This window comes from Specibacter sp. NPDC057265, assembly GCF_042668835.1.
Taxonomy (GTDB): domain Bacteria; phylum Actinomycetota; class Actinomycetes; order Actinomycetales; family Micrococcaceae; genus Specibacter.
Map to the genome: position 1 here is coordinate 1 of NZ_JBHUYE010000001.1, position 56,015 is coordinate 56,015.

General features: G+C 65.4%; 51 protein-coding genes (1 of these 51 running past the window's edge). 13 read left to right on the plus strand and 38 right to left on the minus strand.

Annotation, left to right across the window (positions count from 1 at the left end; translation table 11 throughout):
* Window positions 1-461: 461 nt before the first annotated feature.
* The 4 genes from tyrS to ACFUCV_RS00020 all read right to left on the minus strand — a co-directional run bounded on the left by tyrS (window position 462) and on the right by ACFUCV_RS00020 (window position 5,448).
* The gene (gene tyrS, locus ACFUCV_RS00005; protein WP_380810654.1) at window positions 462-1,769 is read right to left on the minus strand and encodes a tyrosine--tRNA ligase; all 1,308 of its coding nucleotides are present in this window, start codon (window positions 1,767-1,769) and stop codon (window positions 462-464) included.
* 105 nt (window positions 1,770-1,874) lie between these two features.
* The gene (locus ACFUCV_RS00010; RefSeq protein WP_380810656.1) at window positions 1,875-4,115 is read right to left on the minus strand and encodes a HelD family protein; all 2,241 of its coding nucleotides are present in this window, start codon (window positions 4,113-4,115) and stop codon (window positions 1,875-1,877) included.
* An 84-nt stretch (window positions 4,116-4,199) separates the two neighbouring features.
* A complete protein-coding gene (locus ACFUCV_RS00015) occupies window positions 4,200-4,724 on the minus strand; it encodes an adenine phosphoribosyltransferase (RefSeq protein WP_380811426.1) in 525 nt (174 codons plus the stop codon).
* 88 nt (window positions 4,725-4,812) lie between these two features.
* On the minus strand, window positions 4,813-5,448 hold the full coding sequence (locus ACFUCV_RS00020) for a DNA-3-methyladenine glycosylase (protein ID WP_380810658.1): 636 nt from the start codon (window positions 5,446-5,448) through the stop codon (window positions 4,813-4,815).
* Between the two features lie 65 nt (window positions 5,449-5,513).
* Between ACFUCV_RS00020 and ACFUCV_RS00025 the strand changes: the two genes are divergently transcribed.
* A complete protein-coding gene (locus ACFUCV_RS00025; RefSeq protein WP_380810660.1) occupies window positions 5,514-6,398 on the plus strand; it encodes a DNA-3-methyladenine glycosylase family protein in 885 nt (294 codons plus the stop codon).
* Window positions 6,399-6,442: 44 nt separating this feature from the next.
* On the opposite strand, the gene ACFUCV_RS00030 is transcribed toward ACFUCV_RS00025, so the two are convergent.
* From ACFUCV_RS00030 to argC, 9 genes are all read right to left on the minus strand, one after another.
* Complete coding sequence (locus ACFUCV_RS00030) at window positions 6,443-7,177, minus strand: maleylpyruvate isomerase family mycothiol-dependent enzyme (protein ID WP_380810662.1); 735 nt, start codon at window positions 7,175-7,177, stop codon at window positions 6,443-6,445.
* 145 nt (window positions 7,178-7,322) lie between these two features.
* Window positions 7,323-8,738, minus strand: coding sequence for an argininosuccinate lyase (gene argH / locus ACFUCV_RS00035; RefSeq protein WP_380810664.1), 1,416 nt, complete (start codon window positions 8,736-8,738; stop codon window positions 7,323-7,325).
* Window positions 8,739-8,740: 2 nt separating this feature from the next.
* Window positions 8,741-9,946, minus strand: coding sequence for an argininosuccinate synthase (locus ACFUCV_RS00040; protein WP_380810666.1), 1,206 nt, complete (start codon window positions 9,944-9,946; stop codon window positions 8,741-8,743).
* Between the two features lie 205 nt (window positions 9,947-10,151).
* On the minus strand, window positions 10,152-10,688 hold the full coding sequence (locus tag ACFUCV_RS00045) for an arginine repressor (protein WP_380810668.1): 537 nt from the start codon (window positions 10,686-10,688) through the stop codon (window positions 10,152-10,154).
* Window positions 10,689-10,690: 2 nt separating this feature from the next.
* A complete protein-coding gene (gene argF / locus ACFUCV_RS00050) occupies window positions 10,691-11,668 on the minus strand; it encodes an ornithine carbamoyltransferase (protein ID WP_380810670.1) in 978 nt (325 codons plus the stop codon).
* The gene (locus tag ACFUCV_RS00055) at window positions 11,665-12,933 is read right to left on the minus strand and encodes an acetylornithine transaminase (protein ID WP_380810672.1); all 1,269 of its coding nucleotides are present in this window, start codon (window positions 12,931-12,933) and stop codon (window positions 11,665-11,667) included. Before ACFUCV_RS00055 ends, argF begins: the two co-directional genes overlap by 4 nt.
* Window positions 12,933-13,829, minus strand: coding sequence for an acetylglutamate kinase (gene argB, locus ACFUCV_RS00060; RefSeq protein ID WP_380810674.1), 897 nt, complete (start codon window positions 13,827-13,829; stop codon window positions 12,933-12,935). Before argB ends, ACFUCV_RS00055 begins: the two co-directional genes overlap by 1 nt.
* 73 nt (window positions 13,830-13,902) lie before the next feature.
* Window positions 13,903-15,072 carry a bifunctional glutamate N-acetyltransferase/amino-acid acetyltransferase ArgJ gene (gene argJ / locus ACFUCV_RS00065; RefSeq protein ID WP_380810678.1) on the minus strand — a complete coding sequence of 390 codons (1,170 nt, stop codon included), beginning with the start codon at window positions 15,070-15,072 and terminating at the stop codon, window positions 13,903-13,905.
* Window positions 15,069-16,115: an N-acetyl-gamma-glutamyl-phosphate reductase gene (gene argC, locus ACFUCV_RS00070; protein ID WP_380810680.1), complete on the minus strand. Its 1,047-nt coding sequence runs from the start codon at window positions 16,113-16,115 to the stop codon at window positions 15,069-15,071. Before argC ends, argJ begins: the two co-directional genes overlap by 4 nt.
* 126 nt (window positions 16,116-16,241) lie before the next feature.
* On the opposite strand from argC, the gene ACFUCV_RS00075 reads away from it, so the two are divergent.
* From ACFUCV_RS00075 to ACFUCV_RS00085, 3 genes are all read left to right on the plus strand, one after another.
* The gene (locus tag ACFUCV_RS00075) at window positions 16,242-17,216 is read left to right on the plus strand and encodes a quinone oxidoreductase family protein (RefSeq protein WP_380810682.1); all 975 of its coding nucleotides are present in this window, start codon (window positions 16,242-16,244) and stop codon (window positions 17,214-17,216) included.
* A gap of 206 nt (window positions 17,217-17,422) precedes the next feature.
* Window positions 17,423-21,322 carry a Pls/PosA family non-ribosomal peptide synthetase gene (locus ACFUCV_RS00080; RefSeq protein ID WP_380811428.1) on the plus strand — a complete coding sequence of 1,300 codons (3,900 nt, stop codon included), beginning with the start codon at window positions 17,423-17,425 and terminating at the stop codon, window positions 21,320-21,322.
* Between the two features lie 31 nt (window positions 21,323-21,353).
* Window positions 21,354-22,736, plus strand: a complete 1,383-nt coding sequence (locus ACFUCV_RS00085) for a M1 family metallopeptidase (RefSeq protein ID WP_380810684.1) — start codon at window positions 21,354-21,356, stop codon at window positions 22,734-22,736.
* Between the two features lie 886 nt (window positions 22,737-23,622).
* On the opposite strand, the gene ACFUCV_RS00090 is transcribed toward ACFUCV_RS00085, so the two are convergent.
* The gene (locus tag ACFUCV_RS00090; protein ID WP_380810686.1) at window positions 23,623-24,387 is read right to left on the minus strand and encodes a 4'-phosphopantetheinyl transferase family protein; all 765 of its coding nucleotides are present in this window, start codon (window positions 24,385-24,387) and stop codon (window positions 23,623-23,625) included.
* A gap of 52 nt (window positions 24,388-24,439) precedes the next feature.
* Here ACFUCV_RS00090 and ppk2 point away from each other — a divergent pair, with 52 nt between their 5' ends.
* Window positions 24,440-25,324, plus strand: coding sequence for a polyphosphate kinase 2 (ppk2, locus tag ACFUCV_RS00095; protein WP_380810688.1), 885 nt, complete (start codon window positions 24,440-24,442; stop codon window positions 25,322-25,324).
* 113 nt (window positions 25,325-25,437) lie between these two features.
* On the opposite strand, the gene ACFUCV_RS00100 is transcribed toward ppk2, so the two are convergent.
* Window positions 25,438-25,995 carry a CGNR zinc finger domain-containing protein gene (locus ACFUCV_RS00100; protein ID WP_380810690.1) on the minus strand — a complete coding sequence of 186 codons (558 nt, stop codon included), beginning with the start codon at window positions 25,993-25,995 and terminating at the stop codon, window positions 25,438-25,440.
* Window positions 25,996-26,021: 26 nt separating this feature from the next.
* On the opposite strand from ACFUCV_RS00100, the gene ACFUCV_RS00105 reads away from it, so the two are divergent.
* Window positions 26,022-26,231 carry a hypothetical protein gene (locus ACFUCV_RS00105; RefSeq protein ID WP_380810692.1) on the plus strand — a complete coding sequence of 70 codons (210 nt, stop codon included), beginning with the start codon at window positions 26,022-26,024 and terminating at the stop codon, window positions 26,229-26,231.
* 132 nt (window positions 26,232-26,363) lie between these two features.
* On the opposite strand, the gene pheT is transcribed toward ACFUCV_RS00105, so the two are convergent.
* Together pheT and pheS are read right to left on the minus strand one after the other, a co-directional pair.
* Window positions 26,364-28,907, minus strand: a complete 2,544-nt coding sequence (pheT, locus tag ACFUCV_RS00110; RefSeq protein WP_380810694.1) for a phenylalanine--tRNA ligase subunit beta — start codon at window positions 28,905-28,907, stop codon at window positions 26,364-26,366.
* Between the two features lie 5 nt (window positions 28,908-28,912).
* Entirely contained in the window at window positions 28,913-29,977 is a 1,065-nt protein-coding gene (gene pheS / locus ACFUCV_RS00115; RefSeq protein WP_380811430.1) for a phenylalanine--tRNA ligase subunit alpha, read from the minus strand.
* 500 nt (window positions 29,978-30,477) lie between these two features.
* Here pheS and ACFUCV_RS00120 point away from each other — a divergent pair, with 500 nt between their 5' ends.
* The 3 genes from ACFUCV_RS00120 (at window position 30,478) to ACFUCV_RS00130 (ending at window position 32,840) form a co-directional block, all read left to right on the plus strand.
* Window positions 30,478-30,990: a hypothetical protein gene (locus ACFUCV_RS00120; protein WP_380810697.1), complete on the plus strand. Its 513-nt coding sequence runs from the start codon at window positions 30,478-30,480 to the stop codon at window positions 30,988-30,990.
* A complete protein-coding gene (locus tag ACFUCV_RS00125; RefSeq protein WP_380810699.1) occupies window positions 30,987-31,643 on the plus strand; it encodes an SIMPL domain-containing protein in 657 nt (218 codons plus the stop codon). Before ACFUCV_RS00120 ends, ACFUCV_RS00125 begins: the two co-directional genes overlap by 4 nt.
* A gap of 81 nt (window positions 31,644-31,724) precedes the next feature.
* Window positions 31,725-32,840 carry an Rv2578c family radical SAM protein gene (locus ACFUCV_RS00130; protein ID WP_380810701.1) on the plus strand — a complete coding sequence of 372 codons (1,116 nt, stop codon included), beginning with the start codon at window positions 31,725-31,727 and terminating at the stop codon, window positions 32,838-32,840.
* Between the two features lie 38 nt (window positions 32,841-32,878).
* On the opposite strand, the gene ACFUCV_RS00135 is transcribed toward ACFUCV_RS00130, so the two are convergent.
* The 3 genes from ACFUCV_RS00135 to ACFUCV_RS00145 all read right to left on the minus strand — a co-directional run bounded on the left by ACFUCV_RS00135 (window position 32,879) and on the right by ACFUCV_RS00145 (window position 34,219).
* Window positions 32,879-33,340: a DUF4870 domain-containing protein gene (locus tag ACFUCV_RS00135; protein WP_380810703.1), complete on the minus strand. Its 462-nt coding sequence runs from the start codon at window positions 33,338-33,340 to the stop codon at window positions 32,879-32,881.
* A 157-nt stretch (window positions 33,341-33,497) separates the two neighbouring features.
* Window positions 33,498-33,689, minus strand: coding sequence for a DUF5302 domain-containing protein (locus tag ACFUCV_RS00140; protein WP_380810705.1), 192 nt, complete (start codon window positions 33,687-33,689; stop codon window positions 33,498-33,500).
* Window positions 33,690-33,742: 53 nt separating this feature from the next.
* Complete coding sequence (locus tag ACFUCV_RS00145) at window positions 33,743-34,219, minus strand: (deoxy)nucleoside triphosphate pyrophosphohydrolase (protein ID WP_380810707.1); 477 nt, start codon at window positions 34,217-34,219, stop codon at window positions 33,743-33,745.
* 132 nt (window positions 34,220-34,351) lie between these two features.
* On the opposite strand from ACFUCV_RS00145, the gene ACFUCV_RS00150 reads away from it, so the two are divergent.
* Window positions 34,352-35,572, plus strand: coding sequence for an MFS transporter (locus ACFUCV_RS00150; RefSeq protein WP_380811432.1), 1,221 nt, complete (start codon window positions 34,352-34,354; stop codon window positions 35,570-35,572).
* A 36-nt stretch (window positions 35,573-35,608) separates the two neighbouring features.
* Here the strand turns inward: ACFUCV_RS00150 and ACFUCV_RS00155 are convergent, their stop codons facing one another.
* The 4 genes from ACFUCV_RS00155 to infC all read right to left on the minus strand — a co-directional run bounded on the left by ACFUCV_RS00155 (window position 35,609) and on the right by infC (window position 38,417).
* Entirely contained in the window at window positions 35,609-36,520 is a 912-nt protein-coding gene (locus tag ACFUCV_RS00155; protein ID WP_380810710.1) for a TrmH family RNA methyltransferase, read from the minus strand.
* A 69-nt stretch (window positions 36,521-36,589) separates the two neighbouring features.
* Window positions 36,590-36,973 carry a 50S ribosomal protein L20 gene (rplT, locus tag ACFUCV_RS00160; protein WP_380810712.1) on the minus strand — a complete coding sequence of 128 codons (384 nt, stop codon included), beginning with the start codon at window positions 36,971-36,973 and terminating at the stop codon, window positions 36,590-36,592.
* 108 nt (window positions 36,974-37,081) lie between these two features.
* Window positions 37,082-37,276 carry a 50S ribosomal protein L35 gene (rpmI, locus tag ACFUCV_RS00165; RefSeq protein ID WP_103466427.1) on the minus strand — a complete coding sequence of 65 codons (195 nt, stop codon included), beginning with the start codon at window positions 37,274-37,276 and terminating at the stop codon, window positions 37,082-37,084.
* 103 nt (window positions 37,277-37,379) lie between these two features.
* Window positions 37,380-38,417 carry a translation initiation factor IF-3 gene (gene infC / locus ACFUCV_RS00170; RefSeq protein WP_380810715.1) on the minus strand — a complete coding sequence of 346 codons (1,038 nt, stop codon included), beginning with the start codon at window positions 38,415-38,417 and terminating at the stop codon, window positions 37,380-37,382.
* Window positions 38,418-38,753: 336 nt separating this feature from the next.
* Here infC and ACFUCV_RS00175 point away from each other — a divergent pair, with 336 nt between their 5' ends.
* Window positions 38,754-39,155 (plus strand): DUF1844 domain-containing protein, encoded by a 402-nt coding sequence (locus ACFUCV_RS00175; RefSeq protein WP_380810717.1) that lies wholly within the window; start codon window positions 38,754-38,756, stop codon window positions 39,153-39,155.
* A 114-nt stretch (window positions 39,156-39,269) separates the two neighbouring features.
* Here ACFUCV_RS00175 and ACFUCV_RS00180 read toward each other — a convergent pair whose 3' ends face one another.
* From ACFUCV_RS00180 to ACFUCV_RS00215, 8 genes are all read right to left on the minus strand, one after another.
* Window positions 39,270-40,574: an MFS transporter gene (locus ACFUCV_RS00180; protein WP_380810720.1), complete on the minus strand. Its 1,305-nt coding sequence runs from the start codon at window positions 40,572-40,574 to the stop codon at window positions 39,270-39,272.
* A 54-nt stretch (window positions 40,575-40,628) separates the two neighbouring features.
* The gene (locus ACFUCV_RS00185; RefSeq protein ID WP_380810724.1) at window positions 40,629-41,540 is read right to left on the minus strand and encodes an SseB family protein; all 912 of its coding nucleotides are present in this window, start codon (window positions 41,538-41,540) and stop codon (window positions 40,629-40,631) included.
* A gap of 2 nt (window positions 41,541-41,542) precedes the next feature.
* Complete coding sequence (gene priA / locus ACFUCV_RS00190; RefSeq protein WP_380810727.1) at window positions 41,543-42,277, minus strand: bifunctional 1-(5-phosphoribosyl)-5-((5-phosphoribosylamino)methylideneamino)imidazole-4-carboxamide isomerase/phosphoribosylanthranilate isomerase PriA; 735 nt, start codon at window positions 42,275-42,277, stop codon at window positions 41,543-41,545.
* Window positions 42,278-42,399: 122 nt separating this feature from the next.
* Window positions 42,400-42,549, minus strand: a complete 150-nt coding sequence (locus ACFUCV_RS00195; protein WP_380810730.1) for a hypothetical protein — start codon at window positions 42,547-42,549, stop codon at window positions 42,400-42,402.
* Complete coding sequence (gene hisH, locus ACFUCV_RS00200) at window positions 42,550-43,239, minus strand: imidazole glycerol phosphate synthase subunit HisH (protein ID WP_380810733.1); 690 nt, start codon at window positions 43,237-43,239, stop codon at window positions 42,550-42,552.
* A complete protein-coding gene (hisB, locus tag ACFUCV_RS00205; RefSeq protein ID WP_380810736.1) occupies window positions 43,236-43,856 on the minus strand; it encodes an imidazoleglycerol-phosphate dehydratase HisB in 621 nt (206 codons plus the stop codon). Before hisB ends, hisH begins: the two co-directional genes overlap by 4 nt.
* 89 nt (window positions 43,857-43,945) lie before the next feature.
* Window positions 43,946-45,082, minus strand: coding sequence for a histidinol-phosphate transaminase (locus ACFUCV_RS00210; RefSeq protein ID WP_380810739.1), 1,137 nt, complete (start codon window positions 45,080-45,082; stop codon window positions 43,946-43,948).
* Window positions 45,083-45,185: 103 nt separating this feature from the next.
* Window positions 45,186-45,647: a LysM peptidoglycan-binding domain-containing protein gene (locus ACFUCV_RS00215; RefSeq protein ID WP_380810743.1), complete on the minus strand. Its 462-nt coding sequence runs from the start codon at window positions 45,645-45,647 to the stop codon at window positions 45,186-45,188.
* Window positions 45,648-45,918: 271 nt separating this feature from the next.
* Between ACFUCV_RS00215 and lexA the strand changes: the two genes are divergently transcribed.
* Window positions 45,919-46,662 carry a transcriptional repressor LexA gene (lexA, locus tag ACFUCV_RS00220; protein ID WP_380810746.1) on the plus strand — a complete coding sequence of 248 codons (744 nt, stop codon included), beginning with the start codon at window positions 45,919-45,921 and terminating at the stop codon, window positions 46,660-46,662.
* Window positions 46,663-46,717: 55 nt separating this feature from the next.
* On the opposite strand, the gene ACFUCV_RS00225 is transcribed toward lexA, so the two are convergent.
* On the minus strand, window positions 46,718-48,745 hold the full coding sequence (locus ACFUCV_RS00225) for an ATP-dependent DNA helicase (RefSeq protein WP_380810749.1): 2,028 nt from the start codon (window positions 48,743-48,745) through the stop codon (window positions 46,718-46,720).
* Window positions 48,738-50,396: a GTPase HflX gene (gene hflX, locus ACFUCV_RS00230; protein ID WP_380810753.1), complete on the minus strand. Its 1,659-nt coding sequence runs from the start codon at window positions 50,394-50,396 to the stop codon at window positions 48,738-48,740. The genes ACFUCV_RS00225 and hflX overlap by 8 nt, the downstream gene beginning before the upstream one ends.
* Before the next feature lie 232 nt (window positions 50,397-50,628).
* On the opposite strand from hflX, the gene ACFUCV_RS00235 reads away from it, so the two are divergent.
* Complete coding sequence (locus tag ACFUCV_RS00235) at window positions 50,629-51,192, plus strand: class I SAM-dependent methyltransferase (RefSeq protein WP_380810755.1); 564 nt, start codon at window positions 50,629-50,631, stop codon at window positions 51,190-51,192.
* Here the strand turns inward: ACFUCV_RS00235 and dapF are convergent.
* The 4 genes from dapF to ACFUCV_RS00255 all read right to left on the minus strand — a co-directional run.
* On the minus strand, window positions 51,189-52,124 hold the full coding sequence (dapF, locus tag ACFUCV_RS00240) for a diaminopimelate epimerase (protein ID WP_380810757.1): 936 nt from the start codon (window positions 52,122-52,124) through the stop codon (window positions 51,189-51,191). The two genes, ACFUCV_RS00235 and dapF, sit on opposite strands and share 4 nt — an antisense overlap.
* A gap of 56 nt (window positions 52,125-52,180) precedes the next feature.
* Window positions 52,181-53,134, minus strand: a complete 954-nt coding sequence (gene miaA, locus ACFUCV_RS00245; RefSeq protein ID WP_380810759.1) for a tRNA (adenosine(37)-N6)-dimethylallyltransferase MiaA — start codon at window positions 53,132-53,134, stop codon at window positions 52,181-52,183.
* Window positions 53,131-54,735: a tRNA (N6-isopentenyl adenosine(37)-C2)-methylthiotransferase MiaB gene (miaB, locus tag ACFUCV_RS00250; RefSeq protein WP_380811434.1), complete on the minus strand. Its 1,605-nt coding sequence runs from the start codon at window positions 54,733-54,735 to the stop codon at window positions 53,131-53,133. The genes miaA and miaB overlap by 4 nt, the downstream gene beginning before the upstream one ends.
* A 101-nt stretch (window positions 54,736-54,836) precedes the next feature.
* Window positions 54,837-56,015 carry the 3' portion of a lytic transglycosylase domain-containing protein gene (locus ACFUCV_RS00255; protein WP_380810761.1) on the minus strand. Its footprint extends 129 nt past the window's final position, so 1,179 of the gene's 1,308 nt are visible here — the last part of the coding sequence; its start codon lies beyond the right edge, outside the window — the gene reads right to left on this strand; the stop codon is at window positions 54,837-54,839.

A 56,015-nucleotide genomic window follows, 5' to 3' on the forward strand; every position in this document is an offset into this window, starting at 1 on the left:
ACAGGGGCGGCAACAACCAACCAAATAACCAATCCATACAAATAAATTGGTATCAATAAAACTTGGCACACTATTGAGTTCTCAAACAACAACTGCAACCGAGTAATCACCAACCATCAACAAACAATTGGTTTTCGTCGCCGCGATATAAATACTTTATTTCATCGGAAACCATTTTGTCCAATCCACACACTGTGCGGCTCATCACTCCATGAATTCCATAAACAACCACCAAGAACAAATGATTTATAAAACAAAAAACAATATAAACCATCAACAACATTCAAAGGATTGGGCGCCAACCCGCAAAGTGGTGATCACTTCCCCTCAACGGAGTGGACCAGCGTCGCGCAGGCAACAGAGAAAACACTACACAACCAACCACCCACAACGCAAATCAACCACCACCACCGGAAAAAGCCCGGGTCCAAAGACAGCCGGGCTCCTACCGTGGCCAGGCACTATCCGTCCAGCACAACCATGGCCAGCGTGCGCTTGCCCCGACGAAGAAGCAGGTACTTCCCATGCAGGGCCTGGGCGTCGCCCAGCTTTGCCTCGGGATCGGTGGCCTTGCTGTTGTTCACGTAGGCGCCGCCCTCGGCAATGGTCCTGCGGGCATCGGAGTTGCTCTTGGAAAGCTTGGTGGCCACCAGCAGTTCCACCATGGTTGCCCCGGAGGACGCCCCCGTTCGCGGCAGCTCCCGGGTGGCCGATTCCAGCGTGGCCAGATCCAGGGCGTCCAGTTCACCCTGGCCAAACAGGGCAGCCGATGCCGCAATGGCCTTGGTGGTGGCTTCGACGCCATGGACCAGGGAGGTGACCTGGAAAGCAAGGGTGCGCTGCCCTTCCCGCGCCTGCGGCTTGTCAGCCACGGAGGCTGCAACGGCCGCAATTTCCTCCTGGGTCAGGAAGGTGAAGACCTTCAAGCGGTCCACCACATCGGCGTCGGCGGTGTTCAGCCAGAACTGGTACATGTCAAAGGGGCTGCACATGGCGGGATCGAGCCAAATGGCGTTGCCTTCGCTCTTGCCGAACTTGGTGCCGTCGGAGTTCGTGATCAACGGCGTGCCCAGTGCATGCACGGAGGCGCCCTCCACCTTGCGGATCAAATCGGCCCCGCTGGTCAGATTGCCCCACTGGTCCGATCCGCCCTGCTGCAGCACACAGCCGTACTGGCGGAACAGTTCCAGGTAGTCCATGCCCTGCAGAATCTGGTAGCTGAATTCGGCGTAGCTGATGCCCTCATCAGAGTTCAACCGCGAGGCCACAATGTCTTTTTTAATCATGGTGCCCACACGGAAGTATTTGCCCACGTCGCGCAAAAAGTCCAGCACCGACATGGGTGCTGTCCAGTCCAGGTTGTTGACCATGCGGGCGGCATTCTCCCCTTCAAAGGACAGGAAACGCTGAACCTGGCCCTGCAGGTAACCCACCCATTCCGACACCGTCTCCTTGGAGTTCATGGTGCGCTCGGCCGTGGGGCGCGGATCCCCCACCAGGCCGGTGGAGCCGCCCACCAGACCCAGCGGCTTGTGGCCGGCGAGCTGCATCCGCCGCATGGTCAGCAGCTGGACCAGGTTTCCCAAGTGCAGGCTCGGTGCGGTGGGGTCAAAACCGCAGTAATAAGTGATGGGCTCCCCCGCCAGCAACTCTTCAAGGGCGGCCTCATCCGTGGAGACTTGGACCAGCCCCCGCCACTTGAGCTCCTGCCACACATTGGCAAAGCTGGGATCGTTTTGGGGGGCGCGGAGTTCTGTTTGCAAAGACACCCCCCAAAATTACCAGCACGACGGCGTTTGTCTCGACTTCCGTCCGCCGCCGGCGCCGTGCCGTCCCGCGAACCGGCAGGACGGCACGGCCCCGCCCCGGCCTTTTCAGCGCTCGATGCCTTCGGGCAGGGGCGCGGAGGTGATCAGGCGCAGACGGCGGGTGGGCCGGGTCATGGCCACATACAAATCCCCCACCCGGCCGTTGGCGCCGGCCAGCAGGGCTGCCGGCTCCACAATGACCACCGCGTCAAATTCCAGGCCCTTGGCAGCACGGGCATCGATCACCACAATGTCCTGATCCACCGATCCCGCACCGTGGCCAATGCGGGCCCCGTAGACGGTCTGCAATGCCGCGGTGATGTCCTGCACCAATGGCGCCGGGGCAATGACTGCCACCAAACCTCCGTCGACGGCGGCAATTTCGCCGGGCATGACGTCCACCACCTGCTGGACCACCGCCGATGCGGCCACCTTGTCCACCAGGGGTTCCCAGTCGCCGTCGCGCACGGCCTTGGGGGCTGAGACAATTTGTCCGGCGGCATTGGCCATGCGCACGGCGGCCTCGGCAATCTGCGCGGGCGTGCGGTAGTTCACCGTCAGTTCCTCCAGCGTCCAGCGCTCCCCCAGCACGGGGGTGAGCCCCTGCTGCCAGGAGGTGGCCCCGGCCGATGAGCTGGTCTGGGCAATGTCGCCCACAATGGTGAAGGACTTCACGGGGCAGCGCCGCACCAGCAGACGCCACTGCATGGGCGAAAGTTCCTGCGCCTCGTCCACCACTACATGGCCATAGGCCCAGGTCCTGTCGGTGAGTGCCCGCTCGGCACTGCTCTGGGATTGTTCCTGGACCAGGTTGAAGTCCGCCAGCTGTTCGGCGCTGAGGATCCCATCCACGCCCGAATCCTCCAGCTGCTGGTTCATGTTGGAGATGGCCTTTTCGGCATTGGCCAGGTCGCGCTTGCGCTGCAGGTCCGCGGTGGCCTGCGCGCGGCCGCCGCTGGCGTCCATTTCACCCAGCAGTTCGGCAGCCTCGTCCAGAAGCGGAACATCGGATTCCGTCCAGGGCGCCTGCGGGGCGCGCAGCAGCAGTTCGCGCTGTTCGGCACTGAAGCCCGGGGTGACGGCGGCCAGGATTTCAGGCTTGCTGAGCATGTCGTCAATGAGTTTTTGGGCCGTCATGGGCATCCAGCACAGGTTCAACAGCACGCGCACATCCCGGGCCGAACGCACATCCTCGGCCAGGTAGGAGCGGTCGGCATTATTGCCGGCGCCGGCGCTTTCAATGTGTTCGCGCAACTGTTCCGTCAACTCGCGCAGCAGGGTCTTGACGAAGGTGAGCCGGGCCTCGTTGTGCGGCAGGCCGGTGGCCCGCGCCTTGTCCCGGGCCCGCCGCACCGCCTTGACGGTGAGCAGCAGGCGGGTGCCCTCCACCTCAAGCACCACATCCTCCCGTGGCAGCCGCTGCCGGTTGGCCACGGCATTGGCCACCACCTGGGCCATGGCGGTGCTGCCCTTCAACTCCGCCGTCTGGGCAACTTCACTGCCGGTGGCGCGGATGCCCGGGAACAGGTTGCCCACGCTGGCCATGACCACCCCGGTCTCCCCCAGGGACGGCAGCACGCGCTCAATGTACTTCATGAAGGCGTTGGAGGGTCCCACCAGCAGGACGCCGGCGGACTGCAGGCGTTCGCGGTGGGTGTAGAGCAGGTAGGCCGCGCGGTGCAGCGCAACGGCGGTCTTGCCGGTGCCGGGGCCGCCCTGGACCACCAGAGCCCCGCTCAGGGGGAAGCGGATGATCCGGTCCTGTTCGGACTGGATGGTGCCCACAATGTCGTTCATCCGCCCGGTGCGCTTGGAGTTCAGCGCCGCCAGCAACGCCCCCTCGCCCTGCAGCTGCTCCCCCTCCACCAGCATGGTGTGGTCCAGCACGTCATCCTCGATGGCCTTCACGGAGCGGCCCTGCAGCAGCAGGTGCCGACGGCGGCGCACCCCCATGCGCTCAAAGGCCGTGGCCTGGTAGAAGGTGCCGGCCTCGGGGGCCCGCCAATCCACCATCATTTGACGCAGGTCCTCGGCCAGCAGGCCAATGCGGCCAATGTAGCGCCTTTGTCCGTCGTCCAGATCGAGGCGGCCAAAAACCAGCCTGTCGTCCACCGCGTTGAGCTGGGCCAGACGGTTTTCGTACAGCGTGGCGAAGGCGTCACGTTCGGACCGGTTTTGGTGCGTCCCCATGGATTTGCTGCGGCGCACCTCGCCCAGCTGCGCCACCTTTTCGGCGCGCAACTCATCCAGACGGGCATAGAGTCCGTCCACATAACTGCGTTCCGCGGCCAACTCGTCGTCATACATGCAAGGCTCCTGAATGAAGATGGCATTCCGCCAAAAGGCGGACCGTCCATTCTATACCCGCCGGCGCGCCGGTGTGGTGGTGCGTTACACGTGCAGCAGCGAGTGGATTTCACGTCCGGAGAGGTTGGCCCGTCCCGGCAGGGCATCAATTTCCAGCACCACGCCAATGCCCGCCACCACCGCACCGGCGCGCTCAAGCAGGCCCGCGGCAGCGCCCAGCGTCCCGCCGGTGGCCAGGACGTCGTCGAGGATCAGCACGCGTGTGCCCGTAAGGACGTCGTGCTGATGCAGTTCCAAGGTGGCCTCGCCGTACTCCAGGGCGTAGCTCTGGGCAAAGACCTCGCGGGGCAGCTTCCCGGCCTTGCGGATGGTGATCACGCCGGTGCCGGAGGCGTAGGCCACGGCGGCGGCCAGCAGGAAACCACGCGCCTCAACGCCGGCGACGGCGTCGAAGCTGCCGGCAAAGGCGGTAATGATGGCGTCCACCACCTGCTTCAGGGCCTCGCCGTCGGCAAACACGGGCGTGAGGTCCTTAAAGACGACGCCGGGGACCGGGTAGTCGGCGACGGTGGCGCACAACCGCTCCACGGTGGCCGCGGCGTCGGCCACGGGGTGTGCAGTGGCGGGAGTTGTTTCCGGGGTCAAAGGTCTCTGATTCACCCCTCAACGTTACAGCGTCCCCGGACCGTCCGGTGGGTCAACGAGGCGCACGGATCACTGCCGGCCGAAATTTTGACACGGTTTTGTCCCCGTCAATCCAGAACCGCCAGGGGTATTGCGCGGTGCCGCCCGGGCCGCTGACGCCCACCCGGGGGCCTGTTTGCACCTGTGCCACGGGGCTTTCGGGCAGGGTCACCGTCACGGTGCCGCCCAGGGCGGAGATCCCGTTGTGGCGCAGATCAAGCCCGAGCGCCTTGGTCAGCCGCGCCGGACCCTGTGCCAGTTCGTGGTCGTGCCGGGCAGTGGGGCGGCGCGAGCGCGCCAGTTCCAGCCCCTCCACAATTTCGCCGGCACGCATCAGGCATCCGGAGGAAATCCCCTCGGGCCGGCAGACCAGGTTGGCGCAAAAGTGCATCCCGTAGGTGAAGTACACGTAAAGGTGCGCCGGCGGGCCGAACATGACGGCGTTGCGGTTGGTCTTGCCGCGGAAGCTGTGGGCGCCGGGGTCCGGATCCGGGGAATCCGCCGGGCCCAAATAGGCCTCCACCTCCGTCAACCGCACCGCGACGGCACCGGCGGGGCTTTCATGTCTGAGCACTGCACCGAGCAACGCCGGCCCCACCTCGGTGGCGGGTTTTTGCACCAGTTCCCACAATTCGCCGTTTTGACTCATCCATCCACGCTAACAGAGCTCCCTGCCGGCGCCGGCCAAGCACGGGCCGTGGCAGAATGCATCCCATGCCAAGGCCCCTGCAGCTTCGTTTCACTCCGCCCTACGAGCTGGGCATTTTTGACTTTCTGAGTGCCCGGGCGGTGGACGGCGTCGAGGCGGCAACGGCGCACAGCTATGCTCGGACCGTGGCGCTGCCCGGTGGCCACGGCTGGTTCAAGGTGTGGTGGCAGGACAACGCCCTGTGGCTGGAACACCAACTGGCGGACAGCGCTGACGCACCGGTGCTTTTCGAGCGGGTCAGGCACCTGTTCAATCTGGACCATGAGCCACAGGCGGCCGACGCTGTTTTGGCCCGCCATCCGCTGTTGGCGCCGTCGGTGGCCGCCATCCCCGGCATCAGGGTCCCCGGCTGCGTCGATGCCGGTGAAATCCTCATCCGTGCCATGGTGGGCCAACAAATCACCGTCGCCGCGGCCCGGACCATGTTGAACCGGCTGGCGGTGCTGGGCGCCCCCTGCTACGGGGCGCAGGGCGGCATGCAGCGGCTGTTTCCCGACGCGGCAGGCATCGCGGCGCACGGCAGGGACATTTTGCGCGGCCCCCGGCGGCGCATTGACGCCATCCTTGGCGTCGCCGGCCTGCTGGCCGATGGTTCCCTGGCCCTGGGCCCCGGCGACACGCTGGAAAGCCTGGGCCGCAAGCTCCTTCCGCTGCCCGGGATCGGGCCCTGGACAGTTGGCTATGTGGCCATGCGCGTGCTCGGAACCCCCGACATTTTCCTGCCCGGTGACGCCGCCGTCCGCAATGGTTACGCCAGGCTGCGCGGCATCCCCCCGGCCCAGGCACGCACCCTGGGCGCCGCCGGCCTGACGCAGCTGGCCGATGCCGCGAGGCCGTGGCGCTCCCAGGCCACCATGCATTTATGGCGGGCAGCTGCCCAGCTGCCCTGAAGGCCGCTGCCGCGCACCCGGCTGGCCGGATGCGCGGCTGGAGGCTATTTTGCCGCCAGGGCCGAGGGCCAGGGCAGCAGGGTGGGCAGCGCCACGGAATCCGCAGCGGCCTCCGCGCGCAGGCTGCCCAAGGTGGGTGTGCGGCCGGCCAGCCAGGCCGCAATGTCTGTGAGCATGCCGGAAATGGAGACGGTCCGGGTGCCGGTGCCAACTGACAGGGGCGGCAGCCCCAGCGGCAGCAGTTTCAGGCGCAGCCCTTCCGGCACCCGCGCGGAAAGAAACTCAACCAAATACAGGCAAAACTCCTTTGACCAGCTTTCCGGGCCCCGGCCCAGCTGCAGATCGGCCAGGTGGATGACCAGTTCGCGCCAGTAGGCCAGGGCCACCCCGCGCACATCCCCGTCGCGGTAGCTCACCGGCAGGGTCCATTGGGATTCATCAAGCTCATCCAGAACCAGAAACGCCCGGGTCATGGCGGTGGAAATGTACTCCCGGTGCTCGGCGGCCGTGTGTCCGGCATTCATTTCAATGGCCTGCACGCGCCCGCCCTGGCCGCCGTCGTAGAATTCAATCTTTTCCCCGCGCAGCGCATACTCAATTTGCCTGGCCACAGCGGTGGATACATGGGCAATATGCGCCAGCACGTGTCCGCGCGTCCAGCCGGGCAGTTCCGTGGGGACCACCACCTCGGCGTCGGCAAGTCCGTTCAACTTGGCGCCCACATTGTCCGCAGCGGCCTTGAGCCGTTCCAGCAGCTGGTCGTTTGAAATTTCAGTCATGCCCCCAGCCTAAACGCCAAACACCCGCATCCACCAAGGATGCGGGTGTTTGGCCTGCGCTTTCGTCCCGCGGCGCTCCGGATGCGGCGCTCCGGATGCAAGACGCCGGATGAAAGACGCCGGGACGCCAGGAGCACCGGCCTCCCTAGTGGATGAAGCCGCGGACCTCGTTCAGCTGTCCTTCCAGGGCCGCCAGTTGGGCCAGCACCGCCACCGGGGCGGTGCCGCCCTGCGCGCTGCGGCTGTTGAGCGATCCGGCCGTGCTCAGCACGGTGCGCACTTCCGGTGTGAGGTGGCCTGAGATGCCGGCGTAGTCCCCGTCGCTGAGGTCCCAGAGCTCCACGCCGCGGCTTTCGGCCAGCTTCACGGCCGCGCCGGAAAGCTCGTGGGCGTCGCGGAACGGCACGCCCTGGCGGACCAGCCATTCGGCAATGTCGGTTGCCAGGGCAAAGCCCTGCGGCGCCAGCTCCTCCATGCGTTTGCTGTTGAAAACCAGTGTGGCAATCATCCCCGACACGGCCGGGAGCAGCAGCTCAAGGGTGTCCGCGGCGTCAAAGACCGGCTCCTTGTCCTCCTGCAGATCCCGGTTGTAGGCCAGCGGCAGGCCCTTCAAGGTCGCCAGCAAACCTGTCAGGTCGCCAATGAGACGCCCGGCTTTGCCGCGGGCCAGTTCCGCCACGTCGGGGTTCTTTTTCTGCGGCATGATGGAGGAGCCTGTGGAGTAGGAGTCGTGCAGGGTGACAAAGGAGAATTCCTTGGTGGCCCACAGGATGACCTCCTCCGAAATGCGGGACAGATCCACCCCAATCATGGCGCAGACCCAGGAGAACTCGGCAAACACGTCGCGGGCGGCCGTGCCGTCAATGGAATTCCACGCGGCTGAGTCAAAACCCAGTTCCGCCGCCACGGCATTGGGGTCAAGGCCCAGGGAGGAACCGGCCAGCGCGCCCGAGCCGTAGGGTGACACCGCCGCACGCCTGTCCCAGTCGACCAGGCGCTGCACATCGCGCAGCAGCGCCCAGGCGTGCGCCAGCAGGTGGTGGGCCAGCAGCACCGGCTGCGCATGCTGCAGGTGGGTGCGCCCGGGCATGGCCACGCCGTGGTGGGCCTTGGCCTGGTCCACCAGGGCATCCACCACGGCCAGCACGCCGGCGGCAATGATGCGGGCATGGTCACGCAGGTACATCCGGCCCAGTGTCGCGATCTGGTCATTGCGCGAACGGCCGGCACGGAGCTTGCCGCCGAGTTCGGTGCCGGCACGTTCAATCAGTCCGCGCTCCAGGGAGCCATGGACGTCCTCGTCGGAGTCGGCCGGGCCGTAGGCGCCGGAGCTTACATCCGCCTCCAGCTCATCCAGCGCCCGCAGCATGCCGTCAAGCTCGGTGGCATTGAGCAGCCCGGCGGTGGCCAGGACCCGGGCGTGGGCCTTGGACCCGGCAATGTCATACAGTGCCAGGCGCCAGTCAAAGTGGGTGGACTTGCTCAGCGCTGCCAGGGCGTCGGCCGGGCCGCCGGTAAAACGGCCACCCCACAGTGCACCCTCATTGGTCCCGTGCGCCATGGCTACTGCCCCAGCACGCGCTGATCGCGGGTGGAGGCAACCTTGGAGGACATGCCCCAAAGTTCAATGAAGCCCTTGGCCTGCGACTGGTCAAAGGTGTCGCCGGTGTCGTAGGTGGCCAGGTCAAAGTCGTACAGGGAGGTGTCCGAACGGCGGCCATTGACGATTGCCTGCCCGCCGTGCAGGGTCATGCGGATGTCACCGTTGACGTGCTGCTGGGTGTCGTCAATGAAGGCCTCCAGGGAGCGCTTGAGCGGGGAGAACCACTGTCCGTCGTAGACCAGCTCGGCCCAGCGCTGGCCGACGGTGGCCTTGAAACGGGCCTGCTCGCGCTCAATGGTGATGTCTTCAAGGTGCTTGTGCGCGGTGATCAATGCCATGGCGCCGGGGGCCTCATAGATTTCCCGGCTCTTAATGCCCACCAGGCGGTCCTCCACCACATCAATGCGGCCCACGCCCTGGGCGCCTGCACGGCGGTTCAGTTCCTGAATGGCCTGCAGGGGTGAAACCTGCACGCCGTCAAGGGCCACGGGGATGCCCTGGCGGAAGGAAATGACCACCTCATCGGGAGCCGGCGGGAATTCCGGGGTGGCCGTGTAGTCGTAGATGTCCTTGGTGGGTGCGTTCCAAATGTCCTCCAGGTACCCCGTCTCCACGGCGCGCCCCCAGACGTTTTGATCAATGGAGTACGGGTTCTTCTTGGTGGTCTCAATGGGCAGATTGTGCTGCTCGGCGTAGACAATGGCCTTGTCGCGGGTCAGCGCCAAATCGCGCACGGGCGCAATGCACTTCAGGTCCGGGCCGAGGGTCTGGATGCCGACTTCAAAGCGGACCTGGTCGTTGCCCTTGCCGGTGCATCCGTGGGCCACGGTGGTGGCGCCGAATTCGCGGGCGGCCTTCACCAGGTGCTTGACAATGACGGGGCGGGAAATGGCTGAGACCAGCGGGTAGTGGCCCTGGTACAGCGCATTGGCCTTCAGCGTGGGCATGGCGTATTCGTTGGCAAACTCGTCGCGGGCATCGGCAACATAGGCCTCCACGGCGCCGCAGCCCAGGGCACGCTGACGGATGTCCTCCAGGGATTCCCCGCCCTGGCCAACATCCACGGCCACGGCAATCACCTCGGCGCCGGTGGCTTCACCAATCCAGCCAATGGCCACCGAGGTGTCCAGTCCGCCGGAGTAGGCCAATACAATCCGCTCAGTCACTTTATTCTCCTTGTAGTCAACGCCGGACCTCACCCGCAGCGGGTAAGGTAACTTTTGTTCCAGCATAATGCATGATTATGCAATCTTGCTAAAAACTATTCACCACACCTGCAAGGTGGCGGTTTGCCCCGGGCGCAGCTTCCCGGCGGCATGCGCTGCACCCATCCGAAGCTGCCGCCGCACCGTCCACACCGACCGCCCGGGCTCAGGCGCCGGCGCTGGACTCCGCGGCAAACTGCAGAAACCGCTCGGCAATGGCCGCCCCTCCCAGTGGATCGCGGCTGATCACCATGACGGTGTCGTCACCGGCCAGGGTGCCCAGGATCGAGGGCAGCACCGAGTGGTCAATGGCCAGCGCCAAAAAGTTTGCCGCCCCCGGCGGCGTGCGCAGCACGGCAATGTTCGCCGAGCCCTCGGCCGTCACCAGCAGTTCGCCGCACAGACGCACCAAGCGGGTGTCCAAAAGTTCCTGGGACGAGGCTGCATGCACGCTGCGCTCACCGCCCTCCGGCGGCAGGGCATAGACCAGTGTTCCCTCCTGGCCCCGGACCCGCACGGCGCGCAGCTCCACCAGGTCGCGTGAGAGCGTCGCCTGCCCCACCACCAGCCCCTGATCGGCCAGCAGGGACGCCAACTCGGCCTGGGAGCGGACCGCGCGGCTGCTCAGCAGGGAGGCCACCCGCGCCTGCCGGGCGGTTTTTGTCGCAGGCATGACCACTGGATTTGCCGGCACCTTCCCCATGGCTAGGCGCTGGCCGCGGCAACGCGGGGGTGCCCGGCGCCGGCGGCGGACTTTTCCATGAGCCACACCATGAGCGCCTTTTGGGCGTGGAGCCGGTTTTCCGCCTCATCCCAGACCACGGACTGCGGGCCGTCAATGACGGATGCGGAAATCTCGTAGCCGCGGTAGGCCGGCAGGCAGTGCAGCACAATGGCGTCCGGGGCGGCCTGGGCCAGGGCGGCGTCGTCGAGCGCATAGCCGGTGAACAATTCCATGCGCGCCGCCTTCTCCTGCTCCTGGCCCATGGACACCCAGGTGTCGGTGACCAGCACGTCGGCCCCGGACACCGCCTCGGCGACGTCGGTGGTGATGAGCACGGAGCCGCCGGTTTCCGCCGCGCGTTCCTGCGCCGCTGAAACGACGTTCGCGGCCGGCAGATGCCCCGCCGGCCCCGCGATGCGCACGTGCATCCCGGCCGTGGCCCCGGCCAGCAGATAGGAGTTGGCCATGTTGTTCGCCGAATCGCCCAGGTAGCTCATGGTGAGCCCGGCCAGCTTTCCCTTGTGCTCCTTGATGGTGAGCAGGTCCGCCAGCAGCTGGCAGGGGTGGTAGTCATCGGAGAGGGCGTTGATGACGGGCACCTTGGAGTGGGCGGCCATTTCCTCCAGACCGGCCTGGCTGTAGGTGCGCCACACAATGGTGGAGACCATGCGCTCCAGCACCCGCGCGGTGTCGGCAATGGTCTCCTTGTGGCCCACCTGGGCCTCCCCCGGGTTGATGATCAGCGGATTGCCGCCCAGGGCGGCGATGCCGGCGGCAAAGGAGACGCGGGTGCGGGTGGAGGTCTTGTCAAAAATGACAGCCACCGTTTGGGACCCCTGGCCGTTGCCGGCATAAGTGTTTTTGGAGTACGGGGCCGCTTTGAGTTCGGCGGCCAGCTCCAGCACCTCGGCCTGTTCGGACGGGCTGAGGTCGGTGTCGAGAAGAAAATGACGGGTCATGAGGAAGCCTTTTCTTTAAAGGGTGTGGCGGCTGCGGCAATCAACGCCGGCAGGGCCGCAAGGAAGGACCGCCCCTGCGCCGCACTCAGGTTCAGGGGCGGGGCCAGGCGCACCGTGTTGGCCTTGGGTGCATTGATGATGAATCCAGCGCCCAAGGCCGCCGCCACCACTTCCGCGGCCACCGGCACGGCCAGGTCAAAGCCGATCAGCAGGCCGTGCGCACGGACGTCAGTGACGCCACCGGTCCCGGCCAGGCCTTCCGCCAGGATCTGGCTGAGCTTGCGGACATTGTCCAGCACGCCCTGGCTCTCCAGGACGTGGAGGGTGGCCAGGGCCGCGGCCGCGGCCACCGGGTTGCCGCCAAAGGTGGTGCCGTGCTGGCCGGCGCTGAGCAGCGTTGACGCCGCCTGCCCAAAGGTCACCATGGCACCAATGGGGAATCCGCCGCCCAGGCCCTTGGCCAGGGTCATGGCATCGGGCACCACACCGGCGGCCAGCCCGGCAAACCACTCCCCCGTGCGGCCCACGCCCGTTTGCACCTCGTCAAAGACCAGCAGGGCGCCGTGTTCGCGTGTCAGCTCCCGGGCCGCCTGCAGGTACGCCGCACTGAGCGGGCGCACCCCGGCCTCGCCCTGGATGGGTTCCAACACCAGGGCCGCCACGGTGCCGTCCATGGCCGCACGCAGGGCGTCGACGTCATTGAAGGCCACGTGCCGCACGCCGGCGGGCATCGGTTCAAAGGGCTCCCGGTAGGCGGCCTTGTGCGTCATGGCCAACGCGCCCATGGTCCTGCCATGGAAGCCGCCCTCAAGGGCCAAAATGGTGGGGCGGGCGGTTCCGCCGTGGGCGCGGGCAAGCTTGAACGCCGCCTCGTTGGCTTCCGTGCCGGAGTTGGCGAAAAACACCTTCGAGCCTTCGGGGGCGTGGGCGAGGGCCAACAATTTTTCCGCCAGGGCAATCTGCGTCGGGGTGGTGAAGAAGTTCGAGACGTGCCCCAGCGTGGCCAGCTGGCCGGCGATGACGGAGTTGACGAAGGGGTGGGCATGGCCGAGCGCATTGACGGCAATGCCGCCGAGCAGATCCAGGTATTCGCGGCCGTCGGCGTCCCACACCACTGCCCCGGCCCCGCGGACCAGGACGCGCTGCGGAGTGCCAAAAACACCCATCAGGGAGTGGTTGTACCGCTCCAGCCACTGGGCGCCGGTGCCGGTGCCGGTGAAGGCGGCCACGTCCTTCTTGGGTTCCTGCCTGGAAAGTTCAGCCATCACTTGCCACCGTCTTCCGGGAAGATTTGAGTGCCGATGCCGGCAAAGGTCATTAATTCCAACAGCACCGAGTGGGCGGTGCGTCCGTCCACGACGGCGGCGCGTGGCACCCCGCCGTCGACGGCCGCCAGGCAGGCGTGCATTTTGGGGATCATGCCCGCCTCCAGTTGCGGCAGCATTCCCCGCAGGGCTTCGGCACTGATCTCGCTCAGCAGCGAGGACCGGTCCGGCCAGTTTGCGTACAGGCCGGCAACATCGGTCAGCACCACCAGGCGGGAGGCGTCCAGGGCCACGGCCAGCGCGGCCGCTGCGGTGTCGGCGTTGACGTTGAGCACCGTGGCGGCATCCCCCACCTCCGGGGCCACGGTGGAGATCACCGGGATCCGCCCGGCGTCCAGCAAATCCAAAATGGCACCGGGATTCACCCCCACCACTTCACCCACCAGGCCCAGGTCCACCTGCTCCCCGTCAACCACCGTGCCCCGGCGTTCGGCCTGCAGCAGCGCCCCGTCCTCCCCGGAGAGCCCCACGGCGTAGGCGCCGTGGGCGTTGATCAACCCCACCAGCTCCCGGCCCACCTGCCCGGTCAAAACCATGCGCACCACGTCCATGGCCTCGGGCGTGGTGACGCGCAGCCCGCCCTTGAACTCGCTGGTGATGTCCAGACGCGCCAGCATGGCGTTGATCTGCGGACCGCCCCCATGGACCACCACGGGCTTGATCCCCACATGGTGCATGAACACAATGTCCTCGGCAAAGGCCCGGCGCAGCTCCTCATTGACCATGGCGTTTCCGCCATACTTGACCACCACCACGGTGCCGGCGAACTGCTGAATCCACGGCAGGGCCTCAATCAGGGTCGCGGCCTTGTCCTGGGCGGTTTCCACCAAAGTCATCCTGGGCATTCCTTCAATCTTGTTGTGTGCTGCACCGGCCCGCGCAGCCGTCTGCGGCGCAGCAGGCCATTTTCTAAGAGGAGTACGCGCTGTTTTCCTCAACATAGGCGTGGGTGAGGTCATTGCTGAGGATCGTGGCTTGCGCGCTGCCGGCGTTGAGGTCGATTTCCACCAACACCTCCCGCGGCGCCAGGTCCACCAGATCGCGGGAGTCGCCAATGCTGCCATTGCGGCAGACCATGACGCCATTGATGCTGACATTGATGTGATCGGGATCAAAGGCCGCGTCGGTGGTGCCCACGGCCGAGAGCACCCGGCCCCAATTGGGATCCTTGCCGAAGATGGCTGTCTTGAACAAATTTGAACGTGCCACGGCGCGGGAGACCGTTTCGGCGTCGTGCTCGCTGGCTGCACCGACGGTGGTGATGGCAATGTCATGGCTGGCACCCTCGGCATCGGATATCAAGGCCAGCGCCAGTTCGGAACAGACCTTGGTCAGGCCGGCAGTGAACTGATCCATGGCCGGGAACGCCGTGGACACCGCCGAGGCCATCAGCAGCACGGTGTCGTTGGTGGACATGCAGCCGTCCGAATCGGTGCGGTTGAAGGTGACGCGCACCGCATCCCGCAGGGCCGCGTCAAGGGCCTCAGCTTCCACCCCGGCGTCGGTGGTGATGACCACGAGCATGGTGGCAAGTCCGGGGGCCAGCATGCCGGCACCCTTGGCCATGCCGCCAATGGAGTAGCTGATGCCGTCGCTGTTCGGCGGGGAGGTCCAGAGCGCCTGTTTCGACACCGTGTCGGTGGTCATGATCGCGCCCGCCGCGGCAGCCCCGCCGTCGTGCGTCAAGGCCGCCGCAGCCTGCGCAACACCGGGCAGGATCTTCGCCATGGGCAGCTGCTCGCCGATCAGGCCGGTGGAGCAGACGGCCACATCAGTGGCCGAGACCCCCAGGACGGCAGCAACTTTTTCAGCTGTGGCATGGGTGTTTTGAAAGCCTTCGGGGCCGGTGCAGGCATTGGCGCCGCCGGAATTCAAGACCACGGCGTCGACCCGGCCGTCGCTGAGCACCTGACGGGACCAGTGGACGGGGGCGGCGGCCACGCGGTTGCTGGTGAAAACGGCCGCCGCGGCATGCGAGGGGCCATCGTTGACGACCAGGGCAAGGTCCGGCCTGCCGGAGGCCTTCAGGCCTGCGGTGATGCCGGAAGCGCGGAAGCCCCGTGGTGTGGTGACGCTCATGGTGCTACTCCTTGGAAGGACAGGCCTGTCGTTTCTGGCAGGCCAAGGGCAATGTTCATTGACTGTACCGCGCCGCCGGCGGTGCCCTTGGTGAGATTGTCGATCACGGCGCAGACAATGACCCGGTTCACATGCCCGTCATAGGCAATTTGCACGGCTGCATGGTTTGAACCCAGCACCGACTTGGTGGTGGGCCATTGGCCTTCGGGCAGCACATGCACAAACGGCTCCTCGGCATAGGCGTTCTCCCACAGCTCGCGCAGGGCACCGGCGGGATCGGCCAGGGCCGCGAATTCAGGGGAAACCTTGGCCGTTGCCGTGGCCAGGATGCCCCGGCTCATGGGTGCCAGGGTGGGTGTGAAGGAGACCCTGACATCGAGTCCGGAGGCATTGGAGAGGCCCTGTTCAATTTCCGGGGTGTGGCGGTGTGCGCCCCCCACGCCATAGGGGCTCATGGAGCCCATGACCTCGGAGCCAATCAGGTTCACCTTGGCGGCCTTGCCCGCCCCCGAGGTTCCGGAGGCGGCAACAATGACCACGTCGTCCGGTTCCAGGGCGCCTGCGGCGAAGCCGGGCATCAGGGCCAGCAGCGAACTGGTGGGATAGCAGCCCGGGACGGCAATGCGCTTGGCGCCTTTGAGGCGCTCGCGGTGCCCGGGCAGTTCCGGCAGGCCATAGGGCCAGGTGCCTGCGTGCGTGGAGCCGTAAAACTTTTCCCAGGCCCCGGCATCCTGCAGCCGGTGGTCGGCTCCGGCGTCAATGACCAGGGTGCTGGCCGGCAGCTGCGCGGCAATCGCGGCGGAGGCCCCGTGCGGCAGGGCCAGGAAGACGACGTCGTGCCCGGAGAGGTTTTCCACCGTGGTGTCGACAAGGATGCGGTCGGCGAGGGAATGGAGGTTGGGCGCCACCGTGCCCAGACGTGCACCGGCGTTGCTGTGGGCCGTGATGGCACCAATGGTCACCTGCGGGTGGCCGGCCAGCAGGCGCAGCACCTCCCCGCCGGCATATCCGCTCGCACCGGAAACAGCTGCTGAAATTGTCATGGGGCAACTCTACAGCAAATATATTCAGTCATGCCGATAATTATCCAGATAATGGCGGGCGGGGCGGCTCTATGATGAGGACAGCTACGTTTTCCCCTTGCCACCACTACTGAATTGGATTCAATTGTGACTGAGTATTGCAATGCCATTGTTGCCCAGGCCCCGGGCGGACCCGAGGTTCTGACGCTGGCCCAGGTGCCCGTGCCCAGCCCGGGCCCGGGCGAACTGCTGGTGAAAATCGCAGCGGTGGGCGTGAATTTCATTGACACCTATCAGCGTGACGGCACCTATTCCGTTCCCTTTCCACTCACGCCCGGTTCCGAAGCCGCCGGCACGGTGGTGGGCTTGGGCGAGGGGGTGAAGACAGCTGCCCTGGGGGACCGCGTGGCCACCGCCGAGGGCCGTGCCTGCTACGCGGAGTACGCCCTTGTCCCCGCCGACGCGGCGCTGCCGGTGCCTGCCAGCGTCCCCCTGGATGTGGCGGCCGCCCTGCCCCTGCAGGGCATGACGGCCCACTACCTGATGAACTCCAGCTACCGGGTGGCACCCGGGCAGACGGTGCTGGTCCATGCCGGCGCCGGCGGGGTGGGGCTGCTGCTGACGCAGCTGCTCAAGGAACGCAAGGCACGGGTCATCACCACCGTCTCCAGCGACGAAAAGGAGGAGTTGTCCCGGGTGGCCGGGGCCGATGAAGTGCTGCGCTACCAGGACTTTTCCGCCGCCGTGCGGGAGTACACCGACGGCGCCGGCGTGGACGTGGTGTTCGACGGCGTGGGCAGGGACACCTTCGACGGCTCTTTGGCGTCCTTGCGCACCCGCGGGACCCTGGTGCTCTTTGGCGGAGCGTCCGGGCAGGTTCCACCCTTTGAGCTGCAGCGCCTCAACGCCGGGGGCTCCCTGACGGTGATCCGACCCAAGCTGGGCGACTACCTGCTCAACGCCCAGGAACGGCTGTGGCGTTCAAGCGAAATTTTTGCTTCCGTGGCCGCCGGAACCCTCACCGCCCGCATTGGCGCCAGGTTCCCCCTCGCCGAGGCCGGCCCCGCGCACGCGGCACTGCAGGGAAGGGGCACCACGGGCAAGGTCATCCTGCTGCCGTAGCCCCTGGCCGTGCCAGGCCATTGGACCTGGTGTCCGGGACGGACTCAGCACCCCCGTGCGCAACACGGCGCAACTTGTTGGCTGCCATTCAACTTCCGTTCATGTTGCTGGCGCATGGTGGGCCGGTGAACCCTGCCCACCTGAAGGTCCCCCGCAATCGAACCGCACCGTCCGCCGCACCATTGGCGGCGGAATTTGAAGCACAAATGCCTGGAAGTGGGCTGGCGCCCCGGCCGCGCACACTGTGGGAGGTGCTGCTGGAAACCGCCGCGCTCCACCCGAACGCCACAGCCCTGGACGACGGCGTCGCAGCCCTGAGCTATGCAGAGCTGCTCAAGGCGGTGCGCGGCAAGGCCGCGGAGCTGACCCAGGCGGGATTGGGCGCCGGGGACCGGATTGGCGTGCGGATACCCTCGGGCACCTCCGCGCTGTACCTGGCCATTTTGGCGGTTTTGTCCATTGGTGCCGCCTATGTGCCCGTCGACGCCGACGACCCGGAGGAACGGGCGGCACTGGTCTTTGGCGAGGCCGCGGTGGCGGCAGTGCTCGGGGACCCGTCCACCGGCCAGGCACTGACCTGCCGAGCGCTGGCGGGCACGGCCGGGGAACGGCTGCCCCCCTTCCCCGCACCACGGGAACCGCTTCCCTCGGACGACGCCTGGATCATCTTCACGTCCGGGTCAACCGGCACCCCAAAGGGCGTCGCTGTCAGCAACCGTTCAGCGGCCGCCTTTGTTGATGCCGAGGCCCGCATTTTCCTGCAGTCCGAACCCATGGGGCCCGAGGACCGGGTGTTGGCGGGATTGTCCGTGGCCTTCGATGCATCCTGCGAAGAAATGTGGCTGGCCTGGCGCCACGGGGCCGCCCTGGTTCCCGCGCCGCGTTCTTTGGTCCGTTCCGGCATGGATCTGGGCCCCTGGTTGATCTCCCACGGCATCACGGTTGTCTCCACCGTGCCAACCCTGGCGGCACTGTGGCCCGCGGAGGCCCTGGAGTCCGTGCGTCTGCTCATTTTTGGTGGAGAGGCCTGCCCGCCGGAGCTGGCGGCCCGGCTGGCGGTGCGCGGCAGGGAAGTCTGGAACACTTACGGACCCACCGAGGCAACCGTCGTCGCCTGTGCGGCGCCGCTGGGCGGGCCGGGACCGGTGCGCATCGGGCTGCCCCTGGACGGCTGGGACCTGGCCGTGGTGGATTCCGCCGGAGTTCCCGTGGCCGAGGGTGAAGTGGGCGAACTGATCATTGCCGGGGTGGGCCTTGCCCGTTACCTTGACCCGGCCAAGGATGCTGAAAAATATGCCCCCTTGCCGGCCTTCGGATGGGACCGGGCCTACCGCTCCGGCGATCTGGTGCGCCTGGAGCGCGCGGGGCTGGTGTTCATTGGGCGTGCCGACGACCAGGTGAAGTTGGGCGGGCGCCGCATTGAGCTCGGTGAAATTGATGCGGCGCTGCAGGGGCTGCCGGACATTGCCGGCGCCGCCGCCGCCGTGCAGGAGACGGCCGGCGGCAGCCAACTTCTGGTGGGATATCTTGTCCCGGCCCCCGGCACCGCCCCGGATGCGGCGGCGCTGCGCACCGTGCTGGCCGGATCGCTGCCGGCCGCCCTGGTTCCCCTGCTGACCTTTACCGATTCACTGCCCACCAAAATCAGCGGAAAAGTGGACCGCAAGGCCCTGCCCTGGCCCTTGGAGCAGGCAACGGACGACGCCGGATCCCTGGCCGGAACGCTGGGCCCGGACGCTGAATGGGTGTTGGAGCAGTGGCAGGCCGTGCTGGGCGGAGCCCCGTCCTCACTGGATTCGGATTTTTTCGCCAGTGGCGGCGGCAGCCTGGCCGCCGCCCAACTGGTCTCGGCGCTGCGCCGGCGGTACCCGCGCATCACGGTTGCCGACGTTTATTCGCGTCCGCGGATCGGCGCCCTGCTGGAACTGGCCTTGGGTTCGGTGCCGGCCGGCGGCGGCGCCGAAGCGGTCAACCGCACGGTGGGCCGGACCCGGCGCAGCTCCCAGGTGTTCCAAACACTCATGGGCGTGCCACTGCACATTCTTGTGGGCATGCGCTGGCTGACATACCTGATGGCGCTGAACAACGTTGCCGCCTGGCTTGGTGTGCTGCCGGGCGCGCCCACCGTTTCCTGGTGGTGGGTGGCGGCGTCGTGGGCGGTGTTTGTTTCACCGTGGGGCCGGATGGGCATCTCAGTGGTCGCCGCACGGCTGTTGCTCAGGAGTGTTGGCCCGGGCAACTACCCGCGCTCGGGCAAAGTGCACCTGCGGTTGTGGCTGGCGGAACAAATTGCCGACATGGCAGGTGCCGTGACCCTCGCCAGCGCCCCGTGGGTGCCCTACTACGCCCGGGCGCTGGGTGTGAAGATGGGCCGGAACGTGGACCTGCATTCCGTGCCGCCGGTGACCGGACTGCTCCGGCTGGCGGAGGGCTGCTCCATTGAGCCGGAAGTGGATTTGTCCGGTTGGTGGATTGACGGCGACTGGGTGCACATTGGCGAAATCTCCGTGGGCGCCGGCGCCGTGGTGGGATCACGCAGCACGCTGATGCCCGGGGCACGCATCGGGGCCGCCGCGCACGTGGCGCCGGGGTCCGCGGTGCGCGGCAAAGTCAAAGCAGGCGTGACGGTCTCCGGATCCCCGGCGCAACGGAGCGGCAAGGCCAAGGCGGCCTGGCCCGGGGCACGCACACCAATCACAAGGCTTGTTGGCGTGCTCTTCGCCGGGGCTTCGGCCGTCCTGTCACTGCTGCCCTTCCTTTCCGCGGCAGTGGCTGTGGCCGTGGTGCTGGGGGCGGTGCAGGGCCAGGAATCACTTTCGGCAGCCATTGCCACACTTGTCTGGGCCGTGCCCCTGGCCGCCTTGGCCTGGTTCCTGAGCCTGCTGGTGCTGATCCTCGCCACCGTGCGGTTGTTGGGCGTGGGACTGCGCGAGGGGCACTACCCGGTCCGCAGCCGGATCGGCTGGCAGGTCTGGGCCACGGAGCGGGTGCTGGACATGGCCCGGGACCTGTTGTTCCCCATCTACTCCAGCTTGTTCACGCCCGTGTGGCTGCGCCTGCTGGGGGCCAAGGTGGGCAGGAACGTGGAGGCTTCCACCGTGCTGCTGCTGCCCAAAATGACAACCATTGGCTCCGGCGCCTTCCTGGCCGATGACACCATGATCGCCTCCTACGAACTGGGCGGCGGCTACATCCACATTGCACCGGCCAAGGTGGGCAAACGCTCCTTCCTGGGCAACTCCGGCATGGCGGCGGCCGGGCGGACCATGCCGCGGAACTCGCTGGTGGCAGTGCTTTCGGCCGCACCGGCCAAAGCCAAGGCCGGCACCTCCTGGCTGGGAAGTCCGCCCGTCCGTTTGCGCCGGACCAATGTGAACACCGATGAATCCCTGACCTTCGCCCCTCCCCTGCGGCTCAAGGTGGCCCGGGCCCTGTGGGAAAGCTGCCGGCTGGTGCCCACCGTCCTCTCAGTCGCCGTGGCCGCGGCGGTGCTGACAGCGTTCGACGCCGTGGCCCTTGCCGGCAGCTACTGGCTGGCCGCCTTGGTCAGCGGCATTGTCATGATGGCGGCCGGAGCAATTGCCGCCGGCAGTTCGGTGGCGGCCAAATGGCTCCTGGTGGGCAGGATCAAACGCAGCGAACATCCGCTGTGGAGCTCCTTCATTTGGCGCAATGAGGTGGTGGACACCTTCATTGAGATGGTCACGGCGCCGTGGTTTGCCCGGGCCGCGGTGGGCACGCCCGCCCTGGTGTGGTGGCTGCGTGCACTGGGGGCCAGGATTGGCCACGGCGCATGGTGTGAGAGCTATTGGCTGCCCGAGGCTGATCTGGTCACCCTCGGTGAAAGCTCCACCGTCAACCGCGGCTGCGTGATCCAGACCCACCTCTTCCATGACAGGGTCATGGCCATCGATGCCGTTACGCTGGAGAAGGGCGCCACCATGGGCCCGCACGGGGTGATCCTGCCGGCGGCCAGCATCGCCACCAGCGGCACGGTGGGCCCGGCGTCGTTGGTGATGCGCGGGGAAACCGTGCCAGCAAGCAGCTATTGGATGGGCAACCCCATCAGTCCCTGGAAGGGTCCCGAATTCGCGGACCGTGCCTGAGCCACCCACAGAACCGGATATGTCAGCCAGCATGAGATTTTTGAACCGCTCCTCCCCTGCCACCGCCGGCGGCGCGGCCGCGGATGTCCCGGCCCGTCCGGATCCGTACGTTCCCCTGCACGGGAGCACCAGCTACGCCGTGGAGCACTATGACCTGGATTTGGAGCTCCGGCTCGCCGGAAACCGGCTGCAGGGCCGGGCAGTCATCACGGCCCGGGCACTGGTTCCGTTGACTTCGGTGGAACTGGATCTTATTGGATTGGGCATGGACAAGGTGGCCGTGGACGGGGCGCGGGTGCTCAAGCACTCCCAACGCCAGGGAAAGCTTCAGCTGCAGCTGGCATCGCCGTTGCCGGCTGGAACGCAATTCACCCTCGACATCCGCTACAGCGGCCTACCCTCCCCCCACAACAGCGATTGGGGCGATGTTGGCTGGGAGGAACTGGACGACGGCGTCCTGGTTGCCGGCCAGCCCACGGGTGCGCCGACCTGGTTCCCCTGCAATGACAGGCCCGATGACAAGGCCTCCTACCGCTTCACCGTCACCACCGACGCCGGATATACGGCCGTGTGCAATGGCACGCTGCTGTCACATTCAAGGAAGTCCAGCCGGGAAAGCTGGGTCTATGAACAATCTGCCCCCATGGCCACCTACCTGGCCACCTTGCAGATTGGCCGGTACAGGCGCCTGACGCTGCCGGCCCCGGAAGGCCGCTCACAGCTGCCGATCACCGTGGCGGTGCCTAAAAAACTCCAGGCCACGGCGGCTGCAGCCTTGGCCAGGCAGCGGGAAATGGTGGAGGCTTTTACGCGGTGCTTTGGTCCCTACCCGTTTCCCTCCTACACCGTGGTGGTGACGGAGGACGAGCTGGAAATCCCCCTTGAGGCGCAGACACTGTCCATTCTGGGCAGCAACCATCTGACCACCGGCTGGGAGGAACAGCGGCTGATCGCCCATGAGCTTTCCCACCAGTGGTTTGGCAATTCCCTCACGCTGGCCTCATGGTGCGACATTTGGCTGCACGAAGGCTTTGCCTGTTACGCCGAATGGCTCTGGTCTGAGGAAAGCGGGGCCATGGGCGTTGCCGCCCGGGCAGCGGCGGCGCACGCAAAGCTGCGCGCCGAACCTCTGGCCTTTGCCATTGGCGACCCCGGGCCGGAGCAAATGTTTGACGACGCGGTGTACAAGCGCGGGGCGCTTGCCCTGGAGGCCCTCAGGTGCGCAGCGGGCGAAGCCAACTTCTTCGCCCTGCTCCATCGCTGGGTGGCCGAGAACCGACACGGTTCGGTGTCCACCGCCGGCTTCGTGGCCCTGGCCGATCAGCTGTGCGCCACGGTTCCGGGATTCTCCGCCGCCGGGATCCTCACGCCCTGGCTGTACCAAACGGCGCTGCCGGCACTGCCCCGGCGCTGAAGGCGACTGCCGCAACCCCCGCCTGGTTAAAGGGAAATCGGACTACGGAGACACCATGGCTGCAGCGCCCGATTTTGCGCCCCCGGGGCCCCTTGCCCATGGTTCCTTCCGGGTTTGCTCCCGCCAGGAATTCTTTAACCGGATGCGGCAAAACCACCACGGGCAAATCCATGGTGCGGCCATCCGGGGATGCGCGGATGAAGTCCAGTTGGGTCCGGATGCCGCACTGCCGGCACGCTTCCGGAGAAAAATCGTCCACCCCCATCACAGGGCTTCTCCAACGACCCGGCGCCGTGGTTCCGGTGCAGGCCATCCTCTAATCCGCCGACGCCCGCCCGCGCAGTTGACGGCTCAACCAACGCGCTTCGGCAAGGTGTGCATGTGGTGGGCGCAAGGAAAAGCCACCTCCTGACACACTGGAGGGAGTTGGCAGCGCCTGTCCGAACGGTACATCCACGTTCGTGCTGGACCACATGCCAGGAGGCGGGAGCCTGGAAGACGGCGTCCGGGAAGCTCATCGGCTCGGCATTGCCACGGCGGATGCGGGCGCCCATCCCACCTGCTCCGGCGCAGCCACCAAGACCAGGCTGACCGCCGGCATGCCGTGGAGCTGGGACGTCTTGCGGATCAATGGCGAAAAAGAAAAGCCATCAATGCGGACACGGCACGGCCCGCAACAGCTGCGGCGGTTCGGGCCATGGGCTCCGGGCGGTTGGAAGCTGTGGCCTCCGATTACCCTCCCATCACATTTCAGGTCCGCAAAAAAGCAATGACCTTTCATTGCCCCCGGGGCATCACGGTGCAGGGGCGGTCATTCGAGCCCCGCGGGAGCTGGCCCGGACAGGGTCAAGGACGTCCTGAACCTGCTGCGTGCCCAGGCCACGGATTACCACTGGTGTCCTCCTTGAGGGCCTGCCGCACCTTTTCCCAGCTCCACGGCACCGAACGCCACGGCGGCGGCGAACCCTTCGGGCAAGCCCACCTCCGCTGGCACCACATCGCATAGGCGCACGGCCGCACCTGGTTCCGCACAGGCATGCCCCGGGAGGCCACGTTCCGGAAACGCAGGGATCCCAGCCGGGTCCATGCGCAGGCCCAGGCCCGAGTATTTCACCAACGCTTCCTTGCGCGCCCATGCTGCCGCCCGCCATGCGTCCTGGGCCTTCGGGGCCACCTCGGCCAGACGCAACTTTTCGCTGCGGCTCAACGCCACCTCGTCGAACCCGGCAAAGCCCACCGAGGCGATGTGCTGGACATCCACGCCAAGTGGCAGGCCCGTGGCCGGGACCATCGCAGCCACGGCCCAGCCGTGGCTGCGCGAGAAACTGATGGATAGTTCTGCCCGGACACCATGGAGCAGATAGCCCGGCCTTCCGTGCGAGGGACTGGGATTTGGACCGCAGTCCGGGCAGCTGTACGCCGCCACCAGGCTTTGCGGGGCGGAGCCGAGCATCTCGGCCGCCATGGAGCGTTGCACAATGCGCCCGGCAATGAAATCCTGGCGTGCTGCCCGGTCCACAAAGGCGGCGGCGCGGGCCTGTTCGGCTGGGTCAAGCAGCCTGGCCGCGCCGTGATCCACGGCTGCCAGATCAAAGGCACGCACCAATGGTTGGCCAGGGCATGCCGCGTCAACACCGCGCTCGCACATCATCGCTTTACCTGCCGTTCACTTTTAGTTTTCCACCCCTGGCTAGGCTCGGGCCATGAGCAACGTGCGTCCGGAATTCACCGGTTTTACCGTCATCGACAACGATGACGACGATCCCATCCTTTTGACAGCCGACGGAACCCCCGTTGACACCTGGCGCGACGGCTACCCGTATGCTGCGCGGCTGGAGCGGGACGTTTACGACGTTGACAAGCGGTTGCTGCAGATTGAACTGCTCAAGCTCCAGCAGTGGATCAAGGCTACCGGGCGCCGGGTGGTTATTTTGTTCGAGGGCCGCGATGCCGCCGGCAAGGGTGGCACCATTAAGCGCTTCACCGAACACCTGAATCCACGCGGCACCCGGGTGGTGGCCCTGGAGAAGCCCAGCAAACGTGAATCCACGCAATGGTATTTTCAGCGCTATGTGGCGCACCTGCCCAGTGCCGGAGAGATGGTCCTGTTCGACAGATCCTGGTACAACCGGGCTGGCGTGGAGCGCGTCATGGACTTTTGCACCAAGGAGGAGTACGCGGAATTTGTCCGCCAGGCACCCTTGTTTGAAAGGATGCTGGCCAATGATGGCATCACAGTCATCAAATTTTGGTTTTCCGTTACCCGGGCGGAGCAGCGGACCCGCTTCATCATCCGCCAGGTGGACCCTGTGCGGCAGTGGAAGCTCTCCCCCATGGACCTGGCCTCCCTGGACAAGTGGGACGCCTACACTTTTGCCAAGGAGCGGATGTTCAAGCGCACCGACACCCGCCATGCGCCCTGGACAGTGGTGAAATCCAATGACAAGAAGCGGGCCCGGCTTGCGGCAATGCGCCATGTGCTGAGTTTGTTTGAGTACTCGGGCAAGGACCATGATCTTGTGGGAGCCCCGGATCCGCTCATTGTGGGCCCGGCGTCAGCCGTGGTGGGCGAGGGCGAGGAATTTTAGCAAGCGATCCTCCCGGCGGCTGCCGGCACCGTGCTTCCCCTGGACCCCGCGGCAACGCCGGGCCGGGTACTGGTGGCACCCGGATCCACAGCGGACCCGGCACCGCGGGATGTTCATGGCCGGGACTGCTGCGCAGGGGCCTGGAAACGGGCGCGGTGCCGGCGGACCGCTGCCCGGTTTGCGCAACGCACCGAGCAGTATTGCTGCCGGCCGTTGCGGGTGACATCGACAACCACGCGCTGGCACAGGTCCCCCGGTGCCTCTCCGGCGGCGCACCTGCCCAGCCGGTGGATGCCCCTGGTGGTCAAATGCAAAGCGGTGCCAACGCTGATCACCGCCCGCAGCACCTGCGCCAGATCCTGGTTTTCATCCCGGTAATGCAAATGCCAGCCTTCACCGTCATGTTCGGTCAACCGGGGGTAGGCGGTTGCTGCGGCCATTTGGGCATTAAGCAGCGCAGCCCGCTGATGGTGCTCGGCCGCATCCACTATTTCCAGCCAGTCCCCCATCACCCCGCGGACCCGCCCGTGGTCGCCGGGGGCGGCGGTGAAATCCATGGTCATGCCAAAGTCACGGGTTCGTTCAATAATGGCGGCCCCGTCCTGCGGAAAGTCATTGGCCAGGGACTGTGCCAGCAGCACAGCGTATTCTCCGTAAGGGTTGAGATGCATAAGACCATTACAGCATGCTTGGCTTCATGACCTCCACAACAGAACATCAATGTCAGGACCGCACGGCAGCCGCCACCGGCCACGGCTGGACCGTTGAATCCGCCCATGCAACTTCCCAGGGCCGGGTGCTTTACGTTAAATGCCGCTGCGGCGCGCGCAGAGTGGATTTGGCCGCCGACAGCACGCAAACCCTTGTCACCGTGGGCAGGGGGCTTGCCTTCCCGCATCAGCAGTGAGCACCGGCAAGAGTGGCGCGGCTGCGCCCACGGCCATGCCCGTGGCCGCGCCACGGGCAAAAAAGTCCTGCCGGCTTGAACCAGTGCGGATTCAAGCCGGCAGGACCACCGGTGCCCTGCCGGGAGCAAGTGCTAGCGCTGGGTGGCGCCGAACCTTTCCGCTGCCAGGGCCACAGCCGAGGCCCGGGCAGTCGATGCCTCCTCGGAGGTCAGCGTCCTGTCAGCTGCGCGGAAGCGCAGTCCGAAGGCGAGCGACTTGCGCCCCTCGGGAATCCCGGCGCCCTGGTATTGATCGAACAGGGCCACGTCTTCGAGCAGTTCCCCGGCGCCTTCGCGCAGGGTGTCCAGCACCGACTGTGCGGGCACCTCGGCGGGAACCACCAGCGCCACATCCTGCGTTGCCACCGGGTAGGTGGAGATTTCCTTGGCCACAATGACGTCGGGGGCTGCCGCAAACACCTTTTCGGCGTTGATTTCCATGGCCACCGTGCGCGCCGGCATGTTCAGCTGGGCCAACACCTTGGGATGCAGCTCCCCTGCGTAGCCCACCACCTCGCCGCTGCGCAGCGACAGCTCGGCGGTGCGCCCCGGGTGGAACGCCTGGTGTGAGCCTTGGCCCACCACCAGCTCCACGCCCACCACATCTGCCACCAGGCGGGCTGCGTCCAAGGCGTCGGCCCAGTCCCAGCCGCGCGGTGCGTGGCCGGGGGACGCCGGCGAATCCTTGCCCGTGAACACGGCGGCCATGGACAGGGGCTGGTACGGGATGCCGGCATACAGGCCAGCCAGCACGTCCTCGGCGGGCTTGGCGCCCAGCGGCGGAATTGCCGCCGTCCCCATGGTTTCCCCCGGAAGGAACACCAGACCGGATTCAAAGAGGGCCAGATCATGGAAGCCGCGGGAATGGTTGCGTTTGGCGGTTTCCACCAGCCCCGGCAGCATCGAGGTGCGCAGGAAGCCAAACTCCTCGCTCAACGGGTTGGCGAGTTTGACGGCGCGGCGCGGCGCGCCGGCCTCCGCCACGCCAAAGGTCTCATTGGCGGCCTGGGAGACGAAGGGGTAGGCCAAGGTTTCCGTCAAGCCAAAGTCGGCCAGGGCCTGGACCACGCGGCGGCGCTGCTGTTGCGTCCGTGAATAGCCGCGGCCCGGAGGCGCCGTGGGCAGAGTGGAGGGAATGAGGTGGTAGCCCACCAGACGCGCCACTTCCTCCGTCAGGTCGTCCTTGCTGAGCAGGTCATAGCGCCAGCTCGGCGCCGTGACCTGGTAGCCGCCGTCGACCTTTTCCACCTGGGCACCGAGATCCGTCAGGGAGCCCATCACCTGGGCCTGGGAGAATTCCAGGCCGATCCGCGCCGAGGTGTACCCGGAGGGCAGGAAAATTGGAGCCGGAGGTCTTGCCGAGCCGGCATCGGTGGCTGTGGTTTCCTCCGTTCCGCCGGCCAGTTCCACCAGCAGATCCACGGCTCGCTGGGCGGCAACGGGGGCCATGGCCGGATCCACGCCACGTTCAAAACGCTTGGACGCCTCCGAAGGCAGCTTGTGGCGGCGGCGCGAGCGCGCAATGGAGACTTCCTCAAAATGTGCGGCCTCAATGAGGATCCGCGACGTTGCGCCCGTCACTTCCGTGGAGGCGCCGCCCATCACGCCGGCAATGCCAATGGCGCCGGATTCGTCGGTGATCAGCAGGTCTTCGTGGTGGAGCCTGCGCACCTTGCCATCGAGGGTGGTGAGGGTCTCCCCGTCCTTGGCGCGGCGGACGGTGATCGCACCGGTGACCTTTTCGGCGTCGTAAAAGTGCAGGGGCGAGCCGAGTTCCAGCATGACGTAGTTGGAAATGTCCACCGGCAGCGAAATGCTGCGCATCCCGGCCAGGCGCAGTCGCGCGGCCATCCACGGCGGGGTGGGGGCGGCGGGGTTGACGCCGCTGACGGTCCGGGCCACAAAGCGGTCGCATCCGGCCTTCCCGTAGATGGGCGCCTGGTCGGCCAGGACGACGGCGTGTCCGGGGCCGCCGGCGTCGGCCACCGTGACGCGGGAAGCCGGATCGGTGAAGACGGAATCGGTGGCGTGGGCGTATTCGCGGGCAACGCCGCGGATGCTGAAGGCATAGCCGCGGTCCGGGGTGACGTTGATTTCCGCCGCTTCGTCATCCAGACCCAACAGTTCCAGCGCGTCGGTGCCAAGCTCCGGGTCAAGGCCCAGGGTGGAGAGCACCAGGATGCCGTCGTGGTCCTCGCCAATGCCCAGCTCACGCACCGAGGCAATCATGCCGGCTGAGACGTGGCCGTAGGTCTTGCGCGGGGTGATGCGGAAGTCCCCTGGCAGCACGGCCCCGGGCAGGGTGACCACCACCTTGTCCCCCACCGCAAAATTGTGGGCGCCACAAACAATGCCCTGCACGCCGGAGGGGTCGATCCCGTCAATGTCCAGCGTCTGCGCCGTGCCTTCGGGAACCACGCGCACGGTGCACCAATTGATGGTCTTGCCGTTGGATTGCGGTTCCGGCTCCATGGTCAAAACCTGGCCCACCACAATGGGGCCGCTGATTTCATCCAGCGGGCGGTGGACATCCTCTTCTTCAAAACCGACCTTGACCAATTCGGCCATGACGTCTTCGGCAGTTGCTTCTGCCGGCACCTGCGCATATTCGCGCAGCCAAGTCAGTGGAATACGCACTTGTCTTAGATCTCCATCCCAAAGTGTTCGCTGAATCTTACGTCGCCTTCAATCATGTCGTGCATGTCCAACACTTCGTTGCGGAACATCAGCGCACGCTCGATCCCCATGCCAAAGGCAAAACCCGAGTACTCCTCCGGGTCAATTCCGGCAGCGCGCAGCACATTCGCGTTGATCATGCCGCAGCCGCCCCACTCGATCCAGCGGGGCCCGCCCTTGGCACCCGGGTGCCAAATGTCCAGCTCGGCGGAGGGTTCGGTGAACGGGAAGAAGTTCGGACGGATCCGCACCCGCGCTTCATCACCAAACATTTGCCGGGTGAAGTGTTCCAGCGTTCCCACCAGGTCCGCCATGGACAGGCCCTTGTCGATGGCCAAGCCCTCGAACTGGTGGAACACGGGGGTGTGCGTGGCGTCCAGTTCATCGGTGCGGAACACCTTGCCGGGACAGAGCACATAGATGGGCAGATCGCGTTCCAGCATGGAACGCACCTGTACCGGAGAGGTGTGCGTGCGCAGCAACAGGTGGGCCTCGGGGGGCTCCACGAAGAAGGTGTCCTGCATTTCCCGCGCCGGATGGTCCGGCGCAAAGTTCAGGGCATCAAAGTTGAACCACTCCGACTCCACCTCGGGGCCTTCGGCGATTTCCCAGCCCATGCCCACGAAGATGTCGCAGACCCTGTCCTGCAGCGTGGACAGCGGGTGCCGGGCACCGGCACGGCGGCGGCGCGGGGCGGCGGTGACATCCACTGTCTCCTCGGCCAGGATCCGGGCGGCGTCCTCGGCTTCGAGCACCTGCGTGCGGGCTGCGAGCGCCTGGGCAACGCGTCCGCGGGAGGCGCCCATAAGCTTTCCTGCCGTGGCCTTGAATTCCTTGGCAAGCCCGCCGATTTCGCGGTTGGCCAGGCTCAGCGGCGACTTTTCGCCGGTGTGCGCCAGCCGCGCGGTCTTCAGCTCATCCAAGGTGGCCGCGGCGGCAATGGCCGCGAGCGCGTGGTCCACGGCTGCACCAATGGCTGCTTCATCAAGCGGATCCGGAATTGTGGCGGTTCCTGGGGTCGGTTCGGGCATTTCCACCGTCGTGGGGGGCATCTCAGACATCTACAGTTTTTACCTAAGCTCGTGTGCGAGTAAGCGGACGGGGTGGCTCATCCCGCCTGAAACAGTCTAGTTGACGGCATCGCCTTGATTTGAATTGGCTTTTCTTCCCGCCACGTGGTCCATCTTGGGTCCATGGTTGCTACGCTTGCGCCCATGGGTGAACAGCGCAGTGGAAGGCCGACGCCGGTCCGGCGCCTTGCGCTGCCGCCAGCCCTGGCGCCCGCCCTGCCGCCCGCCCTGGGTGGTCGTGGTTCCGTTCCCAAGCCAAGCCCCCGCGTGCCGCCGCCGGCCACCGCGCAGGGACGCGTTGACTGCCTGGCCCCTGGGTCTCCGCCCCTGCAGATGGTGCATTGGGTGCGCGGGGAGTTCCCCGGTCCCAGTGCGTCCGGAGTGTTGCGCCAGGTGAACACCTTGGATGCCCCTTCATCCTTGACACCCGGCGGCATTGCGCTCCGGCAGGCGGTCCTGCCATGATCCCCTGGACGGCCATGCCGCTGAAGTTTCGTCTGCGCGCGGTGGCCAATGCCCTGAACCTGTCCACGGCCACGGGACTGCTGCTGGCCGCCCTCACAGCCACTGAGGTCCAAAAGGGTCCGGACGGTTTGCTGCTGGGCACCAACTACCGGCCCAGACTGCCCCTGGCCGGTGCCTTCACCGTGGGAAACGTGATTTTCTACCGTGCCGAAAGGCCTTTCATTGATTCCCGTCCCAAGCTGCTGGCCCACGAGGCCGCACATGCCACGCAGTATGCCTGGTGCCTGGGCCTGCCGTTTTTGCCGCTTTATGCCGCCTGCACCGCCTATTCGCTGTGGCGCACAGGCGATCCCGGCAGCCGCAATGTCTTTGAACGTCGCGCAGGGTTGGCGGACGGAGGGTACCGGGAACTGCCCAGCATTGACCGCAGTGCCGTCCGGCTGCTGCTGCAACCCCTGGCCCGCTTCAGGCTTGTCCCCCCTTTGTCCACGTCACGAAAGCAGCCATGAGCCAATCCACCACAACCAGCAGCAACGGCACCGTCACGGTCCTGGGCCGGGGCTCCGTTAAGACGGCCCCTGACAGCTTCACCATCACGGTGGGAATTGAGGCGTCCCAGCCCACGGTGCGCGGAGCCTATACCCAGGCGGGGACGGCGGTGGGTGCTGTGAGCGGCACCCTGCTGTCCCTGGGCGTGGCGCGCGAAGCAATAACCTCCTCCTCCCTGGACGTGCGGGTGGACAGCCGTTGGCAGGATGGCGTGGGAACCGTGGTGACCGGGTACACCGTCAGCAGCACCTTGTCAGTCAACCTGCGCCATGACCAGGGCGCGGATCGCATTGTCGCCGCGGTGGTGGAGGTCGGGGACAACAGCGTGCGCCTGCATGAGATGACTGCGGTGCTCAGCGATTCCACCGCGTCCCGGGATGCCGCCCGCGCCGCCGCCTGGGAAGATGCCCGCCACGGGGCCGAACACTTCGCGCAGCTGACGGGGCGGGTGTTGGGGCAGGTGCTTGTAATAAGTGAGGAACACGTGCAGGCTCCGGGGCCCCACCCCCTGATGGCCCGGGCGGCCATGACGGTGGAGGCCGCGCCCCTGCCCATTGAGGCGGGTCAAGGCACCGTGTCGGCGCAGCTTCAGGCCACTTGGGAATTGCTTTAGCCAGCTCTTACCGCCAGGGGCCGCCGGGGCATGAAAAAGACGGACATTGCCACTCAATAGAATATATGTTCTAATTTGGGCATGCGGTGGACCAGTCAGCAACTCAACCAGCCCCTGCCCCTGCAGGACGGCAGCGCCCCGGAACCGGCGGCAGCCTTGCCTCTTCTGCCCCTGGCGGGACTGCTCAAGAGCGTGCAGACGCCGGAGTTTGCGGACATCACCTTTCATGAGGTGCTCTCCAAATCGGCCCTGAACAAGGTTCCGGCCAGTTCCAGCATGCCCTTTGAATGGACAGTCAATCCCTACCGGGGCTGTTCCCACGCCTGCGTGTACTGTTTTGCCCGCAAAAGCCATACCTATCTGGACTTTGATCCAGGGTTGGACTTTGATTCCCAAGTGGTGGTCAAGGTGAACGTTGCCCAGGTGCTGCGTGCGGAGCTTATGAAGCCCACGTGGCAGCGCCACCACGTGGCCCTGGGAACGAACACCGATCCGTATCAGCGCGCCGAGGGACGCTATCAGCTGATGCCCGGAATCATCGCCGCCCTGGCGGATTCCGGCACGCCCTTTTCCATTCTTACCAAGGGCACCCTGCTGGCCCGGGATCTTCCAGAGCTGCGCCGCGCAGCGCAGGATGTGAGCGTGGGGATGGGCATTTCACTGGCACTGCTCAACGAGGATCTGGCCCATGCCATCGAGCCGGGAACACCCTCGCCCAAGGCCCGGCTGGCCCTGATTGCAAAGCTGCGCGACGCCGGTCTGCCATGCGGCGTCATGGCCATGCCAATCCTGCCGTGGCTCAGTGATTCCGACGAGGCACTTGACGCGTTGTTTGGTGCCCTTGCCCGGGCCGGCGCCACGGGCGTGACTGCCGGGGCATTGTATCTGCGCCCCGGAACCCGCGACTGGTTCATGCACTGGCTGGCACGGGAACACCCTGCCCTGGTGGGCAGGTACCGGCGCCTGTATGAGCACGGGTCCTACGCGGCAAAGGAATACCGGCAGTGGCTGGCCGGGAAAATCAATGAAGCCAAGGCCCGGCATGGATTTGGCACACAGGCCTTTGTCCACGACCCCAAAGCGGAAGAGGCCCGCTACCCGGCAGGCAGTTTGCCCACAACGGTGCGCGGCGTCAGGAAGGCGGGAACCCCGCAAGGGATTCCCGCCTTCAGGGAAGGTCCAGCCACCTTGTTCTAAGGCCGTGGCGGCCGGGCACTTCCGATGCGCCGCGGACGCTACTTGATAAAGGGAACGTTGAACGGGAACCGGTAGGGCTGGCCGCTGCGCAGCTTCTTGGGCGCTTCCACGGCTGCCAGGATGTGAATGACGAACAAAGCCAGCGCTGCCAAGCCAAAGATGAACCCTACGCCTGGAACAATCACCCAAAGGAAACCAGCAATGCCGCGCAGGATGGAAAAGTTCAAGTTCTGCTTGTTCACATCATCGACCAGGCCGTTCTTGCCCTTTTCCGTGAGAAAGAAAACCAAGGCCGGAATCCAGGAGAAAAATACCGACAACCAATAGTTCAGCGTCACGGTGCCGGCTGGGTCAGTGGCGCCCTGCTGGTAGGGCTGCTGATGCTGCACCGGCTGCTGGTAGGGCTGCTGGTGCTGCACCGGCTGCTGGTGGGACGCGGGTGCATCATAGCCTGGGGGCGTGGGCCCAACGGGCGGTGTGGGGGTACTGTTTTCGCTCATGGTCAATCTCCTTCAATAGCACAGCTGGAATCGTTTCGACTGCGGGCATGCGGCACCGCACGCACAGTGGCCCCTGACAAGGTCCCGCCCGGAACTAAAGCAGGCAGGCGCGCATACGCACCTGCCTGCTTGTGAAAATTCCGGGGTGTCGGCGGCACTATCCGCTCTTGCGGCGAAATTCGCGTTTGTGGCTTGCGGCCGCATGGGATGAGTTGATCTTGGGTCCCCCTGCAGCAGCGACGCTGCCGTGCTGCTGGTTCTTCTTGTTCTCCAAAGCCTGTCGAAACTTTTCCTTCGTTTCTTCAGATGCACTGGCTGCGTTTTTTTCCTCGTGACTACCGCTCGTCATGGCTCATCCTCCTGATGGTGTGTTGCACTTAGTCTGGCACAGCCGAGCTTTATTCAATACCCTTGGGCCAATCGCCGATCCGGTTCACGGTTGTCCTGCGCCGCTCCAGCCGCGACGGCCGCCAGCAGGGCCTGCACAATGGGATAGTCGGCGCGGATCCAGGGAAGCTGCAGCAGGTCCGCTTCCCGCAGGGGCGCCCACAGCAGCTGCTGATGATCCTGCAGCGGATGTGGGGCGCCTTCTTCCACTTCAGCCAGCCACACGCGCATGCTGGCGGTGGCATTCAAGGGCCAGCCCTGCCTTGTGGGTCCGGGCAGCTCGGCGCCGAGGGAAACCTTGACGCCAAGCTCCTCCGCCAACTCCCGGTGCAATGCCTCGTGAACCCCTTCCCCGGGTTCGACCTTGCCACCGGGAAATTCCCATAATCCGGCCAGCTCCGGGGGCGCGCTGCGCTGGGCAGCCAACAGCATGGTGGGGTTGCGCAGGGAGTCCACCACGGCGGCGGCAACAATTTGTTTCTTTAAAGTCACCCTGCCCAGTGTAGGGGGAACTAGACTGGCAAGGCATGCCCGCATGCCCCGTACCGCGGGCTCATGCCGCCGGTGCCATCCGCCCAGCATGGGACGGGGCGTTCCCTTAGTTGCGAAAGTAGTTCATTGACTCTGCCCGAGATCAAGCGTGTCCCCTCTTCCCCCACGGCGCCGAACAAGGCCGCGTGGGCCATACTGTCCCTGGCCATTGGCGGTTTTGGCATTGGCACCACCGAATTTGCCATGATGGGCCTGCTGCCCAATGTTGCCGAGGGCGTGGGCGTCAGCGTCCCCACCGCCGGGCACGTGATTTCCGCCTACGCCTTGGGCGTGGTGCTGGGTGCGCCGTTGCTGGTGGCTGCCGGCGCCAGAATGCCGCGCAAAATGTTGGCCTTGGCGCTCATGGCCTTGTTTACCGTGGGCAATCTGCTTTCAGTGTTGGCGCAGGACTACACCGCCTTGCTGGTCACCCGTTTCATTGCCGGCCTGCCGCACGGCGCCTTCTTTGGGGTCGCCGCCGTGCTGGCCGCCTCCCTCGTGGCTCCCACGAAACGGGGCCGGGCCATCTCCATGGTCATGATGGGGCTTTCCGTGGCCAATGTTCTGGGAGTTCCGCTGGCAACCTTGGTGGGGCAGCAGTTCGGCTGGCGCTGGCTCTTTGTGCTGGTGGGCATCATTGGCATCATCACCATGATTGCCATGACCATTTTTGTGCCGGCCCAGAAAGCCCAGCCCGGGGCCAGCCTGCGGCGTGAACTTGGTGCCCTGCGCAGCGCCCAGGTCTGGCTGACACTGCTCATTGGCGTGGTGGGTTTTGGCGGCTTCTTTGCCGTCTACACCTATGTGGCCAACACCATGACCGAGGTTGCCGGCTTTGCCGCCACCTTCCTGCCGGTCATTGTTGGCCTCTATGGACTGGGCATGGTGGCAGGAAACTTCGCAGGTGGCCGGCTCGCGGACTGGTCGGTCATGGGCAGCATCTACAGTGTCATGGGCTTCATTGTTGTGGTGCTGGTGGTCTATGCGGCTTCGGTCCACATTCAGTGGATGGCGCTGGTCATGATCTTTGTGGTGGGTGCATCGGGGTCCATGCTCATCCCGTCCCTGCAGACCAGGCTGCTGGACGTCTCGGCGGGAGCTCCGACCCTGGCGTCCTCGTTGAACCATTCCGCCTTGAATGCGGCAAACGCCCTGGGCGCGTTTGTCGGCGGACTGGTGATCACCTGGGGTTGGGGATACACGGCCCCGGCCCTGGTGGGCGCCGCCTTGGCGGTGCTGGGCCTGGTCATGGCACTCATCAGCGGCGTCACCGGACGGCGTCCGCGTGCAGGAACGACGCCGGCGCACGGCTAAGCTGCTTCGCCGGAGCACACTTGGCCGCCCCGGCTCCTACACGCTGCGGCGTTGGGCCCGGGCGCTGGCATAAAGGCACACCGTGGCGGCGGTCCCAAGGTTCAGGGACTCTGCGGAGCCATACACCGGAACCGCCACCCGATGATCGGCAAGCGCCTTCTCCTCACCGGCCAGACCCTGGGCCTCGTTGCCAAACATCCACAGCGTGGGGGCCGCCAGGTCATATTGGGAGTCCGGAATTTCCTGGTCAAAGGACCTGGCAGCACTTTCATCCTGCAGCAAATCAAGGTTCAGCTGCCCATAACCGTCAGCTGCAAGGATGCCAAGGCCCGCCGACTTTGCCGCAGCCACGACCTCGGACACCTGGGCGCCAAGCACCACGGGAAGGTGGAACAGGGAGCCGGCGGTGGAGCGAACCGCTTTCGGGTTGTAAATGTCCACGCTGGACTGGGAAAAAATCACGGCATCGGCGCCGGCAGCATCCGCTGCCCGCAGCGCGGTTCCTGCGTTTCCCGGATCCTGGACCCGGCACAGCATGGCAATCAGTGCAGGCTTGCTCGCCATGACTTCGGCCAACGGCACGTCGACAAAGTTGCACACGGCAACCACACCCTGTGGGGACACCGTGTCGGTCATCGCTGCCAGCACCAATTCGCTGGCAATCCGGAGCGAGATCCGCGAACCCGGGACGGAACTTGACTCCAGCAGCTGCGGAAACCTTTTCAGGCACTCCACCGTGGCGTACAAGGCCTCAATGACGGGCGTGCCGCCCGCGGCCAGACAATCGTGGTGGGCCCGCAGCGCTTCGGTGACGGCCTGCGGCCCCTCGGCCAGGAACTGCCGGCGCTTTAAACGACCCGAGCGTCCTACCAGCTTGGCAACATCCCTCACTCGATCTGCTCGAGGATTGGTCATTGCTTCTGCTGGCGGACGCCCGGGTTCAATCATGCTTAGGACTTTATCAGCCGTTTCGCATGGATCAGCAACTGCTGGGTTCCCTTGGTGCGGGGAAGAAAACTACTTGGCTGCCGGAGCCGAGGTGTTGGCCGGCAAGGCGGCCTTGGCAATGTTGACCAGTGCGGCGAAGGCACCGGCGTCGTTGACGGCCAGGTCAGCGAGCATGCGGCGGTCAACCTCGATCTGCGCAGCCTTCAGGCCCTGGATCAAACGGTTGTAGGTCAGGCCATTGGCGCGGGATGCGGCATTGATGCGCTGGATCCAGAGGCGGCGGAAGTCACCCTTGCGCTTGCGGCGGTCGCCGTAGCTGTACACAAACGAGTGCAGCAGCTGCTCTTTGGCCTTGCGGTACAGGCGTGAACGCTGTCCGCGGTAACCCTTTGCGCGTTCCAGAATAACCCGACGCTTTTTGTGGGCGTTTACAGCCCTCTTCACACGTGCCACGTGCGTACTCCTTCAAATGATAAAGATCCCAAGCCAATCAAGCCAGGGAAGGCTTTGGTGGATGGTGTGGCCCTTCGAATTAAAGGTCACACCGATTGACTTGCAAAATTAGATGCCGAGCATCTTTTTGATGTTGCGGACATCGGCCTTGGCAACCAGCAGGTCACCCTTGAGGCGACGCTTCAAGCTGGAAGGCTTGTGCTCCAGGTAGTGGCGGCGGTTGGCCTGCTGGCGGACAAGCTTACCGGAACCGGTCAGCTTGAATCGCTTCTTCGCACCACTGTGTGTCTTCATTTTAGGCATGAGGACCTGTCTCCTAACGTATCCACCGGCGCAGCCTGTGGTTCTTTTGCAGCAACTGCTTCAGTCACTGTGGGGGGGTATTCACCGCTGAAGTGAAAAATCTCTATTCAGCTGAGCTGGGGGTTTCAGCTGCCGGCCCGGTCTTGGCCGAAGCGGGCTTGGCAGCAGGCTTTGCCGCCGCCTTGGGCGCCGGCTTCGCGGCAGGCTTTGCCGCGGCGGGCTTGGCCATAGGCTTGGGCATCGGGATGGGCCTTGCAGCCACTGGCTTGGGGGCAGCTGCGGGCTTCGCCGCAGCAACAGGCTTCGCCGCCGCCGGCTTGGTGGCCGCAGCCTTGACAGGAGCGGCGGTCCTTGCCGGTGCCGCCTTGACGGGGGCGACGGCGGGAGCCGGCTTTTCGGCCGGAGCTTCCGGAGCTGCCACGTCTGCAGGCGCTTCCTCCACCACTGCCGGTTCAACAGCGGCTTCGGTGACCGTGGCGGGAGCATCGGCGGGAGCGTCGGCGTCGTTCGTCAGGTGCAGGCCTTCAGGCAGCAGATCAGCCAGGGACTGCGTCATGGAGACCTTGTTGTCACGGTCCACATCCACCCGGGCAGTGCCGTTGGCAACCGCCTCATTGTGGGCCTTGGCATCGGCACGCTGCTGGTTGCGGCGGGCTTCGGCCTTGGCTTCAGCCTTGTTCTTCAAGGGACCAATGACCATCACCATGTTGCGGCCGTCAATGCGGGGGCTTGATTCAATCACGCCCACCTCGGCGACGCCTTCAGCAAACTTCTGCAGCAGACGGATGCCCATTTCAGGGCGCTGCTGTTCGCGTCCGCGGAACTGGATCATTGCCTTGACCTTGTCACCGGCACCGAGGAACTTCAGCGCATGTCCACGCTTGGTCTCGTAGTCGTGCTTGTCAATTTTGAGGCGGAAACGAATTTCCTTCAAAACGGTGTTGGTCTGGTTCTTGCGGGCTTCACGAGCCTTGACGGCGGCTTCGTACTTGTACTTGCCAAAGTCCATCAGTTTGCACACCGGCGGCTTGGCCGTCGGCGCTACCTCAACCAGATCCAAGTCGGACTCGGCTGCCAAACGGAGGGCGTCTTCAATGCGGACGATTCCAACCTGTTCGCCTGCTGGCCCAACCAACCGCACCTCTGGGACGCGGATTCGATCATTGATGCGTGGCTCGCTAATGTGTGGCTCCTGTTGCTTTGAAAATGGATTCCCACCAGCAACGGGGAAGGCCCCCTATTGCCGGTGCAATGGAGGCCTCAAAGTGGTCGGCCCGCGCCTGTACGCTGATGCGCACAACACGTGTCCCTTCCCGGGGGAAGGTGCCAACCGGAACCAGACAACGCCAATGCTTGGGTCGAAAGGTGGGAGAGGTCTCCACTTGCAAACTCCCTGCCATGTACGAGCAACCTCAGGCAAGGCCTGGGGAAACGTCCAAATAACAGCAACGAGTCGGTCTGTGACAAGCTTAGCAGCATGAGTAGCTCAGATAATAATCAGGACACCCGCAACAGTTTTCCCCAGGCCCCGGAAGAGGACCTGACCGAGGCCGCCTCGGTGGTGCGTGACATTGCCGAGGTTCCTGCGATCGAGGTCATTACAACCGCTGCGGTCCACCTCATGAGCGCCGCCGCCGTCAAGTGCGGCCTGGCAGCGGGCCCGGACGCTGAAGAGCTCAAGGACCTGGATGAGGCGCGCAAGCTCATTACCGCCTTGGCCGGCTTTGTCACGGCGGCGGCCCCGGAAATTGGCAGCCAGCATGCCGGACCCTTGCGCGACGGCCTGCGTTCCCTGCAGCTGGCATTCCGTGAAGCCTCCGAGTTCCCCGATGCCCCCGGCAAGGGCCCGGGTGAAAAATTCACCGGCGCCGTCAACTAGGGCCTGCCCGGCGCTTCGCTGTCAGGCCGTGCGCATGTCCGCTCCCCCTGGCGCAGGGTGCGCGGGCCTGCGTGCGCCCTGTCCGCCCCGTGCGCCCCGTGCGCCCGCGGGCTTTTAGGGCTTCACTGCCTGGGCCTGCCGCACTCCACGGTGGTCCGGGAGCGGGTTTCCGCGGCGGCGCCACAGCGACATCGCCAGCAGGCCCAGAAGAGCCAAAGCGCCGCACAGTGCCCCCACCGCCGCAAACCCCGCCCACGGGCCAACATTGTCGATCATGAGACCGGCAAAGGGCGATCCCAGCGCACTGCCCATGGTCATGGAGGTCCCGTACCAGCCCATCGCTTCGCCGCGGCGCCGCTCGGCCACCAAATCCGCAATATGCTCGGCGCTGGACGTCAGCACCGGTGCGCAGAGGAGCCCGGGCAAAATGGACAGCAGCCCCAGCGTCAGTGCATTGCTGGCAAAGCCCATGGGAATGACCAGCAGCGCCATGGCCATCAGCAGCCAGAGCGGATTGATGGAACGCTTGAGGGCTCCATATACGATCCCGCCAACAATGGATGCGCCGCACCAAAAGAGGAAAACAATGCCAAGATCGGTGGTCTGGTCCTGGAAGTCCATTAAAGAGACCATGCTCACATTGACCCCGCTGAGCACCAGCCCCGCACCAAGGGAGGTGCCCAGGATGGCGGTTATGGCCAGGTTGACCCAACGCGCGTTGTGCCGGGTTCTTCCCCACCAGCGCAAAAGGACGTTTTTTCCGCCCGCGGGGGCGGTTTCCGCGGGTTCGGCCTCAGGGTTTCCCGTCGGATCTGCCAGGCCAATGTGGGATCCCTGGTGGCCCGTGCGGGTGGGGGGATTGAACACGATCAAAAAGACCCCTGCCAGCGAGGCACTGACACCAATGACCACCAGGCCCACGACCGTGTTGTTGGTGGCCAGGAGCACGCCGGCTGCCGGCCCAATCATGAAGGTGATTTCACCGCCCATGGCATCCAAGGCGTAGGCTGTCCTGCGCTGTTCCGGTGGCACCATCACCCCCAGTGCGGTACGGACCACCGAAAAGATGGGCACGGCAAAAATCCCGCCAATGAACGCGGCAATGATCAGCAATTGGAAGTTCAAGAAAGGTGCGGCGCTCCACACCACCGCCTCTGCAATGACCGAGGGCAGCAGGGCACGGCGGAGCCCATGGATGTCCACCATCCGGCCACGCCAGGGGGCGCCGAGGGCAATGCCCAGGGTGATCGCCGCGGCGAGCAGGCCGGCGGCACTAAAGTCCAGTCCCATTGAGTCAACAACGTGCAACGTCAAAAGAACCCCTGCAGCGGCGTGGGGAATGCGGGCAAACATGGCAACAATGAGCAGCCTGCGCACGGACGCAACCGCAAGAACCTTGCGGTAGGCGGCAAAATTCACGGTGGGAACCATTCTCTTACAGGTCGCCACTGCCGTCCGGCCAGGTGGTGACAATCAGTGTGGGGGCGCAGGGTGCTTCAGCCTGATCTGCACCGAGTCCACCGCCTGCGCGAACACCTCGGAGGCTGCCCAGAAGTTTTGCAGTGTGGCCAGCACTTCATTGACCGCCCTCTGGTCAAGCCCTGGCAACAAGGTGATGGTGACGCGCAGTTCCGGTCCGGTGCCGCCACCAGCCACTAAGCGCTTGGACGCTTCAGTGCTGGTGTCCCACAGGGATTCTATGCCCTGACCGGCGTCCGCGGAAATGCCCACAAGAGCCGGATGCTCCAGCGCAGCGAGCGACTCTTCCAACACCTGGCTGACAGCCGGATGGGCATAGCTTGGCTGCCAACGCCTTTGCTGTGCCAGGGCCCACAGCGCCGGGCGCCGCACCACGAATGGACGCTGTGAGCCGGGGTCCAGGACCATGAGCTGGGCTTCCTCGGCAACTGCGGACAGTGCTGCCCGGGCGGCGTAGACAGCCACCGGGCGGGCCTGCGGATGCCAGCGTGTCAAGGCTTCGGCGTGGGAGAAGGCCGGCAGGGCGCGCCGCCCGTCGGGGCCCTGCAGGGTCACCAGCGCCATGTCCGACTCCTTGTCGGCATGCAGCCCATGCGCGCCCGCCTCCTCCGTCACCAGCTGCGCCACAATGGGGATGAAGACGCGGGCCTGGGCCAGCGAAGCCACCACGTCAGCTTCACTGCCGGCACCTGCGGCCAGCGCCGCTACGGCGGCGGCATAGGCCGGGTCCATGGCCCCGTCGTCGGCATCGAAATTGTGGTACTGCGCCGGCAGTTCCCGGCCCGCCCAAGGCTGACCGGCGGAGTCCGCACTGCCGCCGGCGCCGGCCAGGGCCGCGGCAATGTGGCCGGGAAGCTGCTTTTTGGGCACGCCGCCGCCGTCCGGCGGCGCAGGCAGTTGCGCCATGCCTAGCTGCGGCCCGCCACGTCAAGTGCCTCGGGCAGGGTAAACGCCCCGGAGTACAGTGCCTTGCCAATGATGGCGCCTTCCACCCCTTCACCCACCAGCTGGCGCAGGACGCGAAGGTCCTCGAGGCTGGAAATCCCGCCGGAGGCAATCACGGGCTTGGCGGTGCGGGCGCACATTTCACGCAGCAGTTCCACGTTGGGCCCGCGCAGGGTGCCGTCCTTGGTGACGTCGGTGACCACGTAGCGTGCGCACCCGGCATCTTCGAGCCGCGCCAAAACCTCCCAGAGGTCTCCGCCTTCCTTCGTCCAGCCGCGTCCTGCCAGGGTCGTTCCCCGCACGTCAAGGCCGACGGCGATCCTGTCACCAAAGCGCTCAATGACCTTGGCTGTCCATTCCGGATTTTCCAGTGCCGCCGTGCCAAGGTTGACGCGTGCCACGCCAAGTTCGAGGGCCGCTTCCAAGGAGGCGTCGTCACGCAGGCCGCCGGAAAGCTCCACTTTTACTGTCAGGGCCTGCACCATCTCGCGCAGCAGCCCAACGTTGGAACCGCGGCCAAAGGCGGCATCGAGGTCCACCAAATGAACCCACTGCGCGCCGTTGTTTTGCCAGTTCATGGCAGCTTCCAGCGGTGAGCCGTAACTGGTTTCCGAACCAGCCTCGCCCTGCACCAGACGCACGGCTTGTCCATTGGACACGTCGACGGCGGGCAGCAATTCCAGGATGGGAGTGGTCATGGGATCCTCAGCGTTGTTGAAGTGAATGCAGCAGCGGCGGAGATGCTGCTGCGCGAAAAAAATGAGCTGTTACTGCACTGGAGCAGGCTGCGCATCGGCGCAGCCCCTGGCCGCATCGGCAGTCATTGGGTAAGGAGGTAGGCCGCAAGCAGTGACATGACGGCCAACAATCCGAAGCTGACGGGGATCCAGCGAGCCGTCTTTTGCTGGTAAAAGGTGTAGGCCCCGCCAATGAGAAGCCCGGCCAGGGCCATCAGCAGCAAAGACCACACCTAGGGCACCATCCGTTGCAGTGAAGGCTTGTTCAATGAACGGACCCAATTGCGCAAAAGCCGGGCACCGGCGTCGCCGGATTTTTCCGGGTGGAACTGTGTTGCACACAGCGGGCCGTTTTCCACCGCCGCAATGAAGGGGGCGCCATGTTCTGACCACGTCACCTGCGGTGGCCGCATTTTAGGTTGCAGGACTTCGAAGTCCCACTTCTGCACCCCGTAGGAGTGCACGAAGTAGAAACGCTCATCCTCAATGCCCTCAAACAAAACGGAGCCTTCCGGCACCTGCACGGTGTTCCAGCCCATGTGGGGCACCACGGCAGCCGGCAGCAGTTCAACCGTGCCGGGCCACTCCCCCAGGCCCTGGTCCAGCTGGCCGTGTTCCACGCCAGCCTCGAAGAGCACCTGCATGCCCACGCAAATGCCAAGCACTGCACGGCCGCCGGCCACTCGCCGGCCAATCATGCGCAGCGCGTCAACGCTGCGCAGCTCGGCCATGACCGAGCCGAAGGCGCCGACGCCGGGCACCACCAGACCGTCGGCCTCCAAAACATCCTCGGCCTTGGCGCTGAGCGTGACTTTGGCCCCTGCGCGCTCCAGGGCGCGCACGGCCGAACGGACATTTCCGGAACCGTAGTCCAGCACTGTCACCGTGGGTTCGGAGGTGTTGGACCCTGCTGGAAGACTCACAAGAGACCCTTCGTCGATGGGATGCCTGTAACGCGGGGATCGGCTTCGATGGCCGAGCGCAGGGCCCGGGCAAAGGCCTTGAACTGGGCTTCCACTATATGGTGGGGGTCACGGCCGGCAATGACGTTCATGTGCAGGCAGATTTGGGCGTGGAGGGTGATGGCCTCGAAGACATGCCGGGTCAGTGAGCCGGTGAAGTGGCCGCCAATCAAGTGGTACTCCTGGCCTGCCGGCTCGCCGCCGTGCACCAGATACGGCCGCCCGGACACATCGACGACGGCGTTGGCAAGAGCTTCGTCAAGGGGCACGGTGGCCTCACCAAAGCGGCGGATGCCGGCTTTGTTGCCCAACGCGGTCTTGAGCACTTCGCCCAGGGAAATGGCCACGTCCTCCGCCGTGTGGTGGACATCAATGTGGGTGTCGCCCGTGGCCTTGATGTGCATGTCGATGAGCGAGTGTTTGGACAACGCCGTCAGCATGTGGTCATAGAACGGAACCGAGGTGTCAATGGTGGATACGCCCGTGCCGTCCAAATTGATCTCCACCAGGACGCTTGATTCGCTCGTGGCGCGTTCCAAGCGGGCGGTCCGTGCGGGGCCGGGGGTGGTGTCAGTCATTGCTGCAGTCCTTTGAAGTGGAGCGGGCCGGCCTTACAGCTGCAGGGCAGGGGGATGCTTCTGTGGGGTCCGTCGTGGATGTCACCAGTTTAGGAGGGTTCGGCGTTTATGCCCAACCCGGACTCCGCCTCACCGGCCTTGATCTCCCGCAGGCCGTCAAGGAAGGCAGTGGTCTCGGACTCGGTGCCGGCCGTGACGCGCAAGTGGCCGGTGATGCCCACGTCGCGAATCAGGACGCCCCTGTCCAGAAGGGCCCGCCACAGCTCGTGGGGGTGCTCCACCCCGCCGAAGAAGACGAAGTTGGAGTCCGACGGCGCCGGACTGAAGCCCAGTTCCACCAGGCCGTTGACCATCCGGTCCCGCTGGATCTTGATCTGTTCAACATTTGCCAACAGCGATGCCGAATGGCGCAGGGCCGCCACTGCCGTGGCCTGCGTGATGGCGGAGAGGTGGTAGGGCAAACGGACCAGACGCAGGGCGTCACTGACTTCGGGAGCCGCGGCAAGATAGCCCAGCCGGGCCCCCGCCAAGGCAAAGGCCTTGCTCATGGTGCGCGATACGATCAGCCGCGGGCGCCCGGGCAACAGGGACAGCGCGCTTGGCGTGCCGTCATGGGCAAACTCGGCGTAGGCCTCATCCACAATAATGATGGCCTGCGCGGCTTCACCGGCCTCGTAGACGGCCTTCACCACGTCCGCACCCAGAGCGGTGCCGGTGGGGTTGTTGGGGGAACAAAGGAAAACAATGTTTGGCGCCAGATCACGGACCTGTCGGGCCGCCGATTCCGCGGACAGCTCGTAATTGCCTGCGCGTTCACCGGCAATGTACGCAGTACCTGTCCCGCTGGCCAGCAGCGGGTACATGGAATATGTGGGAGGGAACCCCAGAGCCGAACGTCCCGGACCGCCAAAGGCCTGCAAAATCTGCTGCAGCACCTCATTGGAGCCATTTGCGGCCCACAGGTTCTCCGGCTGGAGTCCATGCCCCAGATAGTTGGCCAACTCCTGACGCAACACCGTGAATTCCCTGTCCGGGTAGCGGTTCAGACCTTCAAGTTCTGCTGCGACAGCGTCCATGATGGCCACCCGCGCATCAGCGGGAACCCCGTGGGTGTTTTCATTGACGTTGAGCAGAATGGGCACGTCCAATTGCGGTGCACCGTAAGGGTGCTGGCCGCGCAGGTCATCGCGGAGCGGCAATTGGGCTAAGCGTTCGAACTGGTCCATGACACCAGCTTATTTGCAGCTGCGGCCAAGACTGAAATGGCGTCGGCATGCGGACACATCCTCATCCTGCCGGCAAGCCGGCGACGGCCTTGTGGAGCCGGCGCTACCTCTGGATGGGGACGTAGAGGCGCTGCCCGGCTTGGACTATGCCCGAACCCAGATCGTTCAGCACCACAATTTCACTGACAACGTCCCGCACGTCCCGGCTCGGATCCGCGGCACTGGCAATGGACCACAGACTTTCCCCCTGCAGCACAGTGACACTGACGGCATAGTCGGCCATGTCAATGGGTTCATGGGCCGCCGACGCCTGGGCCGGCGACGCCAGCGAACCGGCTGCCAGGGCACACAGCGCCAATAACACCAGCGCTGCCGTCAGCAACGCCGGCAGACCCAGCAATATGAACCGGCCACGCCGGGTTAATTCCAGCCCGGAACGCCCCGCACCCTGTGTTGCAGCCGTGCCGGCGCAGCTGCCCGGGCCAGCGGTGCCGGAAGGCACGGCCGCCTGCGGTGCGCCTGCCCGGGTCCTGCCTGTTCCTGCGTTCATGGCTATGACAGTCATGACTTGGTCCTTTCGCCGTGGATCACGATCCTGGCCACCAACACCCAAGCGATCTGTTCCATGCTCTATAACTTCGATAGAACGTATGTTCTATTTCCTTGCTTCTACAGTTTTAGCACCTATTGACGACTCTTGCCAAGAGTCCGTAGAACAAATGTTTGAAATTGCCCCCGTTGTGGCTTAAACTTTCTTTAACAAGGATTGGCCTCATGTACAGTCCACCAGCAGGCACTGACATTGTTCAGGGCAGTCACGAAAGGACCACGGAACCATGGCGCTTCCCGACCCACCGCATCGCATCCCGCAGGCGCCCAGCCGCGCCGGAATGAAGGGATTGACGGTCCGGCAGAAAAAAATCCTTGAGTGCATCCAACGATCGATTGCGGACAAGGGCTATCCGCCGTCCATGCGTGAGATTGGTGACTCGGTGGGGCTCGCGAGCCTCTCCAGCGTCACCCACCAGCTAAGCCAGCTGGAACGCCACGGCTATCTGCGCCGCGACCCCAAACGTCCCCGGGCCATGGAGGTCCTTATCCCCCTGGTGCTGGACAATGGCCAGGTGGAGATCGAGGGTGTGCCAACCCCCAGCAAGCTGCGCAGCTCCAATGGCTTGAATTTCGCGGAGCTCAGCAGCTCCTCGGATACCGCCTTTGTGCCACTGGTGGGGCGCATTGCCGCCGGTGGCCCCATCCTGGCCGACCAGTCTGTTGATGACATCATGCCGCTGCCCCGGCAAATAGTGGGCAGCGGCGAGTTGTTCATGTTGAAGGTCCAAGGGGACTCCATGATTGATGCCGCCATTTGCGATGGGGACTGGGTCGTGGTGCGCCAGCAGAGCAGTGCCGACAACGGCGACATAGTTGCCGCCCTGCTGGAGGACGAAGCGACCGTGAAGACTTTCCGTCAACGCGACGGCCACACCTGGCTGCTGCCGCAAAACACCCGCTATGAGCCAATTCTGGGTGACCATGCCACCATCATGGGCAAAGTGGTGTCGGTGCTGCGGAGTCTTTAGCGGCCGGCTACAGCAACCTGCCAGGCCCGGAAACCCACAGCGGCTTTCCGGGCCTTTACTTTTCCGCCAGCCGCTTCAGCGCCGACAGCGCCACGGCGCGATCCTTGGTGGCCCAGAACGGCGGCAGCGCAGCCCGCAGGAAGCCGCCATAGCTGGCATTGGCCAATCGGGAATCAAGCACTGCCACCACTCCCCGGTCACTGCTGGAACGGATGAGCCTGCCAACACCCTGCGCCAGCCGGACGGCTGCATGTGTGGCGGAAATGGCCAAGAATCCATCTCCCCCATTACGCGCCACGGCGCGGGCCCGCGCGGTGACCAAGGGGTCGTCCGGTCGGGGGAAGGGAATGCGGTCAATGACCACCAGGCGGCAGGAGGCGCCTTGGACATCCACGCCCTGCCAGAGGGACATGGTGCCAAACAGGCAGCTGTCGGGCTCCTCGGCAAATTCCCGGATAAGAGCTGACATGGAGGAGTCCCCCTGGCAAAGGATCTTTGCCGCGAGCTGGGGGCGCAGCTTGGCGGCCGCGTCCTCGGCTGCGCGCCGGGAGGAGAAGAGCGCCAAGGTTCCGCCGCCTGCGGCGTTGATCAGCTCCTTGAGCTCCTCCAGTTGCTCCGGGGAATTGCCAAAGCCGGGCTTTTTCAAATGTGCCGCCACGTAGAGCATGCCCTGGCGGGGATAGTCAAAGGGCGAGCCCACGTCGGCGCCGGTCCACTTTGGCGCACTGGGCCCAAGCAGGCCCAGCCCGCCGGCCGTGGCTTGAAAGGACTGCCCAATGGCCAGCGTTGCCGAGGTCAGCACCACCGTGCGGTCGGCAAAGAGTCCCTCGCGCAGCTTCATAGCCACACTCAGCGGAGCAATGTTCAGCACTGCCGGCTCACTCTGCTCGGCCCGCTGGTAGCCCTGCCCCGGGACGAAGGTACCTGGCCGGGAGGCCCACACAACCTCCCCCTCGTCCTGGGCGGACAGGAGACGTTCACAGAGTTCGAAGATCAGGTTCAGCCGCGAACGGGCTATGGACCGTCCCCCATCCACGGCGGCATTGCCCTCGGGCTTGGAATCGGACAGGGCTGCGCGGCTGGCATCCCGGGCCTGGCCCACGGCTTGGCTTTGGGCCTCGGAGAGTCCCTGGGGCATGAGGCCCTCGGGGGTCCCGGCCAAAGCCAAATCCAAGGCCGCGGCGGCGGCCTGCAGCGCATCGACCGGGACGGCCGTATGCTTGCGGGTGCTGGAGGCCGCGGAGAGCAGCATCTGCACCGAGAGTTGCCCGGAAACGGCACCGGTGACACGGTCCTGCAGTTCATGGGCCTCATCGACCACCACCACGTCATAGTCCGGCAGTACGGCAATGCCTTCAAAGGCGCTGATGGCCAACATGGCGTGGTTGGTGACCACAATGTCCGCCTCAGCACCCTTGGCACGGGCCAGCTCGGAGAAGCATTCAGTGGCCAGCGGACACTTTTGCGCCCCCAGGCACTCCATGGATGTCACGGAAACCTGCCGCCAGGCCCGGTCGGTGACACCGGGAACCAGCTCGTCCCGGTCCCCGGTCTCCGTATCCTGGGCCCAGTCCCTGAGGCGGACCACTTCCTTGCCCAATTGGGATGTCGGACCCGAAGAGCTGCCCGGCAGGTGGGCGACACTGGCATCCTCCCCCAGCGTGAACAAGGCCCCTTCACCTGTGTCTTCGGTGGGAAACCCACCACCGAGCTTTTGTTTGCAGACGTAGTTGCTGCGCCCCTTCACCAACGCCACATCAATGGGCCGTGGGAGGACTGTTTCCAGGGCAGCCAGAAGCCTGGGGACATCGCGGCCCACAATTTGGGCCTGCAGGGCCAAGGTTGCCGTGGCGATCACGGCTGGTTTGTCGCTGCCGAGCGCATTGACAATCAAGGGGATCAAGTACGCCAGGGACTTCCCGGTGCCCGTGCCCGCCTGCACCAGCAAGTGGTCGCCGCTTTCAATGGCCGCCACCACGCGGCGGACCATTTCATGCTGTCCGTCACGCCGCTGCCCGCCCATGGCCTCCACGGCCCGATCCAATAATTCAAGGGCCTGCGTTGAAAGGGCCGTATCAGTCATGATGAATAAACGGCCCAACCTCGGCAGCTAAATCCTCACGGACGCGCACCTGGGCAACGGTGCCCTTTTCGCCATGCTCCAAGCTGATGATTTCCGCGTCGCTGCCGTGGAGTTTGTTCAGCACATCTCCCCGGTCGTAGGGGATCATCAACGTCAGCGGAACGCTGGGATGCGGGATGGCTTCGGCGATGGCCTCCAAAAGCTCCTCAATGCCCTGACCGGTGCGCGCGGAGACCACGACGGTGCGGGGCTCGCGCTGACGCAGGCGCTCCACCACAAAGGGATCGGCAATGTCGGCCTTGTTGAGGATGATGATCTCTGGAATCTGCAGGGCGCCCACTTCCGCAAAGACCGTGCGGACGGCCGCAATCTGCCCTTCAGGGTCGGGGTGGGAGGCGTCAACAATGTGCAGGATCAAATCCGCATCCGCCACCTCTTCCAGCGTTGAGCGGAAGGCCTCCACCAGCTGCGTGGGCAGGGAGCGGACGAAGCCCACCGTGTCCACCAGGGTGTAACCCAGACCGTCGGCGGTCTCGGTTTTGCGCACGGTGGGGTCCAGGGTGGCGAACAGGGCGTTCTCCACCAGCACTCCGGCGTCGGTGAGCCGGTTCAGCAGCGAGGACTTGCCGGCATTGGTGTAGCCGGCAATGGCCACCGAAGGCACCTTGTTCCGCTTGCGGTTGGCCCGCTTCGTTTCCCGGGCCGGTTTCATTGCAGCAATTTCGCGGCGCAGCTTGGCCATCCGGGTGCGGATCTTACGGCGGTCCAGTTCCATCTTGGTTTCACCGGGGCCGCGGGAGCCAATGCCGCCGCCGGCGGCACCCACCCGGCCGCCGGCCTGGCGGGACATGGACTCGCCCCAACCACGCAGGCGCGGGAGCAGGTATTCCATTTGCGCCAGCTCCACCTGCGCCCGGCCCTCCCGGGACTGTGCATGCTGGGCAAAGATGTCCAGGATCAACGCCGTACGGTCAATGACCTTGACCTTGACCACTTCCTCCAAGGTGCGGCGCTGCGACGGTGCCAGATCACCGTCAATAATGACGGTGTCGGCGCCGGTGGCGTGGACGATTTCCTTCAGTTCCTGGGCCTTGCCCTGCCCCAGGTATGTGGCGGGGTCAGGTTTGGCCCGACGCTGGACCAATCCGTCCAACACTTCCGAACCAGCGGTTTCGGCCAGGGCAGCCAACTCCCGCAGGGAGTTCTCGGCGTCGGCCATGGTGCCGTGGGACCACAAGCCGGCCAAAACCACCCGCTCCAGGCGGAGTTGGCGGTACTCGACCTCGGTGACGTCCTCAAGTTCAGTGGACAGGCTTCCCTGTCGGCGCAGGGCGTTTCGTTCGGCGAGCTCGCTCTGGTCGCCATCGAAGCTGCTGTGTTCAAAATCCAGCTCGGACACGGCCTGGGCGGTGCCGGCAAGGGGCCTCGTGGTGGGGGCGCCGCTGTGGGGATCCTGGTCCTCCACGGCGTCGTCGCTGCGTACGGAACGGCCGGCTGCCGCATCCTTGGCCAGAATGCGGTTAATGACTGCCTCGATCTCGGCGGCTGTCAGCTCCGAGCCGTCGGGATTTGATTCAGGTCCAGTTCCAAAGGTGCCGCCTTCGGGCAGCGTGTTGTCATCGGAACCATGGTGAGCGGATGCGTTGGACATATTCTCCTTATTGAGCGCTTGGTTCAATCGTAGTCCGGGGCACCCACACGCACACCTTTTTGCTTCCCGCTGTGGAAAAGCCCGGCAGCTTGAGCCTCGTCACCTTAGGTGTGCCTAGATACACATTGGCGTCCATTCCCACTAATCTGGCAGGACTATGGGTACTCAGGGTGCAGATCATTATTTCAGTTCACAGCCGTCAACGCCAATGAAGCGACGGCCGCTAAAGGTGATGCTGGCTGGCAAGGAACGCCAGCTGCACACGGCCGGCGGCATTTTCAGCCCCGATGGCGTGGACAAGGGAACGGCCATTTTGCTCTCCGCCGCGCCGCCGCCGTCGTCCGTGGGAAATCTGCTGGACATTGGCTGCGGCTGGGGACCGATCGCGCTCACGCTGGCCCTGCGCTCCCCCGAGGCAACTGTCCATGCCGTGGACGTCAACGAACGCTCCCTTGAACTGACGCGGGACAATGCCGCCGCCCTGGGCTTGGACAATGTGCTGGCTGCCACCCCCGACGCGGTCGACCCGGCGCTGCGTTTCAACACCATCTGGTCCAACCCGCCCATCCGGGTGGGCAAAGCCGAACTGCACTCGATCCTGCTGCAGTGGCTGCCCCGTCTGGCCCAGCACGGCAACGCCTACCTGGTGGTGCAGAAAAACCTTGGTTCCGATTCCCTCCAGCGTTGGCTGGCGGCCGAACTGGCCCAACAGTTCCCCGAGGCGGGCTTTCGGGTAAGCCGCGACTCCACGCAAAAGGCCTTCCGCGTCCTGCGCATCACGCGCACCGCACCCTAGGAAGCGAAGCCTGCGGCCAGGACGCCCTCGGCGACCACCACGGCCGGACCACTGAGCTCCACGTGTTCGCGGCCCCCGGGTCCGGTGAAGAAACGCACACCCACCACGCCGCCGGGAACAGCCACTGCCCACAGCTCCGGGGCGCCGGCGCCGGCCCAGAACCGGGTGGCGGCCGCAGCCGCGCAGGCACCCGTGCCGCAGGAGAGCGTCTCCCCCACCCCGCGTTCGTGCACGCGCATGCTGATGTGGCCGATCCCCTCCATGACAAGCGGTTCCGCCGGCACGGTGAACTCCACATTGCTGCCGTTCGATGGAACGGGCGTGACGGCCGGGGCCGTGGTGAGGGGAAGTGCAGCCAGCTCCTCCAGGTCAGCCAACGCCACGACAGTGTGCGGGTTGCCCATGGTGATGGACAGGGCCGGGCGCGCCACGTCCAGGCCCACGGCCTCCACGAGCGAGTCGCTGCCGCGCGCCTGGACCTGTGCGGGTTCCAAAAATCCCCACGGACCCATGTCCACACGGTAGCCGTCGGCGGTGCGTGCCACGACCTTGACGCCGGCCCGGGTGCCAATGGGCAGCTGCTCGCCGTCGGCCAAGGAGGCCAGTCCTTCGCTGATCAGAAAGTGGACAAAGACCCGCACCCCATTGCCGCACATTTCAGAGAGCGAGCCATCGGAATTGTAGTAGTCCATGAACCACTGGGCCGCCGGGTTCTCTTCCAGGATGGCAGTTCCTTCAAGAATGTTTTCCGACCGGACAGCCCGGATCAAGCCATCGCCGCCAAGTCCGCGCCGCCTGTCGCACAGGGCCGCGACCTGCTCGGCCGTCAAGCTCCGCACCCCTTCCGGATCGGCCAGCAGGACAAAATCGTTGCCGGTGCCGTGGCCTTTGGAAAAGCGCATGCCTGTCAGGGGATTGTTGGCGTTTGTCATGGTTTCAGACTAGGCCATGCCATGCACGGCGCCGGAATGCCGCTGCGGCGCCTGCTTCAGCCATGGCCGCCGCGGGCTGCAAGCACCAGCTTCGCCGCCGCGCAGTGCAGCTCCGGCTGCGCCCAGTCCAGCCACTGCACCCGCGGGTCGGCCCGGAACCACGTCAGCTGGCGGCGGGCAAACTGCCGGGTCGCCACAATGGTTTGTTCACTGGCCTCGGCAACCGAGGATTCGCCGTCCACCACGCGCAGGAACTGCGCATAGCCCAGCGCCTTCCGGGCCGTGCGCCCCGCACGCAGGCCCTCGGGAATCAAAGCTGCCACCTCCTCCAACAGCCCGCGTTCAACCATGGCGTGCACGCGGGCCGCGAGGCGGCCATGCAGTTCGGCGCGGTCGCCATTGAGTCCAATTTGCACAGTTGGCTGGACATAGCTGCGGTTCGGCATGAAGGAGCTGAAGGGCCGCCCTGTGAGCTCGTGGACCTCCAAGGCCCGCACGGCGCGTTTTCCATCACCAATGCGGTCGGCGGATACCGGGTCCACGGTGCGCAGCCGCGCCAGCAGGGCCGGGAGCCCGTGGCTGTCCAGCTCGGCCTCCAATGCGGCACGCAGCTGCGCATCGGTGCCGGGGAACTCCAGCACGTCAATGGCGGCCCGGTTGTAGAGCCCGGAGCCGCCCACCAGCAGCGGCAGCTTTCCGCGGGAGCGGATGTCGGCCATGGCCGCGCGGGCCTCCTGTTGAAAGGCCGCGACGGTGGTGTCCTCGCGCACGCTGAGGAAGTCCATCAGGTGGTGGCTGATGCCGCGCCGCTGGCCAGGCATCAGTTTTGCCGTGCCAATGTCCATGCCACGGTAGAACTGCATGGAGTCGGCGTTGATGATTTCACCGTCAAAGCGCTCAGCCAGCTCCAAGGCAAGCTCCGATTTGCCCGAACCGGTGGGACCCACCACCGCCACCAGCGGCAGCTCCGCCAAGGACCCTGCTGCCCGCGGCCCGGCGGCAGGGCTCATGCCGACCGCACCGGCAGCGTGGGCATGCCCAGGTTCACCGCCGGCCGGACCCCGCCGGCTCCCGCCGGGGTGGGGACGCCGCAGGAATCGGCCTGCGCCAGATCCCACGCGTCCCCGGCCCTGGAGCGGCGCAGCTGGTAGTCCGCAGCGCTGGCCGGATCGGCTATGAGGTGGAAGGCTGCCGCTTCGGTCACCGTCACTGTCACCAGGTCTCCGGGGCGGGGCGCCTGTGCACCCTCGGGAACGCTGAAATGGACCAGGCGCTGGTCCTGGGCCCGGCCCGAGAGGCGGTTGGTTTCGGCGGCCTTTCGGCCCGAACCCGAGGTGACCATGACCTCCACTTGGCGGCCCACCTGCTTGGCGTTCTCCTCGGCGGCAATCTTGTCCTGCAGGGCCGTCAGGCGCAGGAAACGTTCCTGCACCACTTCCTTGGGCAGCTGGTCCGGCAGATCGGCCGCAGGCGTGCCGGGACGTTTGGAGTACTGGAAGGTGAAGGCCGTGGCAAAGCGCGACTTTTCCACCACGTCCAAGGTGGCCTGGAAATCCTCTTCCGTCTCTCCGGGAAAGCCCACAATGATGTCGGTGGAAATGGCCGCATGCGGCATGTGTGCGCGCACCTTGTCCAGAATGCCTAAAAATTTTGCCGAACGATAGGAGCGGCGCATGTCCCGCAGGACCTTGTCCGAACCGGACTGCAGCGGCATGTGCAGTTGCGGCATGACATTGGGGGTTTCCGCCATCGCCGCAATGACATCGTCGGTGAAGGCCGCCGGGTGCGGGCTGGTGAAGCGCACCCGTTCCAAGCCCTTGATCTCACCGCAGGCGCGCAGCAGCTTGCCAAAGGCCAGCCGGTCCCCGAACTCAATGCCGTAGGAGTTGACGTTTTGCCCCAGCAAGGTCACTTCAATGGCGCCGTCGTCGACCAGCGCCTGGATTTCGGCCAAAATCTCTCCCGGGCGCCTGTCACGTTCCTTGCCCCGCAGGGAAGGCACAATGCAGAAGGTGCAGGTGTTGTTGCAGCCCACGGAGATGCTGACCCAGCCCGAGTACACCGAGTCGCGGCGGGTGGGCAGTGTGGAGGGGAAGACGTCCAGGGATTCCAGGATTTCCAGCTGGGCATCGGCATTGTGCCGGGCCCGCTCCAGGAGCACGGGCAGGGCACCAACATTGTGGGTGCCGAACACCACATCGACCCAGGGCGCCCGCCTTTGTATGGTGTCCCTGTCCTTTTGCGCCAGGCAGCCGCCCACGGCAATCTGCATGCCCGGGTTGGATTCCTTGATGTGCGCCAGCATGCCCAAATTGCCGTAGAGCTTGTTGTCGGCGTTCTCACGTACAGCGCAGGTGTTGAACACCACCACATCCGGCACTGCCTCACCCTTGGCGTCCACCACGCGGGCCGGACCGGCGTCGGCCAAGGCCACCATGCCGGCACCCTCCAACAGTCCGGCCATGCGCTCGGAGTCGTGGACATTCATTTGGCAGCCATAGGTGCGCACCTGGTAGGTGCGCGGCGCGGCGGCTTCAGCGGCGGCCGCCGAAGCAGGTGCGGGGGCGGAACTGGGTGCGGGTGCGGAAAAATCAACGCTCTTTTGGATCAGGCTCACCCAACAAGCTTAAGACCTGTTTGGCCCCTGGCCGCACAGCATGGCCCGGGACGGGGGCAACACGCCGACGGACGGGACGCAAAACCCAGCCGGCGTCAGTACCAGCCCACGCTTTGGGAGTGCTGCCAGGCCCCGCAGGGCGAACCGTAACGGTTTTGAATGTAACCCAAGCCCCACTCAATTTGGGTGCGGTAGTTGCTGAGCCAGTCACTTCCCGCCACGGCATATTTGCTGGGCGGCAGGGCCTGGGCAATGCCATATGCCCCGCTGTACGGATTGGTGGCATTGGTCCGCCAATTTGATTCGCGCTCCCAGAGCTGGTTCAGGCAGGAGAACTCACCGGCGGCCCAGCCGTAAGCCGGCAGCCGTGACTGGGCATGGTTTTTTGCACCGGCAGGGTCATTGACGGCGCCTCCGGGAATGTTGGGCAGCAGCACATCCACGGGGATGTAGCCGCCGCCGGGGGCGGGGTCCACCGGGGCAGGGGCGGGGGCCGGGTTGGGCAGCACGGGCGCCACGGGCGCAGCTGTCCCGGGTTTGGGAGCGGCGGTGGCCGCAGCCACCGGTGCCGCTGGTTCGACGGCCCGGCGGGCGTTCTCCTCGGCCGCCCGGCGCTTGGCTTCCTGTCCCTGGTTGTAGGCCGCGATGGCTTCCTTGCCCGCACGGTACTGGGCCTCCACGGCCGCCGAGGTGTTGTTCAGCACCGCGAACTGGGCGAGCAGGGTGGAGCTTTGTTTTTGTTGGGCGGCCAACTGCCCCGTCACTGCCTGCTGCGCGGCGACGGCTGCATCACGGCCGGCCTGGGCGGCCAGCGTCAATTCCGTTTGCGCGGCCAGCGCCTTCCCTCGGCTTTCCTCCAGCGCCGCAGAGGCTGTCATGGCTTCGGTGGCGCGGGACTGCTTGAGAGCTGCCTGCTCCCCCAACTGCTGCAGCAGGAACATGGCATTGATGTTCTCCGGAGACTCCAGCGCAGCAACTGCCGTAAAGACTCCCAGACCGGCACCGCCGGCCTTGTAGTTTTGCACGGCGGCGGCCACGGCCTCCTTTTTATGGCCTGCGGCCGCATCGGCGGCCTGTCGCGTCTGGGCATTGAGCAGCTCCACCTCGGCGGTGGCGGCAACAAGCTTTGCCTCGGTCAGCGCATAGTCGGCACCGGCGGCAACAGCCGCGGTGCCCAATTTCTCGGCATCGTTGTCCAGGGAGTTCAAAAGTGCCGTGATCTTCTCCACGCCGGCCGCCGTGGCGCCGGCGTCCCCCTTGGCCCGTTCCACGTC

What these genes read in the sequence shown, in the direction of transcription:
- ACFUCV_RS00125 (WP_380810699.1), top strand. Translation starts at nt 30,987, where the DNA reads ATGAGCCAATCCACCACAACCAGCAGCAACGGCACCGTCACGGTCCTG.
- ACFUCV_RS00020 (WP_380810658.1), bottom strand. Translation starts at nt 5,448, where the DNA reads ATGAGTCAAAACGGCGAATTGTGGGAACTGGTGCAAAAACCCGCCACC.
- ACFUCV_RS00210 (WP_380810739.1), bottom strand. Translation starts at nt 45,082, where the DNA reads ATGGACCAGTTCGAACGCTTAGCCCAATTGCCGCTCCGCGATGACCTG.
- ACFUCV_RS00045 (WP_380810668.1), bottom strand. Translation starts at nt 10,688, where the DNA reads ATGGGGAAGGTGCCGGCAAATCCAGTGGTCATGCCTGCGACAAAAACC.
- priA (WP_380810727.1), bottom strand. Translation starts at nt 42,277, where the DNA reads ATGACCACTCCCATCCTGGAATTGCTGCCCGCCGTCGACGTGTCCAAT.
- ACFUCV_RS00130 (WP_380810701.1), top strand. Translation starts at nt 31,725, where the DNA reads ATGCGGTGGACCAGTCAGCAACTCAACCAGCCCCTGCCCCTGCAGGAC.
- ppk2 (WP_380810688.1), top strand. Translation starts at nt 24,440, where the DNA reads ATGAGCAACGTGCGTCCGGAATTCACCGGTTTTACCGTCATCGACAAC.
- argB (WP_380810674.1), bottom strand. Translation starts at nt 13,829, where the DNA reads ATGACTTTGGTGGAAACCGCCCAGGACAAGGCCGCGACCCTGATTGAG.
- ACFUCV_RS00135 (WP_380810703.1), bottom strand. Translation starts at nt 33,340, where the DNA reads ATGAGCGAAAACAGTACCCCCACACCGCCCGTTGGGCCCACGCCCCCA.
- hisB (WP_380810736.1), bottom strand. Translation starts at nt 43,856, where the DNA reads ATGACTGACACCACCCCCGGCCCCGCACGGACCGCCCGCTTGGAACGC.
- ACFUCV_RS00055 (WP_380810672.1), bottom strand. Translation starts at nt 12,933, where the DNA reads ATGGCTGAACTTTCCAGGCAGGAACCCAAGAAGGACGTGGCCGCCTTC.
- ACFUCV_RS00105 (WP_380810692.1), top strand. Translation starts at nt 26,022, where the DNA reads ATGACCTCCACAACAGAACATCAATGTCAGGACCGCACGGCAGCCGCC.
- ACFUCV_RS00085 (WP_380810684.1), top strand. Translation starts at nt 21,354, where the DNA reads ATGAGATTTTTGAACCGCTCCTCCCCTGCCACCGCCGGCGGCGCGGCC.
- argJ (WP_380810678.1), bottom strand. Translation starts at nt 15,072, where the DNA reads ATGAGCGTCACCACACCACGGGGCTTCCGCGCTTCCGGCATCACCGCA.
- dapF (WP_380810757.1), bottom strand. Translation starts at nt 52,124, where the DNA reads ATGACAAACGCCAACAATCCCCTGACAGGCATGCGCTTTTCCAAAGGC.
- miaA (WP_380810759.1), bottom strand. Translation starts at nt 53,134, where the DNA reads ATGAGCCCTGCCGCCGGGCCGCGGGCAGCAGGGTCCTTGGCGGAGCTG.
- ACFUCV_RS00215 (WP_380810743.1), bottom strand. Translation starts at nt 45,647, where the DNA reads ATGACTGTCATAGCCATGAACGCAGGAACAGGCAGGACCCGGGCAGGC.
- ACFUCV_RS00185 (WP_380810724.1), bottom strand. Translation starts at nt 41,540, where the DNA reads ATGGCGCAACTGCCTGCGCCGCCGGACGGCGGCGGCGTGCCCAAAAAG.
- ACFUCV_RS00080 (WP_380811428.1), top strand. Translation starts at nt 17,423, where the DNA reads ATGCCTGGAAGTGGGCTGGCGCCCCGGCCGCGCACACTGTGGGAGGTG.
- argF (WP_380810670.1), bottom strand. Translation starts at nt 11,668, where the DNA reads ATGACCCGTCATTTTCTTCTCGACACCGACCTCAGCCCGTCCGAACAG.
- ACFUCV_RS00030 (WP_380810662.1), bottom strand. Translation starts at nt 7,177, where the DNA reads ATGACTGAAATTTCAAACGACCAGCTGCTGGAACGGCTCAAGGCCGCT.
- argC (WP_380810680.1), bottom strand. Translation starts at nt 16,115, where the DNA reads ATGACAATTTCAGCAGCTGTTTCCGGTGCGAGCGGATATGCCGGCGGG.
- ACFUCV_RS00025 (WP_380810660.1), top strand. Translation starts at nt 5,514, where the DNA reads ATGCCAAGGCCCCTGCAGCTTCGTTTCACTCCGCCCTACGAGCTGGGC.
- ACFUCV_RS00100 (WP_380810690.1), bottom strand. Translation starts at nt 25,995, where the DNA reads ATGCATCTCAACCCTTACGGAGAATACGCTGTGCTGCTGGCACAGTCC.
- rpmI (WP_103466427.1), bottom strand. Translation starts at nt 37,276, where the DNA reads ATGCCTAAAATGAAGACACACAGTGGTGCGAAGAAGCGATTCAAGCTG.
- ACFUCV_RS00120 (WP_380810697.1), top strand. Translation starts at nt 30,478, where the DNA reads ATGATCCCCTGGACGGCCATGCCGCTGAAGTTTCGTCTGCGCGCGGTG.
- pheS (WP_380811430.1), bottom strand. Translation starts at nt 29,977, where the DNA reads ATGCCCGAACCGACCCCAGGAACCGCCACAATTCCGGATCCGCTTGAT.
- argH (WP_380810664.1), bottom strand. Translation starts at nt 8,738, where the DNA reads ATGGCGCACGGGACCAATGAGGGTGCACTGTGGGGTGGCCGTTTTACC.
- hflX (WP_380810753.1), bottom strand. Translation starts at nt 50,396, where the DNA reads ATGTCCAACGCATCCGCTCACCATGGTTCCGATGACAACACGCTGCCC.
- ACFUCV_RS00225 (WP_380810749.1), bottom strand. Translation starts at nt 48,745, where the DNA reads ATGACTGATACGGCCCTTTCAACGCAGGCCCTTGAATTATTGGATCGG.
- lexA (WP_380810746.1), top strand. Translation starts at nt 45,919, where the DNA reads ATGGCGCTTCCCGACCCACCGCATCGCATCCCGCAGGCGCCCAGCCGC.
- ACFUCV_RS00010 (WP_380810656.1), bottom strand. Translation starts at nt 4,115, where the DNA reads ATGTATGACGACGAGTTGGCCGCGGAACGCAGTTATGTGGACGGACTC.
- ACFUCV_RS00090 (WP_380810686.1), bottom strand. Translation starts at nt 24,387, where the DNA reads ATGATGTGCGAGCGCGGTGTTGACGCGGCATGCCCTGGCCAACCATTG.
- ACFUCV_RS00235 (WP_380810755.1), top strand. Translation starts at nt 50,629, where the DNA reads ATGCTGGCTGGCAAGGAACGCCAGCTGCACACGGCCGGCGGCATTTTC.
- ACFUCV_RS00140 (WP_380810705.1), bottom strand. Translation starts at nt 33,689, where the DNA reads ATGACGAGCGGTAGTCACGAGGAAAAAAACGCAGCCAGTGCATCTGAA.
- ACFUCV_RS00155 (WP_380810710.1), bottom strand. Translation starts at nt 36,520, where the DNA reads ATGATTGAACCCGGGCGTCCGCCAGCAGAAGCAATGACCAATCCTCGA.
- ACFUCV_RS00175 (WP_380810717.1), top strand. Translation starts at nt 38,754, where the DNA reads ATGAGTAGCTCAGATAATAATCAGGACACCCGCAACAGTTTTCCCCAG.